This window comes from Saccharopolyspora aridisoli (genome assembly GCF_004348445.1).
Lineage (GTDB): Bacteria > Actinomycetota > Actinomycetes > Mycobacteriales > Pseudonocardiaceae > Saccharopolyspora > Saccharopolyspora aridisoli.
Genome location: NZ_SMKV01000015.1, coordinates 1 through 57,671 on the forward strand (window position 1 = coordinate 1; position 57,671 = coordinate 57,671).

The following is a 57,671-nucleotide window of genomic DNA, read 5'->3' on the forward strand; positions in this document are numbered from 1 at the left end:
TCGGTGGCGATGGCGGGGAGGGTCCGCCCGGTCCCATTCCGAACCCGGTAGCTAAGCTCCCCAGCGCTGATGGTACTGCACTCGCTAGGGTGTGGGAGAGTAAGACACCGCCGACACAATCCTCAAGTGGGGTGGGCAGGAGAAGGAATTCTCCTGCCCACCCCATTTTTCATGCCCAAAAACCCGCGGGAACCCCAGATGATGCCCGCCGACCGACGAACACCGCAGTAATCGCAATGCCGAGGACTGCGGTGCCCGTCTGAGCGGGAGTCAGCTGAGGCTGCGGCGGCGGAGTTCGAAGCAGAGGACCGCTGCGGCGCTGGCGACGTTGAGGGATTCGACCTCGTTGGCCATCGGGATCGACAGCGGCTGGGCGATGCGCTCCTCCACCTCGGTGGAGAGACCCGCGGTTTCGCTGCCGAGCACGAACACGGCGCGGTCACCGAAGTCGGTGTTGTAGAGGCTGTGCTCCGAGCCCGCGTCGAGCGCGTAGAGCGGGTAGCCGGCCTCGGTGAGCATCTCGGCCGCTTCGGCCGCGGTTCTGCTGCGCAGCACGGGAGCGTGGAAGGCGACTCCGGCGGATGCCTTGATGACCAGCGGGTCCAGTCCGGCCACGCCTCGGTGCGGCACGACGATGCCGCCGATGCCGGAGGCGGTGGCGGTCCGCAGGATCATGCCGACGTTGGCGGGAGTGGTCAGGCCGTCCAGCAGCAGGATGGTTCGCGGGGCGGTGGCGTAATCGGCGAGCGCGTCGGCGAGCGGCCGCATCTTGCGGGCGACGACGTCGGCCACGACGCCCTGGTCGTGACGTCCGTTGCCGGCCAGCACCTTCACCCGGTGCGCGCTCGCGCGCTGCACCTTCACGGCGCGGTCCGCGGCCGCCTCCTCGATCTCCGCGATGGCCCCACCGCGGAGTCCCTCCGCGACGATCACCTTGTCGACCCGCAGGTCGTAGTCGGCCAACGCCTCCAACACGGGCTTGCGGCCGTAGACGGTGACGAATCGGTCCTTCGGGGAAACTTCGCTGGTCACACCATCAAGTGTCACATGCCCACGTTGCGGCGCTGCGGGTGAACCCCTGGGTCCAGCGGGGATGTGTGCCAGGATCTCCGCATGCCCGATCGTCTTTCCGCCGTCGACGCCTCCTTCCTCTACCTGGAGGACCACACGACGCCGATGCACGTCGGCGGTGTCGCGGTTTTCCGCCGCCCTCGCGGCGATTTCGACTACGAGCACCTGCTGTCGATGGTGGATCGGCGGCTCGGTCTGGTGCCCCGGTACCGGCAGCGGGTGATGGAAGTTCCGGGGAGCCTGGCGCGTCCGGTGTGGGTGGACGATCAGGACTTCGACCTCACCTACCACGTCCGCCGGTCGGCGCTGCCGAAACCGGGCAGCGACGATCAGCTGCACGATCTGGTGGCGCGCCTGATGTCCCGCAAGCTCGACCACACCCGGCCGCTGTGGGAGCTGTACCTCGTCGAGGGGCTGTCGAAGAACCGGGTAGCGATCATCACCAAGACACACCAGGCGATGATCGACGGCATCGGCGCGATCGACATCGGACAGGTCATCTTCGACCTGCAGCGCAACCGCGAGATCGAGGACGTGGACTCGCTCTGGATGCCGCGACCGGCCCCGACCGTGGCGCAGCTGCTGGTGGAGGCGGCGACGGACGCGGTGCAGCGGCCGGGCGAGGTGGTGGAGAACGCCCGGGCCGCGATGGTCGACGCCTCGGCGACGGTGCAGAAGGTGACGCGCGCTCTCGGTGGCGTCGCTTCGGCCGTCCGGGCCGCGGTGGTGCCCGCGCCGAGCGGCCCGTTGAACGCGCCGACGTCGACGCAGCGGCGGTTCGCCGTGGCGAAGGCGAAGCTGGACGATCTGCGTGCGGTGCGGCGGGCGCACGGCAGCACGGTCAACGACGTGGTGCTGGCGGTGGTGGCCGGCGCTCTGCGCAATTGGTTGCTCTCGCGCGGTGAGGTGGTCACCCCGTCGACGACGTTGCGGGCCATGGTGCCGGTGTCGGTCCGCGACGAGGACGCCGAGGCGGACGCCGCCTACCAGGACACGGCGAGCCTCCCGGTCGGCACGGTCGGCAACAAGGTGTCGGCGTACCTGGTGGACCTGCCGGTGGGCGAGGGCAATCCGACGGTGCGGTTGCACCAGGTCAGCCATGCCATGCGGGCGCACGCCGAGTCCGGCCAGTCGGTGGCCGCGGACACGCTGGTGAAGGTCAGCGGTTTCGCTCCGCCGACGCTGCACGCGCTCGGCGCGCGGGTGGCCAACGAGTTCTCGGACCGGTTGTTCAACGTGCTGGTCACCAACGTCCCGGGGCCGCAGGTGCCGCTGTACGCGGCTGGGGCGAGGATGGTGGAGATGTTCCCGGTGGTGCCGCTGGCCAAGAACCAGTCGCTGTCGGTCGGTGTGACCTCGTACAACGGCGCGGTGTACTTCGGGCTGAACGCGGATCGGGACGCGATGCCCGACGTCGGCGTGCTGGCGGCGATGATCGGTGAAGCTGTAGACGAGATGATCGGGACGGTCGACGCATGAGGATTTACCTGCCTGCCACGCTGCCGATGCTGCAGCAACTGGTGGCGGACAAGCAGATGCAGCCGCTGGGCGGGACGGCGTTCGCGCTGACTCCGGCGCTTCGCGAGTCCTACGCGACCGGCGACACCGAAGAGCTGGAGTACGCCGCGATGCGGGAGGCCGCTCGTGCCTCGTTGCGGCTCCTGGCCGCTGACGAGGAAGGCAAGATCGAGCAGCGGCGCGTGGTGATCTCCGCCGACGTGGACGACGTGACGCTGCGGCCGGATCTCGACCACGCGGTGGTGAAGGTGTCAGGCCCGGTGATCTGGAAGCAGCTCGCGGCCGTGCACGTGGACACCGCCGAGGCCGAGGACGCGGTCCGGTCGGCGGCCGAGGTCATCGACGCTGCCGACCTGGGAGACCCGGACGCGGAGTTCGCCCTCGGCGACGCCGAGGATCACGAACTCGCCTGGTACGCGCCGCAGGAAGTCCCGTTCCTGCTCGAACTGATGTGATCAGCGCGGCGGCTGCGCCATCGGCGGGAGGTCGTCGAAGACTCCGACCTGGGCGGCCGGGGGCGAGTGGATGTCCACCGGAGTTCCCCAGTCGCGGTAGGTGGAGGTGAGCGAGACCTCGCCTGCCTGGGCGATGTTGGTGGTGGCGGCGAACTTGGCCGGGAGGCCCTGCTCGTCGACCCACAGCTGGAAGCCGAGTTCGCGCTCGCCGTCCTCGGCGGCCCGTTGGAAGCGTTCGCGCTGCTGCTCGTCCGGGGCGATCTTGGCGGCTTCCTCGGTGAGGATCCGCAGGTCGTAGCGGGTGGTGGGCCGGCCGTCGACGGTGTCGGGCGCAGATCCCTGGATGCGGGTGGCCTGCTCGACGCCGCTGAAGGTGGCGCGCGGGTCGACCGATTCGTGCAGCTGGTTCAGGGCGGGGCTGAGCAGCTTCGAGCCGAAGTCCGTGCCGTCCTGGGAGATCTTCAACCACGGCTTGGTCGCGTCCGGCCGGGCCAGCGGGGTGTTGAGGTAGCCGACCTCGTCCACGATGGACACGGCGAGCTCCTCGGTGCGCGCGTTGCGGGTCTTGCCGTCGAGCGCCAGGTCGGCCTGCGGGCCCCGGTACCTGACCGCTCCGTCGGCATCGAGCTGCCCGACCATCCCGAGGCTTCCGGTCATGGTGGCGAGCGCGGTGCCGTGCGCGTTGATCTTGTTGATCGTGTCGGCCAGGACGGCCTCGGCGACCGGACGTGGATCGGGACGGGCCATTGGCAGTGCCGCGTGTGGTTGGTGGTGCTCACCGCTGGTGCAGGCGTTGAGCGTTGCGGCAAGGGCGAGACAAGCGGACAGCACCGCAGTCCTGGTGCAGGCACGGGGCATCGGGCGTGCTCCTCGGCGGGTGGCGGATGGCTTGGGCGTCGTCGCTGGCCAACGCTAGCAACGAAGTTCCAACCCCACCGGGAACGTGCTTTCCCATTAGGGGGATGGGGCGAGCCCTGCGGGCGCCACTTTCGTCAAGCCTCGTCGAGACCGGCTCGGGAGCGCAGGAGGCGGCGGAGCGAGGCGAGCTGGTCGCGGCTGCCGCCTTCCTCGGTGTAGGTGTCGAGGTAGCAGTCGGGGTCGTCAGCCCCGCCGAGGTGGCCGCAGTTCGGCGGGCATTCCTCGGCGGCTTCGGCGAAACCCTCGAACGGGGCGATCACGTCGTCGGCGGTGACGTGGGCCAGGCCGAAGGAGCGGATACCGGGTGTGTCGACGACCCAACCTTGGCCGGGCAGCGCCAGCGCGACCGCCGAGGTCGAGGTGTGGCGGCCCTTGCCGACCCCGCTGACCTCGCCCGTGGCTCGTTCGGCGTCCGGGACCAGCTTGTTGACCAGCGTGGACTTGCCGACGCCGGAGTGGCCGACGAGCGCGGAGACCCGGCCGGCGAGCTTGTCGCGCAACTCCTCGGGTTCGGCGTCGAGGCTGGTGATGGTGATCGGCATGTCCAGCGACGAGTAGCTGGCGATCCACTCACCGGGGTCGGCCAGGTCGGCCTTGGTCAGGCACAGCACCGGCGACAGCCCGCCCGCGTAGGCGGCGACCAGGCAGCGGTCGATGAATCCGGGGCGCGGTGGCGGATCGGCGAGCGCGGTGACGATGATCAGCTGTTCCGCGTTGGCGACGACCACTCGTTCGTAGGGGTCGGTGTCGTCTGCGGTGCGGCGCAGCACGCTGGCGCGGTCGGCGACGCGGACGATGCGCGCGAGCGTGTCGGGCTTGCCGGAGACGTCGCCGACGACGCCCACCAGGTCGCCGACGACGACCGGGGTGCGTCCGAGCTCGCGGGCTCGCATGGCGGTGACGACGCGGTCCGGGTCGCCGTCGAGCGCGACGGTCCACCGGCCTCGGTCGACGGCGATGACCATGGCCTCGGCGGCGTCGGAGTGCTTTGGCCGCTGCTTGCTGCGCGGCCTGCTGCCCCTCCCGGGGCGCACCCGCACGTCGGACTCGTCGAGGTTCCGCCAGCCGCGCTTGCTCATCTGCGAGCCCCCGGGATCATGCGGGCTCACCGAGCATCGCGGTCCACATCCCGGGGAAGTCCGGGATGGTCTTGCTGGTGGTGGCGATGTCCTCGACCATCACGCCGGGCACCTTGAGCCCGAGGATCGCGCCCGCGGTGGCCATCCGGTGGTCGGCGTAGGAGCACCACTCAGCGCTGGTCAGCGGCCGAGGGTCGATGATCAGGCCGTCCTCGGTCTGCTGAGCCTTGCCACCGAGCTTGTTCAGCTCGGTCTCCAGGGCGGCGAGCCGGTCGGTCTCGTGGCCGCGCAGGTGCGCGATGCCGCGCAGGCGGGACCGGCCGGAGGCGAGAGCGGCCAGCGCGGCGACGGTGGGGGTGAGTTCGCCGACGGCGCGCAGGTCGATGTCGACCGGTGCCAGTTCGTCGGGGCCCGTGACGGTCAGGCCGTCGGAGTCGAGGCGGACGTCGGCGCCCATCTTGGTGAGGATCTCGCGGATCGCGTCGCCGGGCTGGGTGGTCCGGGCCGGCCAGCCGGGCACGGTGACGGTGCCGCCGGTGACGGCCGCGGCGGCCAGGAACGGGGTCGCGTTGGACAGGTCGGGTTCGACGTCCGCGTCGAGCGGGCTGATCGGCCCGGGTTCGACGCGCCAGGTGTTGCGCTGGGAGGCGTCGACGATGACTCCGGCGTCGCGCAGCATCGCGACGGTCATCTCGATGTGCGGCAGCGACGGCAGCGGAGGGCCGGAGTGCCGAACGGTGACGCCCTTGTCGAAGCGCGGGCCGGACAGCAGCAGGCCGGAGACGAACTGCGACGACGCCGAGGCGTCGATGGTGACCGTGCCGCCGGTCAAGTTCCCGCTGCCGCGCACCTCGAAGGGCAGGGAGTCGCCGGTGATGTCGGCGCCGAGCTCGCGCAGCGCGTCGAGCACGGTGCCCAGCGGTCGTGCGCGGGCCTGCGGGTCGCCGTCGAAGGAGATCCGCCCGGTGGCCAGTGCGGCGACCGGGGGCAGGAAGCGCATCACGGTCCCGGCCAGGCCGCAGTCGACCTGCGCAGGTCCGCGCAGGTCGGCCGGGGTGACCTGCCAAGAGCCGTCCGGGCCTTCGGTGATCGTGGCGCCCAGCGAGCGCAGCGCCGAGGCCATCAGCTCGGTGTCCCGGCTGCGCAGCGGTGCGCGCAGCGCGGAGGGCCCGTCCGCGAGCGCGGCGAGCACGAGAGCCCGGTTGGTGATCGACTTCGATCCGGGCAGCGGGACGGTCGCGCGCACCGCGCCGGCGGCGGCGGGAGCAGGCCAGAGCTGGGTCATGCACCAATGATCCCGCATTCCACCCTGGTATTTCAGCGCCGGGGCGGTCAGGAGCTCGCCTGGGATGAACGGGACTGCCAGGATGAAGTGGACACGCCGTCAACTCGCGGGAGGTTGGACTCCGGATGTGCGGCAGATATGCCTCCAGCAAGGATCCCGGGAAGCTCGCGGCGGAGTTCGCCGCCTTGGACGCCACCGGCGGTGCGGCGCCGGGCGCGGACTTCAACGTCGCCCCCACCAAGCGGGTGCTGACGGTGGTGCAGCGGCATCCGCAGGACGGGACCGGGGATGCCGATCTGCAGCGGACGGAGCGGTCGATCCGGGTGATGCGCTGGGGCCTTGTGCCGTTCTGGGCGAAGGACAAGTCCATCGGCAGCCGGATGATCAACGCCAAGTCGGAGACGGTGACCAGCAAGCCCGCGTTCCGCAGCTCGATCAAGCGCTACCGCTGCCTGGTCCCGGCGGACGGGTGGTACGAGTGGAAGCGCGCGGGCGGCGCGAAGCAGCCGTACTTCATGACCCCGCCGGACGGTTCGAGCCTGGCGATGGCGGGCATCTACTCGACCTGGCGGGAGGACGACGAGGCCGAACCGCTGGTGACCTGCTCGGTGCTGACCGCGTCGGCGGTGGGCCAGCTGACCGACGTGCACGACCGGATGCCCCTTCTGCTGCCGCAGGCGGCGTGGGCGCACTGGCTGGATCCCGATCAGCCGGACGTGTCGGACCTGCTCGCGCCGCCGTCGCTGGAGATCGCGGAATCACTCGAGGTCAGGCCGGTTTCCACGGCGGTCAACAGCGTCCGCAACAACGGTGTGGAACTGCTCGATCGCGTGTCTCTCGACGCGCGTGAAGAGGCGGTAGGTTTGGACCGGGAGAAGTAGTCGAGTCGAGGTGAGAGCGGATGTGTGGTCGCTACGCCGTGCGGCGGGACCCGGCGGCCTTGGCCGAGGAGTTCGCGGCCGCTGATCGCACCGAGGGCGCGACCGGCGCGGACTTCAACATCACGCCCACCAAGATGGTCCCGATCGTGGTGCAGCGCGGCGCCGAGCGCAGCATGCGGCCGGTGCGCTGGGGTCTGGTGCCGACCTGGGCCAAGGAGGCCGGCGGCGGTCCGCCGATGATCAACGCGCGGGCGGAGACGATCACCGTCAAACCGGCCTACGCCGAGTCCGCGCGGCGGCGCCGCTGCCTGATGCCCGCGACGGGTTGGTACGAGTGGAAGCCCGGTGACGAGCGTCGGCAGCCCTACCTGTGCCGGCGTCGAGACGGCGCGAGCATGGCGATGGCCGCGGTGTTCTCCGCGTGGTGGGACCCGAGAACGGCCGGTCAGCCGCTGGTGACGTGCGCCGTGGTCACCACCGACGCGGTCGGCGAGCTCGCCGACGTCCACCACCGGATGCCGCTGGTGCTGCCCGAGGAGCGCTGGGCGGACTGGCTGGATCCCACGCGGAGCGAAATCGACGAGTTGCTGCACCCCGATCCCGGCGTGCTCGGCGAGTTGGCGCTCCACCCCGTGTCGACTGAGGTGAACAGCGTGCGCAACAACCATCCCGACCTCCTGGAACCCGCCGATCCGGTGCCCGAGCCGGCTGAGCAAGCGGCGTTGTTCGAGTCATGACCAGCATCGAGGTCGACACCCCGCACGGCCCGGCACGGGCCGACTTGCACTGCGCTGAAGAAGGTCGTGCCGCGCTGCTGCTCGGGCACGGCGCGGGTGGCGGCATCAACGCGCCCGACCTGGTGGCGGCGACTCGCGCGGCCACCGACGCCGGGGCGCACGTGGCGCTGGTCGAGCAGCCCTACCGGGTGGCGGGCCGCCGGGCTCCGGCACCGGCCAAGCAGCTGGACGCGGCGTGGCTGGCGGTGGTCGAGGACCTCGGTGAGCGCTGGTTCGCGGATCTGCCGCTGATCTTCGGCGGGCGTTCCTCAGGGGCGAGGGTGGCCTGCCGCACCGCGGATGCGGGTGAGGCGGAGGCGGTGCTGTGCCTGGCGTTCCCGCTGCACCCGCCGGGCAAGCCGGAGAAGTCGCGGGCGTCGGAGCTCGACGCGGTGGAGAACCCGGTGCTGGTCGTGCAGGGTGAGCGCGACGCGTTCGGCAGGCCTGAGCCGACGCACAACCGCGAGGTCGTGCTGGTGGCCGGGGACCACTCGCTCAAGGCGGATGTCGATGCGGTGCACCGGGCGACGTCGGAGTGGCTGACGAGGGTGCTGCGGCTGATCGGCTGACGTCGCTCCGGCGAGTGTTCTCGCCTCGTGGAGCCATGTGCTCCGTTTTCTTCCTGTGCAGGTAGGAGCCTTGGCCTCGTACCGTGATCACCATCTGAAATTCGCCGCATTGCTCTGCCGTGTCCGGAGACCCCAACATCGGTCGGCGCTGGCCCCCGAGCTAGTGCAACCGGACAGGGGTGATTCCCCCGATCTTGTCCGGCGCGGGGTGCGGCTGTTGCGCGGCAGCGGCACCAGGTGCCGGGGGGAGCGGTCCTCCGGGGTCGCTCCCCTCGGGCCCGCTCAGGCCGAGATCTCGGCGAAGGTGGCTCCCAGCAGGTTCGCCAGTTCGCACGGGGGCAGCTCGATCTCCAGTCCCCGGCGTCCCGCGCTGCAGAAGATCGTGTCGAAGGCCCGAGCGGAGGTGTCGATGACGACTGGAAGGCGCTTCTTCTGGCCCAGCGGGGAGATGCCGCCCGCGACGTAGCCGGTGGCTCGTTCCGCCGCGGAGACCTCGGCCATCTTGGCCTTCTTGCCGCTGGCGGCAGCGGCGAGGGCTTTCAGGTCGAGTTGGCCCGTGACGGGAACCACACCGACCGTGAGGTGGCCGTCGACGTCCGCGACCAGCGTTTTGAACACTCGACCGGGTGGCTGGCCGAGTGCTTCCGCTGCTTCCAGGCCGAACGACTCGGCACGCGGGTCGTGGTCGTAGGCGTGCACGCGGTGCGTCACGCCCTTCTTGGTCAACAGCGCCGTCGCCGGTGTTCCCCTGCCTGCCACGCACGTCACTGTAGAGCCCGGAATAGCGCGCCCGGACACGTGTGTTGAACCCAGCGTGACGATGGATTCGACGAACACCTGCGTGCTGGACCGCCCCCCGCGCCCGCAGCTGTCGCCGCCGGGAAATGGCAGGACAGCGCGGGTATCCTCGAACACGGACCATGCGAAGGAGTGCATGGGTGCGTCGTCCGCCGCCACATCGTCCGGACGGCGGGAAAGGAGCCTGGTGCCTAGCACCCCAGAGGACTCTGCCAACACCGCGCGCACCGACGCTGCCACCGCGCAGGACGTCGAGCGCGCGGAGGAGACCGACGAGCAGCGCGCGGCCCGCTTCGAGCGGGATGCGATGCCGCTGCTGGACCAGCTCTACGGTGCGGCGCTGCGGATGACCCGCAACGCTCAGGACGCCGAAGACCTCGTCCAGGAGACCTACCTGAAGGCGTTCTCGGCGTTCAAGTCCTTCACGCAGGGCACGAACCTGAAGGCGTGGTTGTACCGGATCCTCACCAACACCTACATCAACGGCTACCGCAAGCGGCAGCGACAGCCGCAGCAGCAGCCGACCGATGAGATCGCCGACTGGCAGCTCGCGCAGGCCGAGAACCACACGTCGACGGGACTGCGCTCGGCCGAGGTCGAGGCGCTGGACCGCTTGCCCGACACCGATGTGAAGGCCGCCCTGCAGCTGCTGGCCGAGGAGTTCCGCATGGTCGTGTACCTCGCGGACGTGGAAGGCTTCGCTTACAAGGAGATCGCCGAGATCATGGGCACCCCCATCGGCACCGTCATGTCGAGGTTGCACCGTGGTCGCAGGCAGCTGCGTGAGATGCTCACCGACGTCGCCCGTGATCGAGGCTTCATGCGGGAGACCCAGCAGGAGGTGAGCACTTCATGAACTGCGGTGAGCCGGACGAGGCATCCTGCCAGGACGCGCTCGCCGAGGTGTGGCTGTTCCTGGACAACGAGTGCGACCAGGCGCGGCGCGAGGCCGTGCAGCGTCACCTCGATGGTTGCGGAACGTGCCTGGAGCACTTCGGCATCGAGGAACACCTGAAGGCGTTGTTGCAGCGCAAGTGCAGCGGTGAGCACGCTCCCACGGAGCTCAAGGACCGCCTGCGCTCGTCGATCCGCGAAGCGGTCCTGAGCAAGGCCGAGATCACCGTCGAGCACGGGCCAGAAGGAACCTCAGTAGAAGTACGAGCCAAGAAGGCTTAGACCTCGTGGAGCGCTCCGCGTGGGCGCGCGGGTAGCGCAACCCTGACGCGGCGCCTGGGCTCCGGGCGCCTGGGCTCCGGGCGCATGCCGACGTCGTCGAGGCGTCCCGCCCGTGCGGTGCGAGCTGCTCAGGCTCGAAGCAAGAACCTCCGGTGCTTGGTGCCCTCAGTGCTTCTCCCGCCGGGCTACCCAGGCTGCTGCTTGGGTTCTGCGTTCCATGCCGAGCTTCGCCAGGACTGCGGTCACGTAGTTCTTGACGGTCTTCTCCGCGAGGAACAGGCGTTCGGCGATCTGGCGGTTGGTCAGGCCCTCGCCGATCAGCTCGAGCACCTTGCGCTCCCGCTCGGTGAGGGCGGCGAGCTCATCGGGTTCCGGGCTGCTGGACTGGCGCAGGTGTTCGAGCACCCGCCCGGTCGTGACCGGGTCCAGCAGCGACCGGCCGGCGGCGACCTCGCGGACCGCGTTCACCAGGTCTTGGCCGCGCACCTGCTTGAGCAGGTAGCCCGACGCACCCGCGTTGATCGCGCCGACCAGCGCCTGCTCGTCGTCGAATGCCGTCAGGACCAGGCAGTACGGCGCCTCGGCCAAAGCCCGCAGCTTGCGGCACAGCTCCAGCCCGTCGCCGTCGGGCAGCCGCATGTCGATGACCGCGACGTCCGGCGCGGTGGCCTGAGCACGCGCCAGCGCCTCGCCGACACCACCGGCCTCGGCGACGACCTCGACGTCGGGTTCGGTGTCCAGCAGGTCTCGCAGACCTCGCCGGACGACCTCGTGATCATCGACCAACAGCACCCTGACCGCCACGACGTCCACGCTAATGGGCGCCGGTGGCGGTCCGCGCGGCAGTGTCGCTTTTCGGGCTACTTCATCTTCGCGTTCTTCGCGTTCTTGGCGCCGGTCTTCTTCGCGGTCCTCTTGGCGATGCGGGCGCTCTTGCGGGCCCGGTAGCCGACGCTGGGCTTGCCGCCGGTGTCGACCGCGGCGAGCAGCACCCCGCCGAGCAGACCGAGGTTCTTCAGGAAGTGGATCTGCTGCTCGGAGCGCAGCTGCGGGTCCTGCTCCTCCCAGAAGCGGTGCGCGGCCAGGGTGGTCGGGACGATGCTGCCCGCCAGCAGCAGCGACGCCAGTCGCGGGAACTTGCCCAGCGCCAGCAGCGCGCCCGCGCCGATCTTCACCGCGGCGTCGAAGCGCACCAGGGTCTCGGGGTCGGTCGGAACCTGCTCGGGCAGCGCGTCGCGCACGGGCTCGGTCGCCTTCTCCACCAGCGGCGCAGCGCCCTTGGCGTGGTTCGGGGTGTCCTTGAGGGCACCGATCCCACCCATGATGAAGATCGAGGCCAGCATCGGACGAGCCAGACGGCGGATCAGCATCGGGGGAACCTCCTAGATGGGTCGTCTTGAGCCCGACGGTACTTTTCAGGGCCCCGTTCCGCCTGGCAACCGGGCGTCAGTGCAGATCGACCTGGGCGAACACTTCGTCCCAGGCGGCTGCGACCTGGCGGGCGCACAGCTGCGGGACTGCGCCGCCGATTCCGGTGCCCAGGCCGGGCATCGCGATCGAGTGCACCACCCGGTGCACCGGGGCGCCGTTGTCGAGCACCGCGCTCGCCCAGAGCCGCAGCATCGCGCGCGCCGCGAGGTAGGGGTGCACGGTGTCCGCGGGCAGCGTCTCCCCGGGCTCGCGCATCGTCGGTGCGCTGATCAACCAGATCGGGTTGGGGACACCGGTGGGGACCAGCAGCGCTTCGCCCACCGGCAGCTCACCACCGTGGTAGGCGAGCACAGCGCTGCGCACCCGTTCCTCGACCTCTGGGAAGGCGCGGGCGTACACCGCGTCGATGCCGCCGCGCATCCAGCCGTAGGAGTTGGCGGGGCTGACGACGGCGTCCACCTGAACGTCGAGAACCGAGCCTTGATGAACGGAAATGCCGGGCCGGCTTTCCGCGATCTCCTGCCATGCAGCGGCCAGCGGCTCGTCCAACGCGCACAGGACGAGCTGCAGCTCCGGCTCCGCTCCCCCTGCCGATGAGCGCCCCGAATCTGCGGTCACGCCTCACAGCATCGCAGGAATGCGCCGCGTAGTGGCATTGGGTAGGTCACATCCGCGACGACGTGGCGTTTAGCCCCGCGGAGCGAGGCCGAAACGGTCACGGAGCGTGGAAACCCCTCAGTAGCCGTTGAAAAGCGTTCACGTGGCCCAGCCCGGGCGGCCTTGCGCGCCCCGTAATCTGGGCGGGTGCCAGAAATCGCCTACCTCGGCCCGCCGGGAACCTTCACCGAGCAAGCGACTCGGCTGCTGACCGCCGACTTCGACGCCGAACTCATGCCCTGCGAAACCGTGCCGGTCGCGCTGGCAGCGGTGCGCTCGGGGGAGGCCCTGGCCGCCGGGGTGCCGGTGGAGAACTCCGTGGAGGGCTCCGTTCCGGCCACGCTCGACGCGCTGACCGAGGACCATCCGCTGATCGCGGTCAAGGAGGTCGTGATCCCGGTCCAGTTCGACGTGTTCGCCCGGCCGGGGATGAGGCTGGGGGAAGTCGGGACCGTCGCGAGCCATCCGCACGCGCTGGCGCAGGTGCGCGGCTGGCTGGCCGAGGCGCTGCCGAAGGCCGACGTCCGCGCGGTCAGCTCGACCGCCGCTGCGGCCGCCGCCGTCGCCGACGGCGAGTACGACGCGGCGATCTCCGCGCCGGTGGCTGGTGAGCACTACTCGTCCCTCCAGCGGCTGGCGACCGGCATCGCCGACGTCCGCGATGCGGTCACGCGATTCCTGCTGGTCCGCAGGCCGGGGACGTTGCCGGATCCGACCGGCGCGGACCGGACGTCGATCTGCGCGGTGATCGGCGACGAGGTCGGCACGCTGTCGGACATGCTGGCCGAACTGTCGCTGCGCGGCATCAACCTGAGCCGGATCGAGTCCCGGCCGGTCAAGGACCACTTCGGGCGCTACCGCTTCTACCTGGAATTCGACGGGCACGTGGCCGACGCGCGGATCGGCGAGGCGATGGCGGCGTTGCAACGTCGCTGCGACTCGGTGCGCTTCCTCGGTTCGTACCCGAAGGCGGACCGGAAACCCGCGTCGGTGCGGCCGGCTTCGTCGGAGCAAGCGTTCCGGAACGCGGCCGAGTGGTTGGCCGCCGTGCGTGCGGGGAGGCTCGCGTGAGTGATTTCGAGTTGGCAGCGCCGGAGGGCGTGCGGCTGGTGCTGGCCCGCCACGGGCAGACCCCGGCGAACGTCGCCAAGCTGCTCGACACCCTTCCGCCGGGCCCGGGGCTGACCGAGCTCGGTCGGCAGCAGGCCGAGGAGCTCGCCGAGCGGTTGGCCGCGCGCGAGGACAAGATCGTCGCGGTGCACGCCAGCGGGGCGCGTCGCGCGCAGGAGACCGCTGAGCCGGTCTCGCGGCGGTTGGGCCTGCCGTTGCAGCTGGCGGAGGGCACGCACGAGGTCTTCGTGGGTGAGTTGGAGGGGCTGGGTGGTCCGGCGCTGGAGGTCTTCGACGACGTCTACGCCCAGTGGCACGGCCACGACCTGGACGTGCCGATGCCCGGTGGCGGGGAATCCGGCCGCGACGCGATCACGCGGTTCCTCAACGGTGCCCGCACCGCCCTGGAGGGCGTGTCCGAGGGCACCGTGGTGATGGTCAGCCACGGCGCGATGCTGCGGTTGGTCGCGGGCGTGCTGGTCGAGGAGGTCACGGGTGCCGAGGCCGACTCGCTGCACCTGCCCAACACCGGTTTGATCGTGATCGAGTCCGACCCGACGACCGGCACCGGCTGGCGCTGCCTCACCTGGGACGGCCTGCTCTAGACCGGTCAGCGGGCGGGTGTCGGTGGTGGGTCCTACGGTGCGGCTCGTGGTCGACCCGAATGCGCAGATCGGCGTGCTGGCCGCCGAATCCCTCGAGTTCTTCGTCGGAGCCGTGGACCGGGTCCCGGCCGATCGCTGGGACGAGCCCTCCAACCTCGACGGCTGGAGCGTGCGCGACCTCGTCGGGCACGTCACCGGCAGCGCGACGAAGATCGCGGCTCTGCTGGAGGACGGGGAGGTGTCGAACACCCCGTCCGAACCCGCCGACTGGGTGTGCGCGGACCCCGCTGCGGAGTTCCGCGAGTCGCCGAGCGGATCCGGCGCGCGATGCCAGGAGCCGACCTGGAGTCGGCGCGGCCTTCACCGGCCGGGGAGGTGCCGCTGCGCCAGGCGCTGGCGTTCCCGGTCGCCGATCTCGCCATGCACGGCTGGGACCTGCACCGCAGCTGCGGGCGCTCGGTCGAGCTGCCCGCGGGCCTCGAGGCGTTCTGCCGGGCGTTGATCGACTCCGTGCTCGAGCAGGCCATGCGGCGGCCGGGTGGCCTCGCCCCGGCCAAGACCGCGCCCGAGCGGGCGACCTCGACCGAGCGGCTGATGGCCGACCCGCTCCGTGGACTGAGGGTCGTTCGGGGATGTTCTGCTGAGCGGTGCCAGTAGCACAACCTGAGCGGGTCCGTGGACGCCGTGCGCCGCTCGTGGTGCATGCACGCGGCGTCCCGGCGTCCTCGCCGCGAAACCGCTCAGGACCCGCGGTGGTGCAGGGCTGAGTCCCACAACTGGAACAGCGCACCGCCGCGTTCCTCAACAGCTCCCTAGCCCCAGCCGAGTTCGTGGAGCCTGTCGTCGTCGACGCCGAAGTGGTGGGCGATCTCGTGGACCACGGTGATGGCCACTTCGCCGACGACCTCCTCCTCGTCCTCGCACATGGCCAGCAGCGGATCGCGGAAGATCGTGATCGTGTCCGGCAGGACGCCGCTGTAGGTGTGGTCGCGTTCGGTCAGCGCGATGCCCTCGTAGAGGCCCAGCAGCTCGGGTTCCTCGGGGTGGGCGTCCTCGACCAGCACCACGACGTTGTTCATCGCGGTCGCGAACTCCGGCGGGAGCCGGTCCAGGGCTTCGCCCACCAGCTCGTCGAAGCGAGCGCGGGTCATCTCCACCGCCATGTCAGCGCGGCTGCTCGGTGGCGGGGGCGCCCGGCTCGGTCGGTGCCGTGTTCTGGCCGGCCGGGGCCGTGCCGACCTGCACCCGGCGCTTGACGCTGCCGGTCACCGGCGCGAGCCCGCTGCCGTCGGGGAGCTGCGCGCTCAGCTTGCAGTTGACCTGCCGCGAACCGGCTGCCCAGCTCTGCTCGGACAGGGTGTCCCAGTAGACGATCAGGCCCTTGTCCTTGGCCGTCGTCGGCCCGCCCGCGTAGGCCGCGGTCAGCTCCTCGCACTTGGTGGCAAGGAAGCCGTCCTGGTCGTTCTCCGACGGGAAGTCATCCTTGAACTGCTCGCCCAGGTTGATCACGGCGCTGAGCTCCACCGCGTGCGGTCGTCCGCAGTCGACCGGGTCCCAGACCTGGGTGCCGTTGATGCCCAGGCAGCGGCCCGCCGGGTAGACGTTCGACTGGTCCATCTTCGAGGCCTCGCCGGTGATCGGGAACAGCTTCCCCGACGGGCCCGGCTGCTGCAGGCCGCAGTGCAGCGTGCGGTCGCCGTCGGCCCAGCCCTCCTGGCTGGGCGTGAAGGCGCCGACGGTGAAGCGCCCCTCCTCGTCGAACTTGCCGCCCAGGTACTGGGCGGAGACCTCGATGCAGCGCTGCTGCTTGACGTCCTGCCACTGCTGCGTGCTCGGGAATGGCGCGGTCGGGCCGAACTCCTTCAGGTCGTACGGGCCGGTGACCTCGAACAGGTGCGGCTCGGCGCAGGTGACCTTGCGGATGTCCGCGGCGTCCGGCTCGGTCCAGTTCAGGCATTCACCGGCGCGCGTCTCGAAGACGACCTCGGGCGCGGGCGCCTCACCGATCCCGGCCGGGCCACCGACCTTGCCGGACTCCATCGGCCAGTTCAGCAGGATGCTGACCGTCAGGATCAGCAGTGCACCGACCGCGGCCGCGACCATCACCAGCTTGGCGTTGGGCGGCTTGCGGCGGGGTTCGGGTGTGCGCTCGGGCGGGACCATCGAACCCATCATGCCTGGCTCGGATGTGGGCTGGTAGCGACCCGCGCAGGAAGCGGAGAGGAAAGGAATTCATTCGTTGCCGTGAGCGTCCGTTCTTTGAGTAGTGTGGTGCTTGGGAGTGGGGCAATGACGGAGAATGGCGAGCCAGTGTCAGACAACGAGCAGCCGCAGGGAGGCTCATCCCCGGACGAGCCGACCCAGCAGACGCCGGGGGACGCCCAGAGGCGGATCCGCTACCAGGACCCCCAGAGCACGACGCCGCGCGAGCCCACGCTGGCCGAGCAGAAGGCCAGGCAGATGGCCGAGCAGCGTCGTGCCGAGGCTGAGCGCGCCGAGCAGGCCGCAGCCGCTGCGAAGACGGCCAAGCGCCGGAAGATGCTGATCGGCGGCGGTGCGACCGTCGGTGTCGTCGCGCTGGTCGCTGCGATGTACTCGGCGTCCGAGGTCAGCGCGCAGGCCAACGCGTCGACCGAGTACTGCGCTACGGACCAGAACGGTCAGCCCGGTGTTCGCGACCAGGACAACTACTGCGACGAGAACTACGTCAACAGCCAGGGCGGCTACTCCCACGGCGGCATGTTCTTCATGCCGATCATCCTGCCCGGGGGTGGCTTCGGCGGTCATCAGTCCTACCGGTACGCCTACACCCCGGCGGGCACGGCCCCGCCTGCGATCGGTTCCCCGGCGGCGGGATCGACGTTCAACAAGCCTTCCGGTAGCACCGTGAAGAACACCAAGGGCTCGACCATCCAGCGCGGTGGGTTCGGGATCTCCAGCAAGTCCGGTAGCAGCGGGAGCTGACGAGTGAAGCGCAAGATCGGGGCCCGGCGCCCGGACTGGCAGTCGAAGGTCGAAGAGCTCGGGCTCGTCTTCGGGACCCCCGCGCGCGCCGCCGACGGCAGCAACCGGCCCTACTGGGACGAGGGCGTGCACTACGAGTTCAGCCTCGACGAAGTCCTCTCGCTGGAGGCCGACGTCGAACTGCTGCACTCGATGTGCCTGGACGCCGTCGACCACGTGATCACCACCGAGCGGTACAAGGACTTCGGCATCCCCGAGTGGGTGCGGCCGCACATCGCCGAGTCCTGGCGCCGTCGCGACCCGCACCTCTACGGGCGCTTCGACCTGCGCTACGACGGCTCCGGGCCCGGCAAGCTGCTGGAGTACAACGCCGACACGCCGACCTCGCTGCTGGAAGCCGCGGTCGTGCAGTGGCACTGGCTCACCGAGGTCCACGACGGCGACGACCAGTGGAACTCCATCCACGAGAAGCTGGTGGAGCGCTGGGCCGAGATCAAGCCGCAGCTGGCGACCAACGAGGTGCACTTCACCTGGTCCGCCCAGGAGCACACCGGTGAGGACAACATCACCGCCGCCTACCTGCAGGAGACCGCCGCCGAGGCGGGCCTGAACACCGTCGGACTGGCCATCGAGGAGATCGGCTGGGACAGCCTGCTGGAGCGCTTCGTCGACCTCGAAGAGGCGCCGATGAACACCGTCGTCAAGACCTACCCCTGGGAGTGGATGGTCGACGACGAGTTCGGCAAGCACGCGATCACCACGCTGCCGGCCACCCAGTGGGTCGAGCCGCTGTGGAAGATGCTGCTGTCCAACAAGGCGCTGCTGGCGATCCTCTGGGAGATGCATCCCGGGCACCCCAACCTGCTGCCCACCTACCTGGACCAGCCCGGACTGCTGACCGAGTACGTGCGCAAGCCGAGGCTCGGCCGCGAGGGCAACAACATCACCATCGCTGCGCCCGGCTGGGAGACCGAGACCGGCGGGTTCTACGGCGAAGAGGGATTTGTCTACCAGGCGTTCGATCCGCTGCCCGAGTTCGACGGGATGCGGCCTGCGCTCGGGGCTTGGATCGTCGGGGACGAGTCCGCCGGGTTGGGTATTCGGGAGACCGCTGGGCTGATCACCGATGATGGCGCGGCCTTCGTCCCGCACCGCATTCCTCAGTGATCGGGTTCGTCGCAGCTGCTCCGCGGTCTGACTGCTTGGTGGCGCGGGTTCGCCGACAACCACTCAGCAGCCTTGCCGCTGGGCGGTCTCGGGAGCGGAACCTCGCACAGATGCACGGCGCTCCCGCTGTCCCCCAGAAGACGTCTGAGGACCCGCGGCGGTGCCGGTTGCTCGGGTGGGGCGCGGCGAGAACGACTCTGCCCAGGAGGAATGGTCTCCGCCGCCTTGGGGCACCCTGGGCACGGTCGGTTTTGGTGGGCCGACTACGCTGACCAGCTGTGATCGACCTGAAGACGCTACGCGATGATCCGGAAGCGGTGCGCGCGTCGCAGCGCGCACGTGGTGAAGACGCGTCCCTGGTGGACGCGCTGCTGTCCGCCGACGAGCGTCGCAGGTCCGCGGTGTCCCGGGCGGACAACCTGCGCGCCGAGCAGAAGCAGTTCGGCAAGCAGGTCGGCAAGGCCAAGGGCGAGGAGCGCGACGCGCTGCTGGCCCAGGCCAAGGATTTGGCCGCGCAGGTCAAGGAGGCCGAGGCCGAGCAGTCCGAGACCGATGCCGAGCTGCTGCGGCTGCAGAAGGCCGTCTCCAACGTCGTCGAGCCCGACGTGCCGCCGGGTGGCGAGGACGACTTCGCGGTGCTCAAGCACGTGGGCGTCCCGTCGGAGTTCGACTTCGAGGTCAAGGACCACTTGGAGCTGGGCAACGCGCTGGGCGCGTTCGACATGGAGCGCGGGGCGAAGGTCGCCGGCGCTCGCTTCTACTTCCTCACCGGAATCGGCGCGCAGCTGGAGCTGGCGCTGCTGAACATGGCCGCCGCGCAGGCCACCGCCGCCGGGTTCACGCTGGTCGTGCCGCCGGTCCTGGTGCGTCCGGAGATCATGGACGGCACGGGGTTCCTCGGCGCCCACTCCAGCGAGGTGTACCGGCTGGAGGAGGACGACGCCTACCTGGTGGGCACCTCCGAGGTCCCGCTGGCGGGCTACCACTCGGGCGAGATCCTGGACTTCGCCGGCGGTCCCGCGCGCTACGCGGGCTGGTCGACCTGCTTCCGCCGCGAGGCCGGCTCCTACGGCAAGGACACCCGCGGCATCATCCGCGTGCACCAGTTCAACAAGCTCGAGATGTTCGTCTACTGCCGGGAAGAGGACTCCCGCGACGAGCACCAGCGCCTGCTGGCCTGGGAAGAGGAGATGCTGGCCAAGATCGAGGTGCCGTACCGGGTGATCGACACCGCGGCCGGTGACCTCGGTTCCAGCGCGGCCCGCAAGTTCGACTGCGAGGCGTGGGTGCCGAGCCAGGAGACCTACCGGGAGTTGACGTCGACCTCGAACTGCACCACGTTCCAGGCGCGACGGCTCAACACCCGCTACCGCGACGCCGACGGCAAGACCCGCTTCGCGGCCACCCTCAACGGCACCTTGGCGACCACCCGCTGGATCGTGGCGATCCTGGAGAACCACCAGCAGGCCGACGGTTCCGTCCGGGTGCCAGAGGCGATGCGCCCGTTCCTCGGCGGCCTCGAGGTCCTCGAACCCAAGTGACCGCAGGCTGGAACTGCGACGAGACCCCGGTTCCGCCGGGGTCTCGTCGTTTCTCGGCCTGAACCTCTCAACGCACGGCGGAGGCGAGGTTTCGGTCGAGGGTGCTGCGGACCAGGGCAGCGGCGAACCTCGCGAGGTCGTGGCCCTCGACCAGATCGGCGAGCTTGTCCGGGTCACTGGGCAACCCCAGCTTCTTCGCGCCGCTGAGGGCCTTGCCGTCGAAGTAGGGGCGGAGTTCGGGCCAGACGAGCTGAGCCTCGCGGCAGAAGATGTCGGCGCCGACCGGGCCCAGGCGCGGCAGGTCCATCAGGAGCTCGCGCAGCTCCTCCGGATCGCCGCCGGACTTGGCCCGGAGTTTCCGCAAGTCACCGTGGTACTGGTCGAGGAGCAGCTCGGCTCCTTCGCCCAGTGCGGTGGAAGTGCTCTCGTCGTAGCGCCGGTAGTGCGCGCGGCCGAGGGCGTCGACGCGCTGCTGCCAGGTGGCGTCGAACATCTTCTGCGGGCTGTTCCACTGCGCCAGCTCCCTGGCGGCGTCCACCGCGATGCCCGCCTTGATCCGCGTCGACAGCAGCACCGAGAGCACCGCCAGCCGGTACAGCGGTGAGGGCTTGTTGGCCAGCGTGATCCCGGCTTCGCTGGCGAAGCTGGTCCCCGCCTCGTCGAGCAGGGTCTGCACCTTGGTCCGCACCGACAACGTCACCACCTCCTGCCGACGACGGATACCCACGCCGATGGGGTGGCACACCTGGGAATTCCCCCAGCGGGTTGCTTCGCCCAGCGGCGCTGGCGGCCGAACCCGGGGCGCGCTCTACAGCTCGGGGAGGACCTCGGTGGCGATCTCCTCGACCGTGGACTCCTTGCCCGCGTACGGGCTGTCGGCTCGGGGCCAGTGGGTGATGACGTCGGTGAAGCCGAGTTCGTCGGCGCGGCCGACCACGTCGCGGAAGTGCTCAACACTGGACAGCGAGAACTCCGGTGCGGCGTCGACCTGCAGGTACCGGTGCACCTTCGCCGGGTCGCGGCCCTGCTGGTGGCAGATGTCGGTGAAGCGCAGCGACAGTTCCGCGACCGCGCGCCACCAGCTCTCCAGGTCATCCCCGCCTCGACCGGTGGTCACCCAACCCTGGCCGTACTGCGCGGCCAGCTGCATCGAGCGGGTGCCGTTGGCGGCCACCACGAACGGGATGCGCGGCAGCTGGACGCAGCCGGGCGCGCGACGTGCCTGCACCGCCGAGTAGTAGGTGCCGTCGTAATCGGTGACGTCGAAGCGCAGCACGTGGTCGAGGAGTTCGATGAACTCCGCGAATCGGTCGGAACGCTCCGGCGGTGTGAGCTCGGGCTGACCGAGCACGCTCGCGTCGAACCCGGTTCCGCCCGCGCCGACGCCGAGGGTGATGCGGCCGTCGGCGATGTCGTCCAGAGCGGTCAGCTCGCGGGCGAAGTGCACCGGGTGCCTGAAGTTCGGCGAGGCGACCAGCGTGCCGAGCCGGATCGTCGAGGTGACGGTGGCGGCGGCGGTCAGCGTGGGCACGGCGTCGTACCAGGCCTTGTCCACGAGCGAACGCCAGCCGAGGTGGTCGTAGGTCCAGGCGTGGGCGAAGCCGTACTCCTCGGCCATCCGCCACAGCGGCTCGGCAGCCCACCAACGGTGTTCGGGCAAGATCACGATCCCAACGCGCACGGGTAGACGGTACTGGTCCCGCCCAACGGCGTTCGACCCGATCAGGTGACGAACGTCCCTTCCTCCTCTTACCAGCCACGACGCCCACGAGCCGGGGCGGCGGGCATGATGGGGCGCGTGCGTGAACCTGGCCTGGTGGCATCAGACGTGGACGGAACCCTCCTCGACCCGATGGAGGAGGTTTCCGCCCGGACAGTGGCCACGGCTGGCCGGGTCGCCTCATCAGGAACGCCGTTCGTGCTGGTCACCGGCCGTCCGCCGAGGTGGATGCCGCGCGTGGTCGCCGCGCTCGGGGTGTCCGGCATCGCGGTGTGCGCCAACGGCGCGGTCACCTACGACACCGCCGCCGACCGGGTGCTGCACAGCCACGACATCGATCCGGTGACGCTGCACGACGTGGTGCGTGAGCTGCGGCGCGAGCTGACCGGCTGCGCGTTCGCGGTCGAGCGCGCGACCCGCAGCGCCCACGACGACCTGCGCGAGCAGTTCCTCGCCGAGGCCGAGTTCCACCGCGGCTGGATGAACACGGACATCCGCGTCGCGCCCACCGACGAGATGACCGGCAAGCCCGCGATGAAGCTGCTGGTGATGAACCCGGGTATGAACAGCGCCGAGCTGTCGGCGGCTGCCGCCGAGATCATCGGCGACCGGCTCCAGTCCACCTACTCGACCGAATCGGGCCTGATCGAGTTCTCCGCGCCAGGTGTGGACAAGGCGGCGGGGCTGGCCGCGGTGGCGGCGGAACTCGGCATCGCGCGGTCGGAGGTGATCGCCTTCGGCGACATGCCCAACGACGTCCCGATGCTCACCTGGGCCGGTCACGGCGTGGCCATGCGCAACGCCCACCCGGACGCCCTGGCGGCGGCAGACGAGGTCACCACGACCAACGCGGAGGACGGCGTCGCCGAGGTCCTCGAACGCTGGTGGTGAGGCGGTCCGGCCCGAACCGCCCACGACCGTCCGGTCGGTTCCGACCACGACCGCCCGTCTCAGCGACCGGGTGCCCGCTGGGCGTCGTACGCCTGGGACCTGATGCTTCCGAGCTGGTCGTAGCCGCTCTTGCCGGGGCAGGCCGTGTAGGCGGCGTCGCGGTGGCCGAAGATCGTGGGCAGCGTGACCTCCGTGCCTGCCGGGTACTTCGAGCCCTGGGGCGCAGCGGAGAGCAGGCGGGTGGTGCCGTCGGCCGGAACGCCCTTGGTCTTGAGCTTCCAGGCAACCACGTCCGCCACCGAGCGCACCGTCTGCGCGGAGGGCGTCACGGCGTCGTGGTGGCCCATCATCGAGATGCCGAAGGTGTGGTCGTTGAACCCGCGCACGTGACCGCCGATCACCTCGCCCGCGAAACCGCCCGTGCGGCCTTCGAAAACGGTGCCGCACTTGTCCACCAGCGCGTGGTAGCCGATGTCCCCCCAGCCCAGCTCGACCGCGTGGTACTGGTAGATGCCGCGCACGATCCTGGCGGACTCGTCGCAGGTGTAGTCGTTGGTGCCCGCGGTGTGGTGCACGACGGCGGCCTTGGTGGAGGTCGGCTCGACCGGCCATGTCATCTTCGACTCGTCAGCTCCCCACTGCGCGCGGGTGACCACCGGCGGAGCGCCCGCGACGGGCGTGCTGATCTCAGGAGGGACGGCCTGCCGGCCGGGGTCGATGCCGATGAACTGCAGCTGTTCGGTGATGTCCTGACCGCGCTTGTCCGCGCGGACCTGCACGTCGTTGCTGCGGCCGGTCCACATCGGCTGGCTGCCGCCTTCCTCGGCTTCCAGCGGAATCCACGGACCCCAGCCCTCCGAGGTGCGGGTGCGCACCTCGACGCGGTCCGGTGCCGGGCCTCGCCAGGTGAGTCCGACCAGTTCGAAGGGCTTTTCGCTGTGCACCTCGCGGACCGCGGCCCGGGTGGTGGCCACGTCGCGCAACGCGATTCGGACGGTTTGCGCCTCGGGCGGTTCGGAGGTGGGACCCGCGGCGCCGGGAGGCCCGGAGAGCGGAAGAGCGGCCATGGTCAGCAGGGCGGTGGCCGCCAGCCTCGGGAGTGCGGACCGAAAACGCATGGGCGATACCTCGCTTCGACTGGAGGGCGGGTGTCCCTTGTCGAAACCCGCTTCCTGACGAAGAACGAGTATGGGTCCGAAACCGATCATTCGCCTTCCGGAACTCCGTTATGCCCGAATCGCGGGCCGGTATTCAGCGCCCCGGGATGAGAGAACCGTTCGGGAATTCCGGGTAATTCACCGGGCGCCGCCCGAAACGCACATGAGCCACCGCCGCGCACACCAGGAATCCAATTCCGATCAACGTGTAGGCGTTGCCGACGATCTGCTGAGAGAAGGTCCAGTCGAGTTCGCGATCGCCGGTGTTGGGCAGGTACCACTGAGGCCCCGCCAGAACCGTGATCGCCGAGATGACCACTGCGATGGTCATCCCGTGCCAGCGGTTGCGCAGCGACGTCATGAGCACCAGCGCCAGCGCGGGACCAGCCCACACCCAGTGGTGCGACCAGGAGATCGGCGAGACCAGCAGGATCCACACCGCGTTGAGCACCAGTGCCAGCGGCACGTCGCGCACGCTCAACGCGTAGCGGATGCCCATCACGACCAGCGCGAGCAGCAGCAGCGAGCCGGTGATCCACAGCGAGTTCAGCGCGAACCCGGTCAGCTCCTGCTTGGCCAGCAGGCTTCGCAGCGTCAGGTTGCCCGCGTAGACGGTGCCGAAGGAGTCGCCGGTGGACAGCATCTTGTCCAGCCACCAGTCCGCCGAGTCGTGCGGCGCGGCCAGCAGCCCCAGGAACACGGTGGAGGCGAAGGTGACGCCGGTGATCGACATGGCCCGGTAATCGCTGCGCAGCAGGAAGAACAGCAGGAAGCCCAGCGGGGTCAGCTTGATCGCGGCGGCGATGCCGACCAGCATCCCGCGCGGCCAGCGGGTGCGCGGCAGCAGGCAGTCGGCGGCGACCAGGCCCATGAGCACCAGGTTGATCTGCCCGTAGTTGAGGGTTTCGCGGGCGGGTTCGATCAGCGTCAGCCACGGCAGCAGCAGCGCGGTGGCCACGGCGACCCTGCCGGCGTGGGGCGCGAGGTACCGCGAGGAGCGGGCCAGGGAGTAGGCGGTCAGCAGGATCGCCAGGTGCGAGCACAGCGCCACGACCACGACGGCGACCGTCTCGGACATCCAGGTCAGCGGGACGAACAACAGCGCGGCGAACGGCGGGTAGATGAACGGCAACGTCGCGGAGTCCGGCGATTCGGGGGTCAGGTCGTCGCCGTAGACCTGGTAACCGTTGAGCCACGCGCGCGCACCAAGCCGGTAAATCTCGGTGTCCATGTAGCCGCGGGTGTCGATCCAGTGCACGAACCAGACCGCCAGCACCTCGAGCACGATCGCCGCGATCAGCAAGTGACGCCCGTCACGGGCGCGGGTCGACCCCACAGCTCACCACCCAGTGTTGCGCGCCCGTCCCGGAGTCTCGGACCTGCGTGAAAAGGTTCCACCGGCGCGTCGATACGGCGCGATGGTAGCCCCCGCGCGACTCGCCCGGCGGGTCGCCTAACGGGTAATAACAGCCACGAATAGTCGCCGCCGGTGGCGCCGCAGTCACCCTGCGGGGTGGTGAACTGCCTGGACAACGGGGAATAGGTGGTCTTCGGGAGCGATATCGACACTCCTCGTGTTCATATGTAGTCAATAACGTCAACGCGGTTTCGGGGCGGCGTCGCGCTACAGCTACCCTCGACGACTGTGAGCTTCGCAGGCTATGACCTGATCGTTGTTGGTTCCGGATTCTTCGGCCTCACGATCGCAGAGCGCGCCGCCACCCAGCTGGACAAGCGGGTGCTGGTGCTGGACCGACGTGACCACATCGGGGGCAACGCCTACTCGGAGGCGGAGCCTGAAACCGGTATTGAGGTGCATCGATACGGTGCACACTTGTTCCACACGTCGAACAAACGGGTGTGGGATTACGTAAATCAGTTCACCGAATTCACCAACTATCAGCACCGGGTGTTCACCAAGCACCAGGGGCAGATCTACTCGTTCCCGATGAACCTGGGCCTGCTGTCCCAGTTCTTCGGCCGCGCCTTCAGTCCGGACGAGGCGAAGGCGCTGGTCGCCGAGCAGGCGTCCGAGATCGACACCGCCGAGGCCCAGAACCTCGAGGAGAAGGCGATCTCGCTGATCGGCCGCCCGCTGTACGAGGCATTCGTGCGCGGTTACACGGCCAAGCAGTGGCAGACCGACCCCAAGGAACTGCCCGCGGCGATCATCAGCCGGCTGCCGGTTCGGTACAACCTCAACAACCGCTACTTCAACGACGACTTCGAGGGGTTGCCCGTCGAGGGCTACACCGCGTGGTTGCAGAAGATGGCGGAGAGCCCGAACATCGACGTCCGGTTGGCGACGGACTTCTTCGACGTTCGCGGTGAGCTGCCCACCAACGTCCCGGTCGTCTACACCGGTCCGCTGGACCAGTACTTCGACTACGCCGAGGGCGAGCTGGGCTGGCGCACCCTGGACTTCGAGACCGAGGTCGTCAACACCGGCGACTTCCAGGGCACGTCGGTGATGAACTACGCCGACGAGGAAGTCCCTTACACCCGGATCCACGAGTTCCGGCACTTCCACCCCGAGCGGGACTACTACCCGAAGGACAAGACGGTGGTCGTGCGCGAGTACTCGCGGTCCGCGGAGAGCGGGGACGAGCCCTACTACCCGATCAACACCTCGGAGGACCGGCGCAAGCTGGAGGCCTACCGCGAACTGGCCAAGAAGGAGGCCAAGGAGCGCCAGGTCATCTTCGGTGGTCGACTGGGCACCTACAAGTACCTGGACATGCACATGGCCATCGGCTCGGCCCTGAGCATGTTCGACAACAAGATCGCTCCATACTTCACCGAGGGCCGTTCGCTGGACGGCTCGCTGGAGGACTGACGTGACCGACCGGACCCCTCGAGAGCCCAACGCCGCTGGGGAGAGCAAGTTCAGCGACGTCACTTCGGTGCGCGCCGGGACCTCGGACGCGGCGCCCGAGCAGGTGCTGCAGCGGATCGTGTTCCCGCGCGGTGAGGACCCGCTGGACGTGCGTCCGCTCTACATCGACGAGCCCGCAGCGCTGGCCAGCACGGCCACGGTGGTCTCCCGGCGCAACCTGCGCGTGCCCGCGCACAGCAAGATCTCGCTCGCGTCCTACTTCAACGCCTTCCCTGCGAGCTACTGGAAGCGTTGGACCAAGATCGAAGAGATCGTGCTCAGGCTGCAGGTCAAGGGGTCCGGTCGGCTCGACGTCTACCGCTCGAAGTCGAACGGCGACAGCGTTCACCTGCAGGGTTCCAAGGTTTCCAGCGAGGACTGGACGTCGTTGGAGTTCAAGGTGTCGCTGCAGCCGTTCGAGGACGGCGGCTGGATCTGGTTCGACCTGTTCACCAACGACGTCGCGCTGGAGATCAGCGACGCCGCGTGGACGACCGACCAGCCGATGCCCAAGCAGCAGGTCGTGGTCGGCACCACCACCATCCGGCCCTCGGAGTGCATCGAAGCGCTCAAGACGCTTGGGGAAGACCCGCAGGTCATGGCCGTGGTGGAGCGGGTCATCGTGGCCGACCAGGGCCCGCAGAAGATCCACGAGGTCGAGGGCTTCGACGAGGCCGCCAAGGCCATCGGTGACAAGCTGCACGTCATCGAGCAGGACAACCTCGGCGGGTCCGGCGGTTTCGGCCGGGTCATGTACGAGGGCATCCACAACTCCGACGCAGCCCAGGTGATGGTCATCGACGATGACATCGCCCTGGAGCCGGACGGTGTGCTGCGGGCCAACGCCTTCGCCCGCGCCGCCACCCACCCGGTCATCGTCGGTGGCCAGATGCTCAACCTGCAGGCGCGCTCGCGGCTGCACACCATGGGCGAGGTCGTCGACCTCGGCCAGGGCATCTGGCGCGCGGCGCCGGGCGCGGTCACCGACCACGACTTCGCCAAGAAGCCGCTGCGCAAGACCAAGAAGCTGCACCAGCGCGTCCACTCCACCTACAACGGCTGGTGGATGTGCCTGTTCCCGCGCGAGATCATCGAGCGCACCGGGTTGCCGCTGCCGCTGTTCATCAAGCACGACGACTCGGAGTACTCGCTGCGCGCGGGCGGCCACGGCTACCCGACGGTGACGCTGCCGGGTGCGGCGATCTGGCACATGCCGTGGACCGACAAGAACGACGCCACGGACTGGACCGCCTACTTCCACACCCGCAACCGGCTGATCCTGGCCGCGCTGCACAGCCCGGAAGAGGTCAAGAACAACATCGTCAAGCAGGGCCTCAAGCTCACGCTGCGGCACCTGCTGTCGATGGAGTACTCCACGGTCGCGGTCCAGCAGAAGGCCATCGAGGACTTCCTGAAGGGCCCGTCTGGCCTGTTCGACAGCCTGCGCACGGCCCTGCCCGAGGTTCGCGAGCTGCGCAAGGACTACGACGACGCCAAGACGCTCCCGTCGGCGCGGGAGTTCCCGCCGCCGACCGCGGACCCGATCATGGCGGAGGGCCTGCTCAACCCGCCGGTGAACCCGGCGGTGATCGCGGCTCGCGCGTCCAAGGCGTTGCTGCACAACCTCAAGGAACCCGCGCACGACGCGTCGGACCGGCCGCAGCTCAACGTTCCGGCAGCCGCCGCCCGCTGGTTCCTGCTGGGCAACCTGGACAGCGCCACGGTGTCCAACGCCGACGGCAGCGGGGTGGCTTTCCGCCGCCGCGACCCGGAGACGTTCCGCCGTCTCGGCCTGGAGTCCTTGGCCAACTACAAGCGGCTCGGCCAGGAGTGGGCGCGGCTGCGTGATGAGTACCGCGCCGCGCTGCCGGAGCTGACCAGCGCGGAGTCCTGGAAGCAAGTCTTTGATCCCCAATGATGCCGACTTTCCCGGAGACGAAGTGGCAGAGCTGACTACGCTGATCGCCCCCGAGGACGTGACCGACCTCAAGCACGACGAGCAGGTCACGGCCGAGACCATCGCGCTGCGCAAGGTGCAGGGCGCGTTGGCCAAGCCCGCGGTCGTCAAGACGGCGCACGCGATGTCGCTGTTCGGTGAGCACGCCGCAGGTTGGCTGGCCATCGGCGCGGTCGGTGCGCTGGTCGACCGCAAGCGCCGCGGTGAGTGGGTCACCGCCGCGGCAGGGGTCGCCGCCGCACACGCGGCGTCGATCGCGGTCAAGCGGGTGGTTCGCCGCCCGCGTCCGAAAGACCCCGAGATCCAGGTGCTGGTCGGTACGCCGAGCCAGCTGAGCTTCCCGTCCTCGCACGCGACGTCCACGACGGCCGCCGCGGTGCTCTACGGCGGGTTGACCGGCAAGAAGCTGACCCCGGCGATCGTGCCGCCGATGATGGTCAGCCGAATTGTCCTGGGGGTTCATTACCCGAGCGATGTGGTCGCCGGTTCGGTGCTCGGCGGTGCCGTTGCACTGGTCACCCGGCGGTTCATGAGACGGCGGAGGAACCGTGCCTGACAACAAGCAAGCTTCGACTGACACGGCCGAGGCCGCCGAGGCTTCCGACGCTTCGAAGAAGGCCGAGGTCGAGTCCGACGCGGAAGGCACCATCGGCGCCGAGTTCGGTGACGAGGTGCTGGAGCCGGGGCCGAAGAAGGCCGACGACGAGAAGGACAAGGCCTCGGACGCCTACCATGCGAAGGTGACTGCCAAGGCGGGGACGCCAACCGGTCTGGCGACCGGTCTGATCAAGGAACTTCGCCCGAAGCAGTGGGTGAAGAACGTCCTGGTGCTCGCCGTGCCGTTCGCGGCGGGCGAGATCCTGGACCCGGCCATCCTGCTCGACGCGGTGATCGCGTTCGTGGTGTTCTCGATGGCCGCTTCGGGCATCTACTTCGTCAACGACGCGATCGACGTCGAGGCGGACCGGCAGCACCCGACCAAGCGCAACCGCCCGATCGCGGCCGGCCTGATCCCGCTGCCGATCGCTTACGTGGTGTGCGTGCTGCTGCTGGGCGGCTCACTGCTGATCTCGGGCCTGACGAGCATGCAGCTGCTGGCGGTGATGGCGCTCTACATCGCGGTGCAGCTGGGCTACTGCTTCGGCCTCAAGCACCAGCCGGTGATCGATCTGTGCATCGTGGCCTCCGGGTTCCTGCTGCGCGCCATCGCCGGTGGTGCGGCGGCGAACCTGGTGATCACCCAGTGGTTCTACCTGATCGTGGCGTTCGGCTCGCTGTTCATGGTGGCGGGCAAGCGCTACGCCGAGGTGAAGCTGGCCGCCGAGACCGGCGCGAAGATCCGCAAGTCGCTGAAGGCGTACTCGCCGTCCTACCTGCGGTTCGTGTGGGCCATCGCGGCCGCGATCACGATCATGACTTACTCGCTGTGGGCCTACGACATCCGCGAGTTCGAGATGTCGCGCTGGGGCCTGATCTCCATCGTGCCGATGGTGGTCGCGATCCTGCGGTACGCGGTGGACATCGACAAGGGTGTCGCCGGTGAGCCCGAGGAAGTGGTCCTCAAGGACAAGGTCCTGATGGTGCTCGGCGTGATCCTCGCCGGCTGCCTGTTCCTGGCGTTCTACCTGTAAGCAGCGCCTGCGTCGAAGCCCCTGGCCCGAGTGGCCGGGGGCTTCGTCGTTCTGCACTGTTTGTTCATCGTCGATCACCGGCGCGTTCACCCCGTCCGGTGAGAGTGGGCGAAGTTCCCGAATCGATGGAGGACCGACTCTCATGGACAAGTCCGTTTCGAAGTTCTCGCGGCGCGAAGTGCTGCTGGCCGGTGCCGCCGGTGCCGCGGCGCTGACCGTCGCCGGAGCGCCGTCCGCGATGTCGCTGCCAGGTGCCGGTGCGGCCCGCAGGGGCGAGGTGTTCAGCCTCGGCGTGGCCTCCGGGGACCCGCTGCCGGACGGTTTCGTGCTGTGGACGCGCCTGGCCGCCGACCCGCTCGCCGAGGACGGCATGGGCGGCATGCCGGCCAAGACGATCCCGGTGCAGTGGGAGGTCGCCGAGGACGAGAACTTCACGCGCGTGGTGCGCCGGGGTGAGGCTCCCGCCGCTCCCGAGATGGGCCACAGCGTGCACGTCGAGCTGGAGGGGCTGCGGCCGGGCCGCGACTACTTCTACCGGTTCCGCGCCGAGGGCTCGGTCTCTCCGGCAGGGCGCACCCGGACGGCGCCGCTGCCGGGCACGATGGGCGAGCTGTCGATGGCCTTCGCCTCCTGCGCCCAGTTCGAGCACGGCTACTTCACCGCCTACCGCCACCTCGGCGACGAGCGCCCGGACCTGATCCTCCACCTGGGCGACTACCAGTACGAGTACAAGGCGGGCGAATACGAGATCCCGGGTGGCAACATCCGAGACCACGCAGGCCCGGAGACCGAGACGCTGGCCAACTACCGGCAGCGGCACGCCCAGTACAAGTTCGACGCCGACCTGCAGCACGCGCACGCCGCCGCCCCGTGGGTGGTGGTCTGGGACGACCACGAGCTGGACAACAACTGGGCCGACGAGGTCTACGAGCACCCCGACGAGCCGCAGCCGAACTTCCTCGAGCGCCGCAAGGCCGCCTTCCAGGCGTACTACGAGAACATGCCGCTGCGCCGCGCCCAGGTCCCGCAGGGCATCGACCTGCGGTTGTTCCGGCGGATCGAGTGGGGTTCGCTGGCGACGTTCCACATGCTCGACACCCGCCAGTACCGCGACGACCAGGTCGGCAACGACGAGTCCCCGACCCAGGACCCGGCCCGGCTGGACCCCAAGCGCAGCCTCACCGGCGCCGAGCAGGAGCGCTGGCTGCTGCAGGGCCTGCGTTCGTCGCGGGCGCGCTGGGACGTGCTGGGCCAGCAGGTCATGTTCGCCGAGATCGACTACCTCAACGGCGAGGACGAGGGGTACAACCCGGACGCCTGGGACGGCTACGTCGGTTCCCGGCAGCGGGTCATCGAGGGCTGGAAGCAGGCCGGCACCCGCAACCCGGTGGTGTTGACCGGAGACGTCCACACCCACTGGGCGAACGAGATCCACGACGGCGAGGACGTGGTGGCAACCGAGTTCACGGCCACCTCGATCACCAGCGGTGGCGACGGCTCGGCTGAGCTCACGGACAAGGAGAAGGCGTACCTGGCGGAGAACCCGCACGTCCGCTTCTTCCGCAACCAGCGCGGCTACATCTCCACCAAGATCACCGAGGCGGAGATGACGGCGACCTACAAGGTGCTGCCCTACGTCTCCAAGCCCGGAGCCCCGGTGCAGGACCTCGCCACCTTCACCATCGAAGACGGCACCCCGGGCATCAACCAGCGCTGACCCGAGCCACACGATCGCGCGGAGTTCGACTCCGATGTCGAACTCCGCGCGATGTGTGTGAACTCCCCAACCGCGGGCCGCAGGTTCGGTCAGCGGAGGCCGAGGCTCTCGGTGATCTCGTGCGCCATGCCGATGGCGTAGGACTGGCCTCGGTCCTGGGGGTAGATCTGGGACATCGTGGCCAGCGTGACGCCGGGCATGTGGGTCTTGTGCGGCGGGATGAGGGAGCGGTAGGTCGGGGTGACGATGGGCTGGGCGAACCCGGCCTTGGAGAAGTGCCACTGCTTGATCCAGGACTCGTCGAACTCCGGGTTGAGCCGCTTGAGCCAGGGGATGTAGTTCTGCAGCAGTTCGGCCGGGTCGGTGGTGAAGCGCCAGTCCTCGCGCGTCACGTAGTTGCCCACGTAGACGACGTGGTTCCCCCCGTACTCCTGCTCGTCGACCATGTTGGTGTGCTCCACGACCGCCAGGAACGGGAACTCCGGGTCGTTGATGTTGAGCCAGTAGTACGGGATGACGCTGCGGTCGACCTCGAGGATGAAGCAGGTCGCGCCCAGGTACTGGTTCCGCCACAGCACGTCGTCGGATTCGATGTCGGCGGCCTTGGCGAACGCGGGCTGCGGGATCGTTACGATGAGGTGGTCGAACTCGTAGCTGCTGCCGTCCGAGGTCCCCACCTGCACCGCCTCCGACGGCTGGGTGATGGACGAGACCGGTTTGCTGAACTCGATCTTCCCGCCGCGTTCGGTCACCGCGTCGGTCAGCGCGCGGTAGACCTGGTCGAAACCGCCGTGGACATAACCGAGTTCGAACGTGCGGCAGTGGATCCGCGCCCACAGCCACGCCATCGAGATCTCCTCGGCGCGATCGCCGAACTTGCCCTTCAGCAGCGGTTCCCAGATGGTCGAGGTGACCTCCTTGCCCGCCCAGCGGCGCATCCAGTCCAGCGCGCGAACCCCGTTGAACCGGGACCCGTTGCGGATCAACTTCAGCGCGGCCGAGGACGCACCGAACCGGAAGCGGTCCAGCATCGAGAACTCGGGGAATCTCAGCATTTCCACCGGTGTGCCGAAGTCGTGCAGCCGGCCGTTGGAGTACACGCCGGTGGTCGGCTTGTGGAACCGCAGCCGGTCGCTGAGCCCGATGTCCTCGATGAGCTCGATCATCGCCGCGTCGCTGCGGAAGCTGTGGTGGTAGAAGCGCTCCAGCGGAGTGCCGCCGACCTCGATGGAAGCCGCGAGCCCGCCGAGTTCGGCGGAGGCTTCCAGCACCGTCACCTCGTGCCCGGCGCGCACCGCGTCGTAGGCCGCGGTCAGCCCGGTCGCACCGGCGCCGACGATCCCCACTCTCATCCGAAACTCCACCTCTTGTTGATCGTGTACTGGAACAGCAGGACCACCGGGAGGCTGGCCAGCTTGACCAGGTTCGCGTCGATCCCGAGCCACGTGGAGAACACCGCAAGCAGCAGGAACGTCAGCAAGATCCCGGCGAGGCCCACCGCGTAGAAGCGCAGGAACCGCACCAGGACCCGGTCGGTCTTGCGGAAGTTGAACAGCGAGTTGAGCACGAAGTTGTTGGTGATCCCCGCCGTCGTGCTCAGGGCGTTGGCCAGCTGGTGGTGCATCCCGAAGTGGTTGAACAGCGCCAGGAACAGCAGGTAGTCCAGCAGCACGCCGCTGCCGCCGATCACCGCGTAGAGCAGCAGTTCCCGGCTGATCAGCCGGGGACGCGGCTCAAGCTTCGTCATGCCGGATCACATCCCGGACGATGTAGAGGGGGCGTTGTTGCACTTCGCTGTAGATGCGGCCGATGTAGCTGCCGATGACTCCCAGCGACAGCATCTGCAGCCCGCCCAGGAACAGCATCACGACCATCAACATCGTCCACCCCGAGACGGTGACTTCGGGGAAGAAGAGCCGCAGCGCTACCGAGTAGGTGATGCCCAGCAGCGCCAAGGCCAGTGCCGAGAACCCCATCCTGGTGATCAGCTTGAGCGGCGCGGTGGAGAACCCGGTGACGCCGTCGGCGGCCAGCCGCAGCATCTTGCGCATCGGGTACTTGGTCTCGCCCGCGACCCGCTCGTCCCTGTCGAAGAGCAGTTCCTGCTGGTTGAACCCCATCGAGGCGACCATGCCCCGGATGAACCGGCTGCGTTCCCGGAACGTCCGCAGCTCCTCGGCAGCCCGCCGGTTGAGCAGCCTGAAATCGCCGGTGTCGACCGGGATGTCGACGTCGGAGCAGCTGCGCAGCAGCCGGTAGTAGGTGTGCGCGGTGGCGCGCTTGAACGGGTTGTCGCGCCGGGTCCGCCGCCGCGCCTGCACGACCTCGGCGCCGTCCAGCCACGCGTCGATCATCTGCAGGCTGACCCGCGGCGGGTCCTGCAGATCGGTGTCCATCACGATCACCGCCTCTCCAGCCGCGTAGTCCAGGCCCGCGGTGATGGCGATCTGGTGGCCGAAGTTGCGCGCGAAGTCGACGACCCGCACGCGGGGATCGTTCTTCGCGATGTCCTGCAGGATGCGCATCGACCCGTCGGCGGAACCGTCGTTGACGTAGATGAACTCGTAGTCGAATTCGGGTCGCGCGGCGACCGCGTCGGTGAGCTCGGTGTGGAAGTGCTTGATCCCCTCGGCCTCGTTGTAGACCGGCAGCACGTACGAGATCAGCTGTGGTGATTCGGCATCGGGAGTTCGTGCCTGCTGCGGAACCGGGATCCCGACCTCGTGCCGGACCGTGTCGGACATGGTCACTCCCCTCGCCAACCCCACCGCGGAGCTTCAACGCGTTGGACGTCGAATCGGTTGCCCGGGTAGGGGTATTGCACCTCGATGAGATGGCCCCACTCGGAATACTCGGGTGTTCTCTCGTAACCCTTGAGCCTTGTCGGGATCTCCTCTTGAACACCGACGTCCCGGACTCCGGCGAACGCCCCGCCGATCCCGCGCTCGAACGCGGCGGTGCCGCCGAACCCCGTCGAGTTCGGCGGGGTGATCAGGTACGCGGGGGCTTGGACGAGACCACTGCCGACCTCCGGCAGGTCCCGCAGGCACGGCACGTTCCAGGTCATCGACCAGTCCACGTACGTCGGGGCCTTGTCCTGCATGTACTCCGTCAGCGGGATGACCTGCCGGACCCGCGGCCCGCTGACCGCGACCCACCCGGCGGGGTCGGTGGTGCCGTCGCTCGCCGTGATGCGGACCCGGTCGGCGCCGGCCGGGATCTGCGCGGGGGACAGGTGCATGTCCCGCCAGCCGGGGTGGTCCTGCGGCTCGTCCTCGATGACGCGGTCGCTCGGGTAGGTCTCGCGCTCGTCGGAGTCCATCCAGGTGTCGTCGAGCACGACCTCGCGCGTTTCGCCGGGACCGGAGAACTCCAGCGCGACCCGGTTGCCGTCGCCGCTGCGCCCGGCCACCCCGAAGGCGAGCTCCTGGTCGGGGGCCAGCGCGGGCAGCGGGAACCAGCCGGTGGTCAGCGTGCCGGTGTTGATCTGCCCACCGGTCAGGCTGCCCCACAGCGGGACGTCGGAGGGCGGGGTGAAACCCGTTGCGAACCCGGAGCCTTCGGTGAACCCGGTCATCTCGGCGCCGTCACCGCCGCGCAGCCCCACGAGGTCGGGGGTGACGACGATCTTGTCGGCGATGCCGCAGCTGCCTCCGCGCGCGGCGGCGATGCCCTGCGCGCCGATCGAGTAGGCGTCGCCCTGCCTGATCGGCGCCGCCGCGAACGAGCCGAGCACGATCGTCACCGCCACCCCCATCGCCGTGACGCACACCAGCGCGGGTGTGCGGATCAACGCCCGTCGCGCCCGGTCATCACCTCCCCTGAACAGCGCGGAGGCGGCCATCAACAGACCGGCGACGAGCAACCAGACCAGCGGGTTGTTCAGCGGCCGGACCGGTCCTTCGCCCCACGGCACCCCGTACTGCGAGTGCAGGAACCAGTTGTTCTTGCCGGAGAAGACGAGCGCGGCCGCACCACCGGCGAGCACTGTTCCGGCCAGACCGGCGACGAGCACCACCCGGTCCCGGCTCGCGGTGACCGCGGCGACGCCGACCAGCACGACGCCCGCAGTCACAGTAGCGGCTCCGAAGCCGGCGAGCGCGCCGAAGTAGTGCGTCCACTTCGACGGGGTGAGCGTCATCAAGACCAGGCTGAGCAGCAGCGATGCCGCGGGGACGTGCGCCATCCGCAGTCCGGCGGCACGGCGAGCACCGCGGCTGCGCAGCAGCACCACGACGCTGAACGCCGCGACGACGAGGGTGAGCAGGACGGCGGCGCGGCGAGCGACGTCGCCCTGCAGGTCGAAGCCGAGCAGGTACTGCCAGCGCGTGACCTCCTGGAACCACGACACGTTCGGCCCGTAGTAGCCATGCAGGTCGGTGGCCTTCGCGGCGCCGAACAGCGACTGGTCGGCGAACATCGCCACCACACCGACCGAGGCGCTCCCGGCCAGCAGGGCGGCCACCCCCACCCCGGCCATGCGCCACAGGCGCGGCGCGAGCACCAGGAACGGGGCGATCGCGGTGATGCCCATCGGGTTGACCGCGATCGACAGCCCCGCCGCCAGCGCCGCCACGCCCAGCCACACCCGCCGCTCGGTGCGGGCGGCCTGCAGCACCGCCGCCAGCACGACGGTCAGCCCCAGCGCTTCGAAGGCCTCCGGTCGCACGCCCATCCCGAACGGCAGCCACCAGGACAGGAAGGCCAGCGCGGCCAGGACGCGAACCAGCGGCCGGTGGTGCTGTCCGGGAACGGCTGCGCCGAGCACGCCCCGGCTGAGCACCAGCCAGGTGAGCACCGCGGCGAGGATGCTGGGAATGCGCATGGCCAGCGGGTTCTGGTTCCACTCGGCGACGTGCATCAGCAGCTGCTGGACCAGCGTGAACGGCGCTTCGGAGGCGTTCTCCCAGCGGTAGTAGTTGCCGATGTCGCCGGTGCGCAGCCCGTTCTGCACGGTGACCGAGGCGAACGAGTCGTCCGGGCTGTTCGGGCCCAGCAGCCACCAACCCGCGAGCACTACCAGCAGCCCCAGGTCGATCACGTAGCCGGACAAGCGATGAGCCAGCCGTTGGCTCGGGCGTTCGACAACTTCGCGGCGTCGGCGGTCCAGCGCCGCCAGGACCGCGAAACCGGCGGCCACGAGCAGCAGCTGGACGACGATGAGCAGCTGCTTCCCCTGGGTGGGGGTTGTTTCGAACCAGTTGGCGGTGACCACCTGGACCTCGGTGCCCGTCACCTCGGCGGGGGAGAGCTGGGTGGTGAACGCGACGATGTCTCGGATCCCGGTGGTCACCGAGGCGGTCCGGTCGCCGATGCGGGCGGTGGCTCCGGACGGGCCGCCGTCGATGGCGACGTCGCAGGCTGCCCCGATCGGCGCGCGCAACGCCTCCCGGCCCGCGACCAGGGCGATCACGTGGTCCTGGGCGGTGGTGACGGCGAAGCCCTCGGTGGGCTGACCGGGCGGGCGGGAGGACACCAGCGTCGTCGGCTCACCGCGGTCCTGACCTGAGCGGACGACCTCGCACGGAACCCGGACGTGCACCTCGTCCGGGTGGTAGGGCACGACGAAGGCGAGCGTGCTCTCCGCCGGTTGCCCGGCCATCGGCCAGGTGACCGTGACCCGGTCGCCGACGACCGGCGCGAACGGGACGGCGATCGCGGCGAGCACCGCCAGGACGCCGACCACCAGGCCGAGGGCGTTGGCGAGGCGGCGGCGCGGCGTGGGCGCGGCGGGCATCGGAGGAGAGGCGTCCGCGGTGCGCTCGATCCCGTCCAGCAACGTTCCCCCAGCTCAGCGATGTTTAGCGGGTCAGCCGCAAATCGGTCCCGGGAGAATCAGTTTCGGGCATGCGGCGGTGACTCGCACGAACGATCACCGCTGCTCGAAGGGGTAGGACCCGTCGCCGTCGGCTCCGCTGACGCGTTCTCGCTGGCGAGTCGTGGTGTAGGAATCGCGTTCGCGTTCGTAGCGCACCACGAGCAGGTGACCCCAGGTGTAGCCCGGCGTTCCGCGCAACCGGGTGGGCAGCTCCATGCGCTCGGAGAGCATCGGCACCCCGGCGAACACGCCGCCGAGGTTCGGGTCGTAGGCCATCGAACCCTCACCCTCCGGGGGCGTGATGAGCATCCGGGGGCTCGCCGCGACACCGTGCCCGACCTGCGGGTAGTCGGTCCGGCAGGGGAACACGAAGCTCATCGGCCAGTCGATCAGCAGCGGTCCCTGCGCGTCCAAGGCCTGCCGCAGGCCGACGACGTCGCGCACCACCGGGCCGCTGACGCTCAACCAGCCCTGCCGGTCGGTGCTGCGGTCGGTGGCCAGCACGCGGACCCGGTCCGCGCCCGCCGGGATGTCACCGGGTTCGACGGTCATCGAGCGCCACGCGGTGAAGTCCCGCCAGTCGTCGTCGCGGCCGTGCCGCGGGTCCTCGAACGGCAGGTCCACCGGTGGCGGGTCGTGGAGCACCTCGCGTCCCAGCGGGCGGTTCCCGGCGGCGAACTCCAAGGTCAGCGAGTTGCCCTGCTCGGGACGGCCGGACACCCACATCGACAGGACCTGCTGCGCGTTCACCTGCGGCAGTCCGAACCACGGGGTGATCAGCGTGCCGGTGTTCTGCGGGCCGCCGTCCTGGCTGGTCCAGGCGAAATCGCTGGCCTGGCGGCCGGTGGGTTCGTCGGCGCGCGGATCGTCGGGATCGGCGGGCTCGGGGAGCCGCAGCGGCTCGCCGCGGTTCTCCAGGCGCAAGTCCGGCTCCTGCGGCGGTGCTCCGCCGGCGGTGAACCCGTCCAGCTCGCCGGTGTCGTCCCAGTCGATCGGAACGAGTGGCTCGGCGATGGGCATCGCCTGCACCTCGTCCTCCAGCCCGCAGCTGGACGCCTCGTGGCTGAGCCGGTTCATCCGGGCCACCGAGAAGCGGTCGCCCATCGTCTCCGGCACCGACAAGAACGAGCCCAGCAGCACCAGCGCCATCGCCAGCGCCGACCCGGTGAGCACAGAGGCCGGGGAGATCGTCCACATCAGACCGCCGAGGGCGCGGGACCGCAGCCGCATCCGGATCAGCAGCCCGACGAGCGTCAGCAGCCCGGTGACGAGTCCGACGAACATCCACAGCACCGGGCTGTCCAGCGGCAGGCCCGGCCGGACCGGGGTGTCCGCCCACGGCATCGCCAAGTTCGACTGCCACGGCCAGGAGTTCGGGCCCATGAACGCCAGACCCGACGCCACCGATGCCGCCAGCGTGCCGAGAACCCCCAGCAGTCGGGCCTCCCGGTGCCCGTCGGCCAGCGCGCCGACCCGCACGAGGAGCACCACGGTCACCGCCACCAGCGCCGGACCGACACCGATCAGCGCACCGAAGTGGTGCGTCCACTTCGACGGCGTCAGCCACAGCGCGGCCAGCACCGCGGCCACCGAACCCAGCAGCACCGGCAGATCGGTCACGGCCGTGGTGCGGTGCAGCCGTCGCATCGCGCACGCCGCGGCGATCAGCACGGCCGTGATCACCAGGAACACGACCAGCCGCTTGCCCGCCACGCCCCACATGGTGGTGCCGAGCAGACTCGCGTAGCGGTCGATCTCCTGGTACCAGCCCAGGCTCGGCCCGATCTCGTCGTGCACCTCGGTCGCGTGGAGCACCCCGTTCCAGGACGTGTCGGCGAACATCGCGACAAGACCGACAGATCCCAGGCTCGCCAGCAGCACGACGCGGACCGGCACCAGCGCCCAGCGCGGCAGCGCTCCGGGACGCACCAGGAGCGACCAGATGCGCGGCGCGAAGACCAGCACCGTCAGAACCGCGCTGACCCCGGTCGGGTTGATCGACACCGTCAAACCGCACACCAGCGCGGCCACGCCCAGCCAGCCGAACGGTGCGCTGCTGCGCGAGGCGCGCAGCAATGTGGCGACCAGGATCGACGTTCCCAGCGCGATGAACGGTTCCGGGCGGATGCCCAGGCCGTAGGGCAGCCAGCAGGCGAGGAAGAACACCGCTGTCACCATTTGCAGCGGAAACCTCCTGCGCCCCCGGCAGATCGGAGCGACGATGCCGCGGCTGACCACCAGCCAGGTCAGCAGACCGGCGGCTGCGCTGGGCATCCGCAGCCAGAGCGGCTCCAGGCCGTCGGCCGACCACCACCGCATGAAGTGCTGCACCAGGGTGAACGGCGCTTCGGAGGCGTTGAACCAGCGGTAGTAGTTGCCGATGTCCCCGGTCCCGGCGGAGTTGCGGACGGTCATCATCGCGAAGCCGTCGTCGTCGGTGAGCGGCCCGACGAACAGCCACACCCAGATCACCGCGGCGACCCCGGCGTCCACCGGCCACAGCAGCGGGTGCGGGCGGAAACCGCGCAGCGCAGGTGGGGCGTGGGCGAACAGCAGCAGCAGCGAGCACAGTCCGAGCAGCAGCGCCGCCTCGATCAGGCTCCGCTTGGTCTCGGTGGGGGAGGTGTCAGCCCACGCGTAGGTGCGCGCGGTGACCGAAAGCCCGTGCAGCTGCTCGGGTTCCAGCGAGGTGGCGAAGGTGAAGACCTCGGGCGCGGGCACACCGGGCAGCATGATCGGCGCACGTCCGGCGGGTTCGACGACCGAGCCCGCGCCGTCACCGCGAACCACCAGACCGCAGGACCCGGCGGGGAGTTCCACCTCGCGTTCGCCCAGCAGCAGCCGGGGGTGTCCGTCCTGGGTGGACAGCACCAGCCCTTCGCGGTCGCTGCCCGGCGGCAGGGTGCTGAGCACCGTCGTCGGCTCGCCCAGCGCGGCGCGCATCGTCGCGCAGGGCACGGTCGCGCGGAACTCGGCGGGCCGGTAGGGCGTGATGAACGCCGTCGTCGTGGGGTTCTCACCCGTCGCCGCGGGCCAGTGCACCTCGGTGCGGTCGAGCAGCACCGGCGCCAGCGGGAGCGCGATCGCGCAGCACGAACCCGCGACGCCCAGGCACAGCGCGATCAAGTGCGCCAGCCATCTGCCCAGGTGCGAACGCCGAGGGACGTCGTCGACCCGCGGTGTGGCGGGCGCTTCGACCGGAGCCGTGCTCGTCAGGTACTTCACCCTTCTCGTTCTCCCGGGGTGATCGTGCCGATGCCGGCGAGGGAACCGCGTCAATTCTCATGCAGTTCCACGACAGCCACCGCGCTCCAGGTTGCCCGACAGGCGGAACATACCGGGAAGAGACGTCAGTGGGACCTGCGTGCGACCGCCATGAGGTGCGGGCTGGCCCCCAGCAGCTCGGGAGCCGACTCGACTCGGCGGATCGCCCGCAGCGTCGCTTCCCGGTACTCCGGCTCGTTCAGCCGGCGGGTGTCTGCGGCCCACGCCGCCACGCTCTCCACCGCCACCAGCTCGATCGCCCGGAAACCCGCGTCGGCGACCTCATCGCGCAGGTCGGCGGGCCGGTGGAAGTAGGTGAGGGTGAACCAGTGCGGGAATTCGTCGGGCCTGGTGTTGCGGTGCAGGCCGTCGCGCAGCGCGCCCTGGACGAGTTCTTGGAAGTCGGGGTTGACGATGTCGCCCATCGCCACGCCGTCGAAGGTCGACGCGTAGCGCGACACGGCCGCCGCGAAGAGCACGCCTCCCGACTTGAGCACCCGGTGCGCTTCGCGCAGCGCGCGCAACCGGTCGGCGCGTTCCAGCAGGTGGTAGAGGGGGCCGAGCAGCAGCACCGCGTCGGCGGTGCCGTCGTCGAAGGGGAGGTCCCGCGCGTCGTTGACGGTGCAGCCGGCCAGCGGTGCGGCGGGTTGGGCGGCGGACGCCTCGGCTGCGGCCGCCACGTGCGGAGGCCAGGCGTCCACCAAGTGCACCTCGTAGCCGTCGCGGGCCAGCGGCAGGGCGTAGGCGCCCTCGGCGCCGCCGATGTCGTAGACGACGCCCGGTGCCGGCGGCAGGTGTCGACCCAGCAGTTCGGCGGTGCGCAGCGCCTCCAGGTATCCCCAGGTGCTGAGGCGATCCCGCTCCGGACCGAGCCGGTAGTACTCGGCGATGGCCGTCTCGAAGTCGTCCACGAAGGATCAGGTTACTGGGGGCGTCCAGTCGCTCACACGCAGTCCTGGGAAGTTTTCCCGTGATAGGCCGATCGGGCGAAAAACGTCTCCCCGCCGTTGTTTCCGCGTGCGTGGAGAAACCTCGGAGCCACCCCGGGCGTCCGATGGGAGTCTGCTCGCGGACGTTCCGTGGGTCCTCCGGGTGGTGAGGGCAGGTGGAGGACCCACGGACGCGGATGCCTGGTGAACCCCACTTCTCCGGGCATCCGCGCTTCCCGATGCGCGCCGCGCGTCTGGAAGTCGGCGGGCGTCGCGACGCCCGCACAGTTACAGATCGCCGCGGGAGGGCGAAACGTTGCCTGTTCGCGGCGAAGTTGTCCCGATCGAGATCCCGTTCCAGTGTTCTGGACAAACCGGGCAGCCGAGATGGGATTCTGGATCTCGCCGGGATGCGCGGTCAACCCGGAGAGGCGAAAGGGGCCGCCGGGATGCACCCGACGACCCCGTTCTGCCCGGAGCGTTCGATCTGGCACGCCTCGTCGCGGATGCCGCAGCCAGACCACGTGAGAGGTCCCGCTAACCCGCACCGCCCAGCGAACCGACCCGAAACTGCTCCTAGAACGGCAGCTTCTTGAAGATGAAGCGCGGAACGTGCTTGAGCACGAACATGACCCAGCGCATCTGGCCGGGCGCGTAGACCTCTTCCTTGCCCTTGCGGACGCCATCGATGATCGCCTCGGCGACCTGGTCCGGGGTCTGCGACATGGGCGGCGGCTTCATGCCCGCGGTGAGCTTCGTGTGCACGAAGTTCGGGCGGATCACGGTGACCTTCACACCGTGCTCCTCCAGCGCGTAGGTGAGACCGGTGTAGAAGATGTCCAGGCCGCCCTTGGAGGAGCCGTAGACGAAGTTCGAGCGGCGAGCGCGCTCACCGGCCGGGGAGGCCATCACCGCGATGCTGCCGTGGCCCTGCTTCTTGAGCTTGTTGGCCAGCAGCACGCCCAGGCCCACCGGGGCGACGTAGTTGATGTCGGCGACGGCACGGGCGGCCTCGAAGTCCGTCCAGCCCTTCTCGTTGTCACCCTGGATGCCGAAGGCGATCAGCGTGACGTCGACGTCGCCGTCGGCGAACGCCTTGTCGATGACCTCGGCGTGCGTCTCCGGCTTGCGGGCGTCGAAGTGCAGGATCGACACCGTGCTGCCCGTCTTGCGCAGCTCCTCGGCAGCGGCTTCGAGGCGCTCGGACTCCTCGGGGCGGTCGGCCAGCACGATACGCAGCGCGCGGGTCTGCGCGTACTGCTTCGCGGTGGTCAGCGCGATGTCCGAGGTGCCGCCGAGCACCAGCAGGGATTGGGGGTTGCCAACAGCGTCGATCACAGCTCAAGCCTCCGGCTCATGTCTGAGGCGAATTTGCCTTCGGGGTCAATGGTCTGGCGGATCTTCTTGAACTCGTCCACCCGCGGGTACATCTGGTGGAAGGTCTCCGCGGACGTCCGCGAGTCCTTGGCGGTGTACAGCCGGCCGCCGAGGGAGAGCACGTCCTCGTCCAGCTCGGTGCAGAACTTGCCCAGACCGTCGACGATCGGGAAGTCCAGGCACACCAGCCAGCCGGGGTGCGGGTAGGAGAGCGGGGACCGGTTGCCCTCGCCCATCTTCTTGATGACGTTGAGGAACGACACGTTGCCGGACTGGGCGACCTTGCGGATGATCCGCTTGAGGTCCTCGTCCTTGCCGTAGGGCAGCGAGAACTGGTACTGCAGGAAGCCCTGCGAACCGTAGGCCCTGCTCCACTCGCCGATCAGGTCGAGCGGGTGGTAGAAGGCGGTCAGGTTCTGGATCAGGTCGCGGCCGCGCTTGGGCGTCTTCCAGTAGTACAGCTCGCCGATCGTGCCGAAGGTCAGCTTGTTGGCCAGCCGCGGCGGGAAGACGTCCGGCAGCGTCAGCAGCTGCGGCGCGTCGAACTTCAGCGGGTCGGCCCGCAGCTTCGGCGGCAGCTGGTCGAGCGTGGCCAGCGAGCCGCGGCCGAACGCGCCGCGGCCGAGCTTCGCCCCGGTGGACATCGAGTCGAACCACGCCGACGAGTAGGTGTACTTGTCGTCCGAGCCGTCGTTGAACAGCTCGATCGTCTCGTCGAGGTTCGCGGTCCGGTCGGCGTCGGCGATGAAGTACGCGGTCTCGGTCCGGGTCATCCGGATCGAGGCGCGCAGGATGATGCCGGTCAGGCCGATGCCCGCCACCGTCGACCAGAACAGGTCGGCGTCCGGGCCGTTCGGCGTGATCGTGCGGATCTCGCCGTCGGCGGTGAGCAGGTCCATCGCCACCACGTGGTTGCCGAAGCTGCCCGCGCTGTGGTGGTTCTTGCCGTGGATGTCGTTGGCGATCGCGCCACCCACGGTGACCTGCCGGGTGCCCGGCAGCACCGGGACCCACAAGCCGTAGGGCAGCGCGGCCCGCATCAGCTCTTCCAGGCTCACGCCCGCGTCGACGTCGACGATGGCGGTGTCCGGGTTGATGTCGTGAACGCGGTTGAGCGCGGTCATGTCGACGACCACGCCACCGGCGTTCTGCGCGACGTCGCCGTAGCTGCGGCCCAAGCCGCGGGCGATGACGCCCCGCTCGTCGGCGGTGCGCACCGCCTCGGCGATGGCGTCGACGTCGGTCGTGCTGAGCACGCGCACCCGGGACGGTGCCGTTCGTGCCCAACCGGTCAGCGTGCGGTACTCCATTGCTGCGGTCACAGGCCCAGCCTTCGCGAAAGGTCGGAGACGAAGATGCCCTGCGGGTCGACCGAAGCGCGGATCTTGCGCCACTCGTCGATTCGCGGGTACATCTTCTCGATCATCTCGGCATTGGTCCGCGACTCCTTGGCCAGGTACAACCGGCCACCTGCGTCGAGGACCATCTCGTCAAGCTCCTGGCAGAGCCGGTCCAGGCCCGGGGTGATCGGGATGTCGACAGTCAGCGTCCAGCCTTCCTGGGGGAATGACATCGGGGCGTCGTTGCCCGGCCCGAAGGTCTTGAGCACGTTCAGGAACGACACGTGGCCCGAGGCGCTGATCTTGTCGATGGACCGGCGGAACATCGTTTCCTGGCCGAACGGCACCATGAACTGGTACTGCAGGAAGCCGTTCGGGCCGTAGATGCGGTTCCACTCGCCGACCAGGTCCAGCGGGTGGAAGAACTGGGTGATGTTGTGCACCGCGCCGTGCTTGGTCGGTGCCTTGCGGTACCAGACCTCGTTGAACGCGGTGATCGTGTACTTGTTGACCAACCCGTTGGGGAAGATCGGTGGGGCGGTCATCAGCTGCGGCGCGTTGAACTTCAACGGGTCCTTGCGCAGCTTCTTCGGCAGGTCCTCCAGCTTGGCCGAGTTGCCCCGGGTCAGCAGCGCGCGGCCCAGGCTGTCGCCGCGGGCGAGCGAGTCGAACCAGGCCACCGAGTACACGTAGTTGGCGTCGGAGCCGTCGGTGAAGTGCTCGATCAGCTCGTCCAGGTTCTTCGTCCGCACGTTGTCGACCACGAAATACGCGGTCTCGACGCGCTTGAGCTTGACCGTGGCCCTCACGATGATGCCGGTCAGGCCCATGCCCCCGACGGTCGCCCAGAACAGCTCCGAGGTGTCGCCCTCCGGCTTGAGGGTGCGGACCTCGCCGTCGGCGGTGAGCAGGTCCAGCGACAGCACGTGGCTGCCGAAGCTGCCCTGCGAGTGGTGGTTCTTGCCGTGGATGTCGGATCCGATGGCGCCGCCGACGGTGACCTGGCGGGTGCCCGGCAGCACCGGGATCCACAGCCCGTGCGGCAGGAGCCGGCGCATCAGGGTGTCCAGCGGAACCCCTGCGTCGACGTCCACCACGGCGTCGTCGACATCGATCATGTGCACGCGGTCCAGGGCGGTCATGTCGATGACCGTGCCCCCCGCGTTCTGGGACGGGTCGCCGTAGCTGCGACCCAGGCCGCGCGCGATGACGCCCCGCTCGCCCGCCTCCCGGACCGCGTTGGCGATGGCCTCGACGTCCGGAGTGCTGAGGACGTGTGCCCTGGTGGGCGCCGTGCGCCCCCAGCCGGTCAGCGTCTGTAGCTCGTCCTTCACCGATCCCACCCAGCCGAGTCTATCCGCGCATCGGGTTCTTCCATCGCCGGGTACGAGCGGTCCCCAGCGGATGGCGAAGCGTCATCGCTACACTCTCGGGGGACGTGTGTGCCACGGTCCCGGCATCTCCAGCTGGGTCGGAGGGCGTCTGGTCCTGCCGTCGTTTCGTAAGGGTGAACCTGTGACAGTGGCCGATACCGCAGCCAACACCGAGCCCAGGAAACTGGGCGTGTTCAACCAGCTGGCGCGCTTCATCATCATCGGCGGCGGCTGCGCCGTCATCGACTTCGGCACGTACTCGCTGCTGCTCGGCGTTCTCGGCTGGCCGATCTGGCTGTCGAAGTCCCTGTCGTTCATCCTGGGCACCACGGCTTCCTACGTGATCAACCGCAAGTTCACCTTCCAAGGCGCGGGCCAGGGCAACACCACCGCGAAGGTCGGTGCCTTCGTCGTGCTCTACACCACGACGTTCTTCGTGAACATGGGCTCCAACCAGCTGCTGTGCGTGGTCTTCAACGCGCAGGAGGCATGGCAGTTCACGTTGTTCTGGGTCATCGCCCAGGGGCTCGGCACGATGATCAACTTCATCATGCTCAAGCTCCTCATCTTCCGCGACTGACCAGCGAAACGCGCATCGAACGGGCGCTCGGCCACCCTGGCCGGGCGCCCGTTGCGTCCCGTCCTTCGGCGGGTGATCGCCGGTGGGGTGGTGACGGCCGACGGCGGCGGGCAGGGCATCGGGAAGGTGGCAGCGGACAGCGGAGAACCCTCCCGTCCCAGGCCTCGCTCCCGAGTGGGAGGCCTGCGGCGCGAGGGTTCTGCGCTGGTGAGGCTTACTGGCCCCCTTCTTCGGGTGCTTCGAAGCCCTTGACGTCGTTGCGGTCGTCGGAACTGGGGACGTCGCCCGGGAGCTGCAGGCTCTTCGGCAGCGGTCCCGGGGTCCAGTTGCCCCAGTGGGTCTCCGTGTGGACGTCCATGGCCGTCTGAGCCGGTACGGCGTCCGCGTCGTACGGGTCCACGGCGTACAGCGAGCCCCAGTCCCGGTGGATGTTGTTCTTCATGTACGTCGGCAGCTCGCGCATGCTCGTCGCCACGTTCAGCCAGCCGAACGGACCCCCGGAGTCCGGGGACGACCAGCCCTGGCCGATGTCGCGGACCTCGGCACCGGCCGCGACCCGGAACTTCGGGATCTCGGCGACGCCGTGCTGCACGCGCGGCAGCTGCAGGCACGGGTGCACCAGCGCGGCCGTCCACTCCACGAACGCGGGCTGGTCACCGACGAAGTCGGTCATGTTCACCAGCTGCGGCGCGCGCGGGGCGCTGACCGCGACCCAGCCGTTCGGACCGAGCGCGTTGTCCACCGCGACCACGCGCATCTTCGTGGCGCCCTCGGACTTGCCGCCGAGGGTGTAGCGGAAGTCCCGCCAGTACGGGACTCCTTCCCGCTGCACCACGTACTTGCGCTCGGTGATCAGGAAGCCGTTCGGGGTGTCGTGCCCGAATTCGAGCGCCACCGAGTTCGCGCCCAACTCGGCGCCGGCCAGCGACAGCACCACGGGCACCTCGCCGCGCTGCGCGCGCTCAGGCAGGTCGTACCACTGGGTGCGCAGCTCACCGGTGCCGACGGCGGCGGCGTCGTAGCTGCCCCACACCGGCGCGTTGTCGTTGCCGAACTGGTGCGGCGGCTTCCAGTTGGGTTCCTGCGGGTCGGTGCCGTCGCCCGGCGGCAGGCCGGGCTGGTTGAAGCCGGACAGCTTCGCCCGCATGTACTGGTCGGCGTCTTCCTTGTCCTTCAGGCGCTTGGGCGGGACACCGATGTCCTCGTCCTCGGACGGCGCCGCCGTGGCCGGCTGTTCCCCGGCCACGCGCAGCATCCCGGACTGCGGGTTGGTCTCGACGTAGATGTAGTCGGACAGGCCGCAGCTGGTGCCCACGATCTGCTTGATGTTGTCCGCGCCGAGGCTGTAACTGCCCCACTGCTTCTGGATGACCTTGCCGAAGTTCGCCAGTTCGAACAGCACCAGCAGGGCGCACAGTATCGACAGCGGAGCCGTGCCCATCCGCAGCGCGCGGCTGCGGCCCTCCTCGCGGTTGAAGCGCTCGTCGACGACCTTCGGGTTGTGCTCGTCGATCCTCAGGTGCTCGATGAACGCCACGACCAGCGCGATGAACGCGACGATCAGCAGCATCGTGCTCAGGTGCCTGCCCTTGAGCTGCGGCGGCATGTTGTACCAGGGCACACCCCAGCCGGAGACGTACCACCACGCGTTGGGGCCGGTGGCGGCGAAGGCGAGGATGACCATCAGACCCGCGAAGAACGCGGCCCTGTTGCGCTTCGAGCGCAGCACGGTGGTGCTGGTGGCCAGCGCGGTCAGCGCGGCCAGCGCACCGCCGGTGGCGGCCAAGATGCCGAAGTGGTGCGACCACTTGGTGGGGGTCAGCACGAGCACGCCGAAGGACATGGCGCTGATCGCCAGCAGTCGCCGGCTCGGGCCCAGCGCCGCACCCCGGATCCGGCCCCGGCGCAGCAGCACCACGGCGCAGGTCGCCAGGCACAGGATGACCAGCAGCACGGGGAAGCGTCGCGTCATGGAGCCGTCCGCCGTGGGGCTGAACAGCAGGTTGTAGCGGCTGAGCTCCTCGTACCAGCTCTGGCTGGGGCCGATGTCGGTGCGCAGGTCGGTGGCGTCCATGACCGACTGCCACGTCTGGTCGGCGAACACCAGGGTCAGGATCACGAACCCTGATGAGGCGATCGGCGCCAGCACCGGCAACCAGCCGAACTCCAGGGCCCGCTTGCGCAGCAGCCGGAACAGCGGCTTGAGGGCGGCCACGAACGGCAGCACGGACACCATGCCGTGCGGGTTCGCTCCCACCGACAGCGCGGCGACCACGAGGCCCAGCGCGGCCGGCATCAGCCGGTCGGTGGCCACGGCGCGCTCGACGGCGCACAGCGCCAGCAGCGAGAACAGCACCACGACCGGCTCGGGGCGCAGGCCGTTGTTGTAGGGCAGCCAGAACGCCAGGAACACGGCCGCGGCGGCCCAGCCGGCGGCGTTGGAGCGCCGGACCTGCTGGCCGAGCCGGGGCAGCACCTCGCGGGAGATCAGCAGCCAGCTGACGATGCCCATCAGCAGCGCGGGCAGTCGCACCCACGGCGTGGCCGTGGAGACCTGCACCCACACCGAGTACACCTCGTAGAACCAGCCGAACGGGGCCTCCGGGACACCGAACCAGCGGTAGTAGTTGGAGACGTACCCGAAGCTCTCACGCGCTCGCGCGATGTTGAGGATGTAGCCGTCGTCCGAGGTCATCGCCCCGATGACCCACCACACCAGCAGCGAGCCGATCACCGCGACGTCCCGGAACGTCGGCTTCCACCAGCCGATGGCCAGCCACTTCGGGGGACGCCTGCCCGCGCGCACGTCCAGGCGTCGCAGGCAGAACACCGAGCCGATGAAGGCCAGCACGGTCAGCGCGATCACGGCCAGCTTCAGCGACGTCGCCTGGCTCTCGTAGCGGGTGTCCACCCGCGCCTCGAACGACAGTCCGCGCACGTCGTCGAGGTGGTCGTCGATGTCGGAGTACACACCGGTCAGCTGCGGGCGCTGGTCGCCGCGCAGGTTGGCGATCGACTGATCGCCGACGCTGGCGGTGCTGCCGTAGCCGTCGGAGCGCAGCGAGATCGAGCAGTCCCCGGCGGGTATCGCCGCGGTGCCGACCTGCTGGCCCTTGGTCAGCAGCGTCAGCTGGCCGTTGTCGACCTGCAGCGTCAGACCGGTCAGCTTGCCGTAGTCCGACGAGGGCGGGTTCGTGCTCAGCAGCACGGCCGCGCCGTTGGTGCGCGCGTCGAGGCTCCGCGCCGACACGCACGGCACCTCCGCGTTGAGCCACAGCGGCGAGTAGCCGACCAGCGGCGCCGACACCGACTTGGTGCCCTCCGCCGTCGGCCACTTCAGGGTCGTGATGTCGTGGTTGACGGGCAGGAACGGCACCGCCAGGGCGAGCACCGTGCCCAGCACGCCCAGAGCGGAGGCGAACAGCTTCAGCCGCCTGGCCGACGGTCGAGAGCGGTCGGTCCCGTTGTCTGCCGAAGGGTCGTCCGTTCGGCGGCTGTCTTCCTGGCCACTGAGCACGAAAGGAGAATAGTAGTTGCTGGTCCGGGCGCTTTCGCGGCATTCCGAGGGTGTGCGAATCGACACCAGGGGTAACGCCGTGAGCTGCGAACTCAGTTCGATCTCAGGCGTCTCTAAGCGTCCCGTGACCCTCCGGTTATCGAGTCCGGTGTGAAGTCCGCGTAAAGAGCGAGCGGCCGCCGGGAGTTCCGGCGACCGCTCGGTCGAAGCTTCGGATCAACGGCGGAAGAACCGCTCCTTGCGGCCCTGGATCACCAGGCGCAGCCACTGGCGGAACGCCTTCGGGTCCTTGCGCTGCACCACGAAGTACAGGCCGAACCGGACGACCTCCAGGGCGCCGATCTTGCGCATTCCCGGCTGCGAGAGCAGGTAACCGCGGTTGCGGTAGGTGTAATAGCGCTTGTTGGCGTCGGAGGGGTCCTGGGCGTGGAACCGGCCGCCCAGCATCGGCTTGAACTCCGCCGAACCGTCCGGGTGCAGGAACTTCGTGCGGAACGTGGTCCCGAACGGCAGGCCCGAGCGCACCAGGCGGCGGTGGATCTCCACCTCGTCGCCCCGGAAGAACAGCCGGTAGTCCGGCACGCCCACGACGTCGAGCGTGGTGGCGCGGAACAGCGCGCCGTTGAACAGCGAGGCGATGCCCGGCAGGAAGTCCTCCGGCAGCTCGCTGACCTCGCGCTTCCAGGTCAGGCCACGGCGCAGCGGGAAGGCGAGCGTGTCAGGGGTGTCGATGTTGACCACCACCGGCGACACGGCGGCCAGCCGCCGCTTCTCGGCGACCTCCAGCAGCGTGGACAGCGCGCGCTCGTCGGCCGGGCGGCCGTCGTCGTCCCCGAGCCACACCCACTCCGCGCCCAGCGACAGCGCGGTCAGCATGCCCAGCGCGAAGCCGCCGGCGCCGCCGAGGTTCCGCTGCGAGGCGATGTAGGTGGAGGGCACCGGGCAGTCGTCGACCACGTCGGAGGCCGACTGGTCGGGACCGTTGTCGACCACGACGAGGTGGTCCGGCAACCGGGTCTGACTCGCGATGACCTTCAGGGACTCGGCCAGCAGCTCGCGACGGTGCCTCGTGACGATGACCGCGACTACGGATCCGGCGGGCAGCTGCTGTGCGGAGTCGGTGTTCATGAGCCTTCTTCGCTCCCGATCGTGGCCCGTGATTCGCCGATCCGGGCCAGGGTTTCCTCACTCAGGTTGTTGAAGGGGTCGTACCCCTTGTAGTGCGTCAAGACCTCGCGCAGCGAGCCCTCTTCGCGAATACCGCCCTTGTCCATCCAAATCGCGGTGCTGCACAGCTCGACGAGGAACTCGTCGGAGTGCGATGCGAAGACAAGCATGCCGGACCGCTTGACGAGGTCGTTGAGGCGGTCCCGCGCCTTCTCCAGGAACTCCGCGTCGACCGCGCCGATGCCCTCGTCCAGGATCAGGATCTCGGGGTCGATCGAGGTCACCACGCCCAGCGCGAGCCGGACCCGCATGCCGGTGGAGTAGGTGCGCAGCGGCATCGCCAGGTAGTCACCGAGCTCGGTGAACTCGGCGATGTCGTCGATCCGCTTCTCCATCTCCTTGCGGGACATGCCCAGGAAGAGGCCGCGGATGATGATGTTCTCGTAGCCGGAGATCTCCGGGTCCATGCCCACGCCGAGGTCGAACACCGGCGCGACCTTGCCGACCACGCGAGAGCTGCCCCGGGTGGGCTCGTAGATGCCCGACAGCAGCCGCAGCAGCGTGGACTTTCCCGCGCCGTTGTGGCCGACCAGCGCGACCCGGTCACCTTCGCGCAGCGACATGTTGATGTCGTGCAGCGCCTCGATGACCGGCACCCGGCTGTCCGTGCCGATCTTGCCCCCGGCTCGGCCGAGCACGGCCTTCTTCAGCGAGCGGGACTTCGCGTCGAAGATCGGGAAGTCGACCGCCGCGTTCCATACGTCGATGCTGACCATGGTTTATATCGGCCTCACTCAGACCCAGTAGGAGACACGGGCACGGTAGTTGCGCAGGACGAACAGCGCCACAGTCCAACCCACGACGGTGATCGCGCCGCACACCAGCCAGTGGTGCCAGGCGATCGGGCTGCCGAGCATGGGCTGCCGGATGATCTCCAGGAAGTGCATGAACGGGTTGATCTCGGCGAGCTTCGCGCGCTCCGCGATCACGGGGTTCGGGCTCGACTTGAACTGGTCGTAGTTCCACACGATCGGCGTCATGAAGAACATCAGCTGCACGATGCTCTGGGTCACCGGCGGGATGTCGCGGAACCGCGTCGAGATGGTGCCGACCACCATGATCACCCAAGCGCCGTTGAGCCCGATCAGCACGAACGCCGGGATCGCCAGCAGGACCGTCCACGACAACGGCTGCGGGAAGATCAGCAGCAGCACGAAGTACACGGCGAGGTTGTGCGCGAAGAACAGGACCTGCCGCCACAGCAGCCGCAGCACGTGAATGCTGACCGGCGCCGGGAGCTGCTTGATCAGCCCCTCGTTGGAGATGAAGACCTCGGAACCGTCGTTGACGCAGTTCCCGATGAAGCCCCAGACGATGAAGCCCACCGCCAGGTACGGCAGGTGCTCCGCCAGCGGCTGCCCGAACAGCTGCGAGTAGAGCAGACCGAGCGCCGTGACCGTGACGGCCATGCTGATGGTGATCCACAGCGGGCCGATGACGGAGCGGCGGTAGCGCTGCTTGATGTCCTGCCAGCCCAGATGAGCCCACAGCTGTCGCTGGCTGAGGGCGTCACTGATGTCGTTGAACGCTTTTCGCCAGGACCGCGGCGAGATCTCAGAAGGCGCCGGGGGTCGGTCTAGCGTGCTCGTAGCATGCACGAGCGAAAGAGTACCGACCACGCGTGTGCCCACTCGGGCTGGGCGTCACTCGAAGGCGTAGCGCCCGCTTGACGTCGGGCGCTACCTTCCGTTAGTACGCAGGACCACTAGAGGTACTGCCCGGTGCCCTTGGTCGGGCCCATGTCCGGTTCGCCTGAACCTGCCGGCAGGCCTCGGCGCATCTGCTCCAGCTGGGCCCGTGCGGCCATCTGCTGGGCGAACAGCGCGGTCTGCAGGCCGTGGAACAGACCCTCCAGCCAGCCCACCAGCTGGGCCTGGGCGATCCGCAGCTCTGCGTCCGAGGGCGTGCTCTCCTGCGCGAACGGCAGTGACAGCCGTTCCAGCTCCTCGATGAGCTCCGGCGCCAGGCCCTGCTCCAGCTCCCGGATGGAGGACTGGTGGATCTCCTTCAGCCTGCTGCGGCTCGCCTCGTCCAGCGGCGCCTGGCGGACTTCCTCCAGCAGCTGCTTGATCATGGTGCCGATGCGCATCACCTTGGCCGGCTGCTCCACCAGGCCGTTGATGTCCTCGCCGTGCTCCTGACCCTCTTCGCCGGTTTCGGTTGCGCCGGCACCCACGGGGTTGCCGTCCTCGCCCACCACGAACACCTGCGGACGCTCTTGTTCGTTCATGGCTGCCATGTTCCCAGTGTCCCGCGAGATCGTGGGAGGGGTCGTGCCGACTCGCCCGCAGCGCTGGGGCAACGGCTCGCGAGTGATGCAGTATCGGCCACCCTGGACGCCGCCGAGCTCCGCGTTTCAGTAATGTCTGGATCATGGCGTTCGACGTCGCGGCGGTTCGCGGACTCTTCCCGGCGCTCGGCGACGGGTGGGTGCACCTGGACGCCCCGGCAGGCATGCAGGTTCCCGAGCAGGTGGCAACAGCGGCATCGACCGCGCTGCGGGCCCCGGTTTCCGGTCCTGGCGGGAACTTCCCCGCTTCGCAGCGCGCCGAGGCGATCGTGGAGGCCGCTCGTCGCGCGATCGCGGATCTCGTGGGTGCCAAGCCCTCCGGGGTGGTGCTCGGGCCGAACTCGGCCGTGCTGCTCGGCAGGCTCGCCGACGCCCTGGGCGACGGCTGGATGATCGGCGACGACGTCGTCGTCTCCCGGCTGGACTCGCCCGACAACGTCGACCCGTGGCAGCGCGCCGCCCAGCGCTCCGGTTCGACCGTGCGCTGGGCCGAGATCGACATCGAGACGTGCGAGCTGCCGACCTGGCAGTACGGCGACCTGGTCACGCCGCGCACGAAGGTCGTGGCGATCACGGCGGCTTCGGGCGCGGTCGGCACCCGGCCGGACATCCGCCCGGCCGCGGAGGCCGCTGACGAGCACGACGCGCTGCTGGTCGTCGACGCCTCCGCCGCCGCTCCGTTCGTCCCGCTGGAGATCACCGAGCTGGGCGCCGACGTGGTCGCCGTCAACGCCTCGGCGTGGGGCGGTCCGCAAGTGGGAGCGCTGGCCTTCCGCGACCCGGCGATGCTCGACCACCTGCCGTCGGTGTCGCTGGACCACAGCGCCAGGGGGCCGGAGCGCCTGGAGATGGGGCCGCACGCGTTCCCGCTGCTCGCGGGCCTGGTCGCCTCGGTGGACTACCTCGCCGGTCTCGACGACGCGGCCATCGGGCCTCGCCGGGAACGGCTGCTGACCTCGTTGCGCGCGGTGAAGTCCTACCAGGCGGGTCTGCTGACCAACCTGACCAACGGGCTGCGCAAGCTCCCCGAGGTGATGCTCATCGGCGATGCCATGCGCCGAATCCCGTCGGTGGCCTTCACCGTCAACGGCGTCAAGGCCGAGGACGCCGTGTTGCACCTGGCCGACCAGGGCATCTGCGCCTTCGCCGACCCGGGCACCCACGGCGTCTTCGCGGCCCTGGGCGCGGCCGAGGTCGGCGGAGCCATCCGGGTCGGCCTGGCGCACTACACGAACTCCACCGAGGTCGACCAGCTCCTCCAGGCGGTCGCCGACCTCACCTGATACCGGCTTCCGCGCGCAGTTCGAGACCTGCGGGGGCGTCGAGCTCCGCGCGCGATCGCGTCCTCACCGCACCAGGAGGACCTTGCCCCGGACATCGCCCGATTCGAGGGTGGCGTGGGCGCGGGACGCCTCGGCCATCGGGACCTGCGCATGCACCGGCATCCGCACCTCGCCGCCCTCGATCAGCGGCCAGAGGCGTTCGCGCACGTCGGCGACGATGCGGGCCTTGCCGTTCGGCCCGTCCACGGGGCGTCCGCGCAGGCCGAGGGCCGACATGCGCAGGCGCTTCATCAGCATCTTGCCCATGTTCAGCTCGGCCTTGGCGCCGCCCTGCATCCCGATCACGGCCAGGAACCCGTCCACGGCCAGCGCGGAGAGGTTCCGGTCCAGGTAGGACGCGCCCATGTTGTCGAGGATGATGTTCGCCCCGCCGAGACCCTTGATGATCTCGACGAAGTCCTCGTCGCGGTAGGAGATCACCGGATCGGCGCCCAGCTCCGCGCAGAGCGCGCGGCTCTCGGCCGATCCCGCGGTCGCGGCGACTCGTGCGCCCAGTGCCTTGGCGATCTGGATCGCGCAGGTCCCGATGCCGCCCGCGCCGCCGTGCACCAGGAACGTGTGCCCTTCGCGCAGTCCGGCTTCCATGACCACGTTCGACCACACGGTGCAGCCGACCTCGGGAATCCCGGCCGCCTCCACCAGGTCCACCCCGGCGGGTTTGGGCAGCACCTGCGCCGCGGGGACGGCCACCCGCTCGGCGTAGCCGCCGCCGGCCAGCAGCGCGCACACCTCGTCGCCGACGTTCCAGCCGGTCACGCCCTCGCCGATCTCGGCGATCGTGCCGGAACACTCCAGTCCGGGGATCTCGCTTGCGCCCTTGGGCGGCGGGTAGTTGCCTTGGCGCTGAGCGAGGTCGGCGCGGTTGACCGCGCTGGCCACGACGTCGATGACCACCTCACCGGGGCCAGGCTCGGGGTCCGGGTGTTCGGTCCACACCAGAACGTCGGGGTCACCGGGCTCGCGGATTGAAATCCCATGCATGCCCGTGACGGTAGTCAGCCTCGGGCGGCGCGAAAACCGAGAACGCGGACCGGGTCGGGAAAAACGGGAAACATTCCCGCTTCTGAACTCCGTCCGGGTTCGCTTGACTGGATCGGACAACCACCCAATCCGCACAAAACGGGGGAGCTCGATGAGTTCGCGAACCACCACACCCAGACGCACGGCCGCTGCTCTGGCCGCCACTTGCGCGGCAGCTCTGGTCGCCATCGCCCCGGCCTCCGCGGCACCGGCCGGTCTCGGCGACCGGATCACCGGTGACGCCGTCAACCGTCACCTGATCGCGTTGCAGCGGATCGCCGACAGCAACGGCGGGAACCGCGCGTCCGGGCTTCCCGGGTACGAGGCGAGCGTGGACCACGTCGCGGGCAAGTTGCGCGGTGCTGGCTTCGACGTGACGACGCCGGAGTTCACCTACGACGCCTACTACCTGGACTCCTTCAGCCTCGCGGTCGCCGGTCAGCCCACCGAGGGCGATGCGCTGGAGTACTCCCCGGCCACCCCGCAGGGCGGGATCACCGCCCCGCTGTCGGTCGCCGCGGTCGACGACACCCCGGGCTGCGAGGCCGCGGACTTCCCCGCTGACGTGGCGGGTTCGGTGGTCTTGATCCAGCGCGGCTCCTGCACCTTCGCCCACAAGCAGCGCGTCGCGGCAGATCTCGGTGCCGCGGGCGCGATCATCTACAACAACGTCGACGGGCCGCTCAACGGCACGCTCGGCGACCCCGCGGACGCGCGCATCCCCAGCGCGGGCGTGACCAAGCAGGTCGGCGAGGTCCTGGCCGGGCAGGCGGGCGCCGAGGTGGAGCTGGACGTCCAGTCGCGGCTGGAGACCGTCACGACCCGCAACGTCGTCGCGCAGACCCGCACCGGCCGCCCCGACAACGTCGTGATGGCGGGCGCGCACCTGGACAGCGTCGCGGAAGGTCCGGGCATCAACGACAACGGCAGCGGCAGCGCCGGATTGCTGGAGGCCGCGCTGCGCATGGGCGGCAGCCCGCACACCGAGAACGCGGTGCGCTTCGCTTGGTGGGGCGCGGAGGAGTCGGGCCTGATCGGTTCCACGAAGTACGTGCAGAGCCTGAGCTTCGAGCAGCAGCTCGACATCGCGCTGTACCTGAACTTCGACATGATCGGCTCGCCGAACGCCGGCTACTTCGCCTACGACGGTGACGACTCCGACGCTGTCGGCTCGGGCCCCGGCCCGCAGGGTTCGGGTCAGATCGAGCAGGACTTCGTGGCCGCGATGGCCGCGCAGGGCGTGGAGCTGGAGGGCACCGACTTCAACGGCCGCTCCGACTACGGCGAATTCATCGCCAACGGCATCCCCGCGGGCGGGCTGTTCACCGGTGCCGAGGGGATCAAGACCGAGGCCCAGGCCGCCAAGTGGGGCGGCACCGCGGGAGCGGCGTACGACCCGAACTACCACCAGGCGGCCGATCACCTCGGCAACATCGACCGCCTCGCCCTGGAGCGCAACGCCAAGGGCCTCGCCAACGTCGTCGAGGCGTACTCGCACAGCACGGAGGCGATCAACGGCATGCAGACCCGCGAGGAGCGGGCACGCCTGCGCCAGGCGCAGGCGTCCACCTTCGCCGCGCACCCCGAGGGCCGCGCGATCCCGCACGGCCACAACGCGAGCTGACCGAAGCCGCTGAGCGGGGC

51 protein-coding genes, 1 rRNA gene and 1 pseudogene are annotated in these 57,671 nt (G+C 69.4%); 24 read left to right on the plus strand and 29 right to left on the minus strand.

Translation table 11 applies throughout. The features are described 5' to 3' along the window. Positions 1–116: ribosomal RNA gene (rrf, locus tag E1161_RS13965) — 5S ribosomal RNA — on the plus strand. Positions 117–270: 154 nt separating this feature from the next. Here the strand turns inward: rrf and E1161_RS13970 are convergent. Then, positions 271–1,032, minus strand: coding sequence for a TrmH family RNA methyltransferase (locus E1161_RS13970; RefSeq protein ID WP_132623433.1), 762 nt, complete (start codon positions 1,030–1,032; stop codon positions 271–273). Between the two features lie 81 nt (positions 1,033–1,113). Here E1161_RS13970 and E1161_RS13975 point away from each other — a divergent pair, with 81 nt between their 5' ends. Beyond that, a complete protein-coding gene (locus tag E1161_RS13975; protein WP_132623435.1) occupies positions 1,114–2,550 on the plus strand; it encodes a WS/DGAT/MGAT family O-acyltransferase in 1,437 nt (478 codons plus the stop codon). Beyond that, positions 2,547–3,044 carry a DUF6912 family protein gene (locus tag E1161_RS13980; protein WP_132623437.1) on the plus strand — a complete coding sequence of 166 codons (498 nt, stop codon included), beginning with the start codon at positions 2,547–2,549 and terminating at the stop codon, positions 3,042–3,044. Before E1161_RS13975 ends, E1161_RS13980 begins: the two co-directional genes overlap by 4 nt. Here the strand turns inward: E1161_RS13980 and E1161_RS13985 are convergent, their stop codons facing one another. The 3 genes from E1161_RS13985 to aroA all read right to left on the minus strand — a co-directional run bounded on the left by E1161_RS13985 (position 3,045) and on the right by aroA (position 6,326). Beyond that, a complete protein-coding gene (locus E1161_RS13985; RefSeq protein WP_132623439.1) occupies positions 3,045–3,902 on the minus strand; it encodes a hypothetical protein in 858 nt (285 codons plus the stop codon). It abuts the gene before it with no gap. Between the two features lie 134 nt (positions 3,903–4,036). Further along, positions 4,037–5,041 (minus strand): ribosome small subunit-dependent GTPase A, encoded by a 1,005-nt coding sequence (rsgA, locus tag E1161_RS13990; RefSeq protein WP_132623441.1) that lies wholly within the window; start codon positions 5,039–5,041, stop codon positions 4,037–4,039. Positions 5,042–5,057: 16 nt separating this feature from the next. Continuing rightward, positions 5,058–6,326 (minus strand): 3-phosphoshikimate 1-carboxyvinyltransferase, encoded by a 1,269-nt coding sequence (gene aroA, locus E1161_RS13995; RefSeq protein WP_132623443.1) that lies wholly within the window; start codon positions 6,324–6,326, stop codon positions 5,058–5,060. Positions 6,327–6,451: 125 nt separating this feature from the next. On the opposite strand from aroA, the gene E1161_RS14000 reads away from it, so the two are divergent. From E1161_RS14000 to E1161_RS14010, 3 genes are read left to right on the plus strand one after another with little or no spacing between them, the layout of a single operon-like run. Beyond that, positions 6,452–7,207, plus strand: coding sequence for an SOS response-associated peptidase (locus tag E1161_RS14000; protein WP_132623445.1), 756 nt, complete (start codon positions 6,452–6,454; stop codon positions 7,205–7,207). Positions 7,208–7,227: 20 nt separating this feature from the next. After that, entirely contained in the window at positions 7,228–7,944 is a 717-nt protein-coding gene (locus E1161_RS14005; protein ID WP_132623447.1) for an SOS response-associated peptidase, read from the plus strand. Beyond that, on the plus strand, positions 7,941–8,552 hold the full coding sequence (locus E1161_RS14010; RefSeq protein ID WP_132623449.1) for an alpha/beta hydrolase family protein: 612 nt from the start codon (positions 7,941–7,943) through the stop codon (positions 8,550–8,552). The genes E1161_RS14005 and E1161_RS14010 overlap by 4 nt, the downstream gene beginning before the upstream one ends. A gap of 282 nt (positions 8,553–8,834) precedes the next feature. Here E1161_RS14010 and ybaK read toward each other — a convergent pair whose 3' ends face one another. Beyond that, entirely contained in the window at positions 8,835–9,311 is a 477-nt protein-coding gene (gene ybaK, locus E1161_RS14015) for a Cys-tRNA(Pro) deacylase (protein ID WP_132623451.1), read from the minus strand. Positions 9,312–9,537: 226 nt separating this feature from the next. On the opposite strand from ybaK, the gene E1161_RS14020 reads away from it, so the two are divergent. After that, positions 9,538–10,206 (plus strand): sigma-70 family RNA polymerase sigma factor, encoded by a 669-nt coding sequence (locus tag E1161_RS14020; RefSeq protein ID WP_408011988.1) that lies wholly within the window; start codon positions 9,538–9,540, stop codon positions 10,204–10,206. After that, complete coding sequence (gene rsrA, locus E1161_RS14025) at positions 10,203–10,526, plus strand: mycothiol system anti-sigma-R factor (RefSeq protein WP_132623453.1); 324 nt, start codon at positions 10,203–10,205, stop codon at positions 10,524–10,526. The genes E1161_RS14020 and rsrA overlap by 4 nt, the downstream gene beginning before the upstream one ends. 165 nt (positions 10,527–10,691) lie before the next feature. Here the strand turns inward: rsrA and E1161_RS14030 are convergent, their stop codons facing one another. From E1161_RS14030 to E1161_RS14040, 3 genes are all read right to left on the minus strand, one after another. Further along, the gene (locus tag E1161_RS14030; RefSeq protein ID WP_132623455.1) at positions 10,692–11,330 is read right to left on the minus strand and encodes a response regulator; all 639 of its coding nucleotides are present in this window, start codon (positions 11,328–11,330) and stop codon (positions 10,692–10,694) included. A 56-nt stretch (positions 11,331–11,386) separates the two neighbouring features. Continuing rightward, positions 11,387–11,896, minus strand: coding sequence for a DoxX family protein (locus E1161_RS14035; protein WP_132623457.1), 510 nt, complete (start codon positions 11,894–11,896; stop codon positions 11,387–11,389). 76 nt (positions 11,897–11,972) lie between these two features. Continuing rightward, positions 11,973–12,575 carry a macro domain-containing protein gene (locus E1161_RS14040; RefSeq protein WP_132623459.1) on the minus strand — a complete coding sequence of 201 codons (603 nt, stop codon included), beginning with the start codon at positions 12,573–12,575 and terminating at the stop codon, positions 11,973–11,975. A gap of 186 nt (positions 12,576–12,761) precedes the next feature. Here E1161_RS14040 and pheA point away from each other — a divergent pair, with 186 nt between their 5' ends. The 4 genes and pseudogenes from pheA to E1161_RS28065 all read left to right on the plus strand — a co-directional run bounded on the left by pheA (position 12,762) and on the right by E1161_RS28065 (position 14,986). Beyond that, complete coding sequence (gene pheA, locus E1161_RS14045) at positions 12,762–13,685, plus strand: prephenate dehydratase (RefSeq protein ID WP_132623461.1); 924 nt, start codon at positions 12,762–12,764, stop codon at positions 13,683–13,685. Then, positions 13,682–14,329, plus strand: a complete 648-nt coding sequence (locus E1161_RS14050) for a histidine phosphatase family protein (RefSeq protein ID WP_132623463.1) — start codon at positions 13,682–13,684, stop codon at positions 14,327–14,329. Before pheA ends, E1161_RS14050 begins: the two co-directional genes overlap by 4 nt. A gap of 112 nt (positions 14,330–14,441) precedes the next feature. Further along, a pseudogene (locus E1161_RS28690) lies at positions 14,442–14,537 on the plus strand (maleylpyruvate isomerase N-terminal domain-containing protein); the annotation flags it as partial. Positions 14,538–14,656: 119 nt separating this feature from the next. Beyond that, the gene (locus tag E1161_RS28065; protein WP_235875016.1) at positions 14,657–14,986 is read left to right on the plus strand and encodes a DinB family protein; all 330 of its coding nucleotides are present in this window, start codon (positions 14,657–14,659) and stop codon (positions 14,984–14,986) included. 155 nt (positions 14,987–15,141) lie between these two features. On the opposite strand, the gene E1161_RS14060 is transcribed toward E1161_RS28065, so the two are convergent. Both E1161_RS14060 and E1161_RS14065 read right to left on the minus strand, forming a co-directional pair. Further along, a complete protein-coding gene (locus E1161_RS14060) occupies positions 15,142–15,492 on the minus strand; it encodes a metallopeptidase family protein (RefSeq protein ID WP_132623465.1) in 351 nt (116 codons plus the stop codon). Between the two features lies 1 nt (position 15,493). Continuing rightward, positions 15,494–16,492 carry a septum formation family protein gene (locus E1161_RS14065; protein ID WP_132623467.1) on the minus strand — a complete coding sequence of 333 codons (999 nt, stop codon included), beginning with the start codon at positions 16,490–16,492 and terminating at the stop codon, positions 15,494–15,496. Positions 16,493–16,639: 147 nt separating this feature from the next. Here E1161_RS14065 and E1161_RS14070 point away from each other — a divergent pair, with 147 nt between their 5' ends. From E1161_RS14070 to serS, 3 genes are all read left to right on the plus strand, one after another. Further along, the gene (locus E1161_RS14070) at positions 16,640–17,293 is read left to right on the plus strand and encodes a hypothetical protein (RefSeq protein ID WP_132623469.1); all 654 of its coding nucleotides are present in this window, start codon (positions 16,640–16,642) and stop codon (positions 17,291–17,293) included. A gap of 3 nt (positions 17,294–17,296) precedes the next feature. After that, positions 17,297–18,460 carry a glutathionylspermidine synthase family protein gene (locus E1161_RS14075; RefSeq protein ID WP_132623471.1) on the plus strand — a complete coding sequence of 388 codons (1,164 nt, stop codon included), beginning with the start codon at positions 17,297–17,299 and terminating at the stop codon, positions 18,458–18,460. 278 nt (positions 18,461–18,738) lie between these two features. Beyond that, positions 18,739–20,001, plus strand: coding sequence for a serine--tRNA ligase (gene serS, locus E1161_RS14080; RefSeq protein WP_132623473.1), 1,263 nt, complete (start codon positions 18,739–18,741; stop codon positions 19,999–20,001). A 67-nt stretch (positions 20,002–20,068) separates the two neighbouring features. Here serS and E1161_RS14085 read toward each other — a convergent pair whose 3' ends face one another. Together E1161_RS14085 and E1161_RS14090 are read right to left on the minus strand one after the other, a co-directional pair. Next, positions 20,069–20,722, minus strand: a complete 654-nt coding sequence (locus E1161_RS14085; RefSeq protein WP_408011989.1) for an endonuclease — start codon at positions 20,720–20,722, stop codon at positions 20,069–20,071. 87 nt (positions 20,723–20,809) lie between these two features. Beyond that, a complete protein-coding gene (locus E1161_RS14090) occupies positions 20,810–21,682 on the minus strand; it encodes an LLM class flavin-dependent oxidoreductase (protein ID WP_132623475.1) in 873 nt (290 codons plus the stop codon). Positions 21,683–21,799: 117 nt separating this feature from the next. On the opposite strand from E1161_RS14090, the gene E1161_RS14095 reads away from it, so the two are divergent. Next, complete coding sequence (locus tag E1161_RS14095) at positions 21,800–22,612, plus strand: HAD family hydrolase (protein ID WP_132623477.1); 813 nt, start codon at positions 21,800–21,802, stop codon at positions 22,610–22,612. A 59-nt stretch (positions 22,613–22,671) separates the two neighbouring features. Here E1161_RS14095 and E1161_RS14100 read toward each other — a convergent pair whose 3' ends face one another. Next, positions 22,672–23,730 (minus strand): peptidoglycan recognition protein family protein, encoded by a 1,059-nt coding sequence (locus E1161_RS14100; protein ID WP_165939791.1) that lies wholly within the window; start codon positions 23,728–23,730, stop codon positions 22,672–22,674. A 133-nt stretch (positions 23,731–23,863) separates the two neighbouring features. After that, the gene (locus tag E1161_RS14105; protein WP_132623481.1) at positions 23,864–25,105 is read right to left on the minus strand and encodes a glycosyltransferase 87 family protein; all 1,242 of its coding nucleotides are present in this window, start codon (positions 25,103–25,105) and stop codon (positions 23,864–23,866) included. Between the two features lie 309 nt (positions 25,106–25,414). Here E1161_RS14105 and glf point away from each other — a divergent pair, with 309 nt between their 5' ends. The 5 genes from glf (at position 25,415) to E1161_RS14130 (ending at position 31,949) form a co-directional block, all read left to right on the plus strand. Then, the gene (glf, locus tag E1161_RS14110; protein ID WP_132623483.1) at positions 25,415–26,605 is read left to right on the plus strand and encodes a UDP-galactopyranose mutase; all 1,191 of its coding nucleotides are present in this window, start codon (positions 25,415–25,417) and stop codon (positions 26,603–26,605) included. A gap of 1 nt (position 26,606) precedes the next feature. Continuing rightward, positions 26,607–28,562, plus strand: coding sequence for a glycosyltransferase (locus tag E1161_RS14115; RefSeq protein WP_132623485.1), 1,956 nt, complete (start codon positions 26,607–26,609; stop codon positions 28,560–28,562). A 22-nt stretch (positions 28,563–28,584) separates the two neighbouring features. Next, entirely contained in the window at positions 28,585–29,157 is a 573-nt protein-coding gene (locus E1161_RS14120) for a phosphatase PAP2 family protein (protein ID WP_207920247.1), read from the plus strand. A 91-nt stretch (positions 29,158–29,248) separates the two neighbouring features. Next, positions 29,249–30,232, plus strand: coding sequence for a decaprenyl-phosphate phosphoribosyltransferase (locus E1161_RS14125; protein ID WP_456238830.1), 984 nt, complete (start codon positions 29,249–29,251; stop codon positions 30,230–30,232). A gap of 142 nt (positions 30,233–30,374) precedes the next feature. Further along, entirely contained in the window at positions 30,375–31,949 is a 1,575-nt protein-coding gene (locus E1161_RS14130; protein WP_132623489.1) for an alkaline phosphatase D family protein, read from the plus strand. A gap of 89 nt (positions 31,950–32,038) precedes the next feature. On the opposite strand, the gene E1161_RS14135 is transcribed toward E1161_RS14130, so the two are convergent. The 9 genes from E1161_RS14135 to E1161_RS14175 all read right to left on the minus strand — a co-directional run bounded on the left by E1161_RS14135 (position 32,039) and on the right by E1161_RS14175 (position 46,020). Continuing rightward, a complete protein-coding gene (locus E1161_RS14135) occupies positions 32,039–33,301 on the minus strand; it encodes an NAD(P)/FAD-dependent oxidoreductase (protein ID WP_132623491.1) in 1,263 nt (420 codons plus the stop codon). Next, the gene (locus E1161_RS14140; protein ID WP_132623493.1) at positions 33,298–33,696 is read right to left on the minus strand and encodes a GtrA family protein; all 399 of its coding nucleotides are present in this window, start codon (positions 33,694–33,696) and stop codon (positions 33,298–33,300) included. Before E1161_RS14140 ends, E1161_RS14135 begins: the two co-directional genes overlap by 4 nt. Further along, positions 33,683–34,693 carry a glycosyltransferase gene (locus E1161_RS14145; RefSeq protein ID WP_132623495.1) on the minus strand — a complete coding sequence of 337 codons (1,011 nt, stop codon included), beginning with the start codon at positions 34,691–34,693 and terminating at the stop codon, positions 33,683–33,685. Before E1161_RS14145 ends, E1161_RS14140 begins: the two co-directional genes overlap by 14 nt. Positions 34,694–34,695: 2 nt before the next feature. After that, on the minus strand, positions 34,696–37,728 hold the full coding sequence (locus E1161_RS14150; protein WP_235875018.1) for an arabinosyltransferase domain-containing protein: 3,033 nt from the start codon (positions 37,726–37,728) through the stop codon (positions 34,696–34,698). A 93-nt stretch (positions 37,729–37,821) separates the two neighbouring features. Further along, complete coding sequence (locus E1161_RS14155; protein ID WP_132623497.1) at positions 37,822–40,992, minus strand: arabinosyltransferase domain-containing protein; 3,171 nt, start codon at positions 40,990–40,992, stop codon at positions 37,822–37,824. A gap of 125 nt (positions 40,993–41,117) precedes the next feature. Continuing rightward, positions 41,118–41,942: a class I SAM-dependent methyltransferase gene (locus E1161_RS14160; RefSeq protein WP_132623499.1), complete on the minus strand. Its 825-nt coding sequence runs from the start codon at positions 41,940–41,942 to the stop codon at positions 41,118–41,120. A gap of 594 nt (positions 41,943–42,536) precedes the next feature. Continuing rightward, on the minus strand, positions 42,537–43,298 hold the full coding sequence (locus E1161_RS14165) for a decaprenylphospho-beta-D-erythro-pentofuranosid-2-ulose 2-reductase (protein WP_132623501.1): 762 nt from the start codon (positions 43,296–43,298) through the stop codon (positions 42,537–42,539). Continuing rightward, complete coding sequence (locus E1161_RS14170; RefSeq protein WP_132623680.1) at positions 43,295–44,647, minus strand: FAD-binding oxidoreductase; 1,353 nt, start codon at positions 44,645–44,647, stop codon at positions 43,295–43,297. The genes E1161_RS14165 and E1161_RS14170 overlap by 4 nt, the downstream gene beginning before the upstream one ends. An 8-nt stretch (positions 44,648–44,655) precedes the next feature. Beyond that, positions 44,656–46,020 (minus strand): FAD-binding oxidoreductase, encoded by a 1,365-nt coding sequence (locus E1161_RS14175; RefSeq protein WP_132623503.1) that lies wholly within the window; start codon positions 46,018–46,020, stop codon positions 44,656–44,658. A gap of 178 nt (positions 46,021–46,198) precedes the next feature. Here E1161_RS14175 and E1161_RS14180 point away from each other — a divergent pair, with 178 nt between their 5' ends. Continuing rightward, the gene (locus E1161_RS14180; protein WP_235875019.1) at positions 46,199–46,630 is read left to right on the plus strand and encodes a GtrA family protein; all 432 of its coding nucleotides are present in this window, start codon (positions 46,199–46,201) and stop codon (positions 46,628–46,630) included. 214 nt (positions 46,631–46,844) lie between these two features. Here E1161_RS14180 and E1161_RS14185 read toward each other — a convergent pair whose 3' ends face one another. The 5 genes from E1161_RS14185 to E1161_RS14205 all read right to left on the minus strand — a co-directional run bounded on the left by E1161_RS14185 (position 46,845) and on the right by E1161_RS14205 (position 53,613). Further along, the gene (locus tag E1161_RS14185) at positions 46,845–50,147 is read right to left on the minus strand and encodes an arabinosyltransferase domain-containing protein (RefSeq protein WP_132623507.1); all 3,303 of its coding nucleotides are present in this window, start codon (positions 50,145–50,147) and stop codon (positions 46,845–46,847) included. A gap of 216 nt (positions 50,148–50,363) precedes the next feature. Then, positions 50,364–51,275, minus strand: coding sequence for a galactofuranosyltransferase GlfT1 (gene glfT1 / locus E1161_RS14190; protein WP_132623509.1), 912 nt, complete (start codon positions 51,273–51,275; stop codon positions 50,364–50,366). Next, positions 51,272–52,090 carry a galactan export ABC transporter ATP-binding subunit Wzt/RfbE gene (wzt, locus tag E1161_RS14195; protein ID WP_132623511.1) on the minus strand — a complete coding sequence of 273 codons (819 nt, stop codon included), beginning with the start codon at positions 52,088–52,090 and terminating at the stop codon, positions 51,272–51,274. The genes glfT1 and wzt overlap by 4 nt, the downstream gene beginning before the upstream one ends. Before the next feature lie 18 nt (positions 52,091–52,108). After that, positions 52,109–52,972 carry a galactan export ABC transporter permease subunit Wzm/RfbD gene (wzm, locus tag E1161_RS14200; protein ID WP_235875020.1) on the minus strand — a complete coding sequence of 288 codons (864 nt, stop codon included), beginning with the start codon at positions 52,970–52,972 and terminating at the stop codon, positions 52,109–52,111. Between the two features lie 107 nt (positions 52,973–53,079). Beyond that, the gene (locus tag E1161_RS14205; protein WP_132623513.1) at positions 53,080–53,613 is read right to left on the minus strand and encodes a bacterial proteasome activator family protein; all 534 of its coding nucleotides are present in this window, start codon (positions 53,611–53,613) and stop codon (positions 53,080–53,082) included. A 134-nt stretch (positions 53,614–53,747) separates the two neighbouring features. Here E1161_RS14205 and E1161_RS14210 point away from each other — a divergent pair, with 134 nt between their 5' ends. Next, positions 53,748–54,947 (plus strand): cysteine desulfurase-like protein, encoded by a 1,200-nt coding sequence (locus E1161_RS14210; RefSeq protein ID WP_132623514.1) that lies wholly within the window; start codon positions 53,748–53,750, stop codon positions 54,945–54,947. Between the two features lie 63 nt (positions 54,948–55,010). Here E1161_RS14210 and E1161_RS14215 read toward each other — a convergent pair whose 3' ends face one another. Beyond that, positions 55,011–55,988, minus strand: a complete 978-nt coding sequence (locus E1161_RS14215; RefSeq protein ID WP_132623516.1) for an NAD(P)H-quinone oxidoreductase — start codon at positions 55,986–55,988, stop codon at positions 55,011–55,013. Between the two features lie 151 nt (positions 55,989–56,139). Between E1161_RS14215 and E1161_RS14220 the strand changes: the two genes are divergently transcribed. Further along, positions 56,140–57,651, plus strand: a complete 1,512-nt coding sequence (locus E1161_RS14220; RefSeq protein ID WP_132623518.1) for a M28 family metallopeptidase — start codon at positions 56,140–56,142, stop codon at positions 57,649–57,651. The last annotated feature ends 20 nt before the right edge of the window (positions 57,652–57,671 follow it).

Bases quoted from the DNA above. Each gene is read 5' to 3' on its own strand.
- E1161_RS13975 (WP_132623435.1), top strand. From the start codon at position 1,114: ATGCCCGATCGTCTTTCCGCCGTCGACGCCTCCTTCCTCTACCTGGAG.
- E1161_RS13980 (WP_132623437.1), top strand. From the start codon at position 2,547: ATGAGGATTTACCTGCCTGCCACGCTGCCGATGCTGCAGCAACTGGTG.
- E1161_RS13985 (WP_132623439.1), bottom strand. From the start codon at position 3,902: ATGCCCCGTGCCTGCACCAGGACTGCGGTGCTGTCCGCTTGTCTCGCC.
- rsgA (WP_132623441.1), bottom strand. From the start codon at position 5,041: ATGAGCAAGCGCGGCTGGCGGAACCTCGACGAGTCCGACGTGCGGGTG.
- aroA (WP_132623443.1), bottom strand. From the start codon at position 6,326: ATGACCCAGCTCTGGCCTGCTCCCGCCGCCGCCGGCGCGGTGCGCGCG.
- E1161_RS14000 (WP_132623445.1), top strand. From the start codon at position 6,452: ATGTGCGGCAGATATGCCTCCAGCAAGGATCCCGGGAAGCTCGCGGCG.
- E1161_RS14005 (WP_132623447.1), top strand. From the start codon at position 7,228: ATGTGTGGTCGCTACGCCGTGCGGCGGGACCCGGCGGCCTTGGCCGAG.
- E1161_RS14010 (WP_132623449.1), top strand. From the start codon at position 7,941: ATGACCAGCATCGAGGTCGACACCCCGCACGGCCCGGCACGGGCCGAC.
- rsrA (WP_132623453.1), top strand. From the start codon at position 10,203: ATGAACTGCGGTGAGCCGGACGAGGCATCCTGCCAGGACGCGCTCGCC.
- E1161_RS14035 (WP_132623457.1), bottom strand. From the start codon at position 11,896: ATGCTGATCCGCCGTCTGGCTCGTCCGATGCTGGCCTCGATCTTCATC.
- E1161_RS28065 (WP_235875016.1), top strand. From the start codon at position 14,657: ATGCCAGGAGCCGACCTGGAGTCGGCGCGGCCTTCACCGGCCGGGGAG.
- E1161_RS14060 (WP_132623465.1), bottom strand. From the start codon at position 15,492: ATGGCGGTGGAGATGACCCGCGCTCGCTTCGACGAGCTGGTGGGCGAA.
- E1161_RS14065 (WP_132623467.1), bottom strand. From the start codon at position 16,492: ATGGTCCCGCCCGAGCGCACACCCGAACCCCGCCGCAAGCCGCCCAAC.
- E1161_RS14100 (WP_165939791.1), bottom strand. From the start codon at position 23,730: ATGCGTTTTCGGTCCGCACTCCCGAGGCTGGCGGCCACCGCCCTGCTG.
- E1161_RS14130 (WP_132623489.1), top strand. From the start codon at position 30,375: ATGGACAAGTCCGTTTCGAAGTTCTCGCGGCGCGAAGTGCTGCTGGCC.
- E1161_RS14135 (WP_132623491.1), bottom strand. From the start codon at position 33,301: ATGAGAGTGGGGATCGTCGGCGCCGGTGCGACCGGGCTGACCGCGGCC.
- E1161_RS14140 (WP_132623493.1), bottom strand. From the start codon at position 33,696: ATGACGAAGCTTGAGCCGCGTCCCCGGCTGATCAGCCGGGAACTGCTG.
- E1161_RS14145 (WP_132623495.1), bottom strand. From the start codon at position 34,693: ATGTCCGACACGGTCCGGCACGAGGTCGGGATCCCGGTTCCGCAGCAG.
- E1161_RS14170 (WP_132623680.1), bottom strand. From the start codon at position 44,647: ATGGAGTACCGCACGCTGACCGGTTGGGCACGAACGGCACCGTCCCGG.
- glfT1 (WP_132623509.1), bottom strand. From the start codon at position 51,275: ATGAACACCGACTCCGCACAGCAGCTGCCCGCCGGATCCGTAGTCGCG.
- wzt (WP_132623511.1), bottom strand. From the start codon at position 52,090: ATGGTCAGCATCGACGTATGGAACGCGGCGGTCGACTTCCCGATCTTC.
- E1161_RS14205 (WP_132623513.1), bottom strand. From the start codon at position 53,613: ATGGCAGCCATGAACGAACAAGAGCGTCCGCAGGTGTTCGTGGTGGGC.
- E1161_RS14210 (WP_132623514.1), top strand. From the start codon at position 53,748: ATGGCGTTCGACGTCGCGGCGGTTCGCGGACTCTTCCCGGCGCTCGGC.
- E1161_RS14215 (WP_132623516.1), bottom strand. From the start codon at position 55,988: ATGCATGGGATTTCAATCCGCGAGCCCGGTGACCCCGACGTTCTGGTG.
- E1161_RS14220 (WP_132623518.1), top strand. From the start codon at position 56,140: ATGAGTTCGCGAACCACCACACCCAGACGCACGGCCGCTGCTCTGGCC.